The 57,671-nt window shown below is 49.5% G+C and carries 49 protein-coding genes (1 of these 49 running past the window's edge); 45 read left to right on the top strand and 4 right to left on the bottom strand.

Annotation, left to right across the window (positions count from 1 at the left end; translation table 11 throughout):
* The first annotated feature begins 166 nt into the window (after positions 1 to 166).
* The 11 genes from DFR60_RS19265 (at position 167) to DFR60_RS19315 (ending at position 13,305) form a co-directional block, all read left to right on the top strand.
* Positions 167 to 2,716, top strand: a complete 2,550-nt coding sequence (locus DFR60_RS19265; protein WP_110324361.1) for a transglycosylase domain-containing protein — start codon at positions 167 to 169, stop codon at positions 2,714 to 2,716.
* A 529-nt stretch (positions 2,717 to 3,245) separates the two neighbouring features.
* Positions 3,246 to 4,175, top strand: coding sequence for a hypothetical protein (locus DFR60_RS19270; protein WP_110324362.1), 930 nt, complete (start codon positions 3,246 to 3,248; stop codon positions 4,173 to 4,175).
* Positions 4,176 to 4,675: 500 nt separating this feature from the next.
* Positions 4,676 to 6,025: a magnesium transporter gene (gene mgtE, locus DFR60_RS19275; RefSeq protein WP_002603357.1), complete on the top strand. Its 1,350-nt coding sequence runs from the start codon at positions 4,676 to 4,678 to the stop codon at positions 6,023 to 6,025.
* Positions 6,026 to 6,134: 109 nt separating this feature from the next.
* Positions 6,135 to 6,614 (top strand): GNAT family N-acetyltransferase, encoded by a 480-nt coding sequence (locus DFR60_RS19280; protein ID WP_025529940.1) that lies wholly within the window; start codon positions 6,135 to 6,137, stop codon positions 6,612 to 6,614.
* Between the two features lie 304 nt (positions 6,615 to 6,918).
* Positions 6,919 to 7,851: an NTP transferase domain-containing protein gene (locus DFR60_RS19285; RefSeq protein ID WP_110324363.1), complete on the top strand. Its 933-nt coding sequence runs from the start codon at positions 6,919 to 6,921 to the stop codon at positions 7,849 to 7,851.
* Positions 7,852 to 7,856: 5 nt separating this feature from the next.
* Positions 7,857 to 8,882 (top strand): XdhC family protein, encoded by a 1,026-nt coding sequence (locus tag DFR60_RS19290; protein WP_207659556.1) that lies wholly within the window; start codon positions 7,857 to 7,859, stop codon positions 8,880 to 8,882.
* On the top strand, positions 8,879 to 9,520 hold the full coding sequence (locus DFR60_RS19295) for a nucleoside-triphosphatase (RefSeq protein WP_110324365.1): 642 nt from the start codon (positions 8,879 to 8,881) through the stop codon (positions 9,518 to 9,520). The genes DFR60_RS19290 and DFR60_RS19295 overlap by 4 nt, the downstream gene beginning before the upstream one ends.
* A complete protein-coding gene (locus DFR60_RS19300) occupies positions 9,520 to 10,533 on the top strand; it encodes a FecCD family ABC transporter permease (protein ID WP_025529943.1) in 1,014 nt (337 codons plus the stop codon). Before DFR60_RS19295 ends, DFR60_RS19300 begins: the two co-directional genes overlap by 1 nt.
* Positions 10,534 to 10,546: 13 nt before the next feature.
* Positions 10,547 to 11,329, top strand: coding sequence for an ABC transporter ATP-binding protein (locus tag DFR60_RS19305; protein WP_110324366.1), 783 nt, complete (start codon positions 10,547 to 10,549; stop codon positions 11,327 to 11,329).
* A gap of 3 nt (positions 11,330 to 11,332) precedes the next feature.
* Positions 11,333 to 12,091 carry a Rossmann-like domain-containing protein gene (locus tag DFR60_RS19310; RefSeq protein WP_243005126.1) on the top strand — a complete coding sequence of 253 codons (759 nt, stop codon included), beginning with the start codon at positions 11,333 to 11,335 and terminating at the stop codon, positions 12,089 to 12,091.
* A gap of 20 nt (positions 12,092 to 12,111) precedes the next feature.
* Positions 12,112 to 13,305, top strand: a complete 1,194-nt coding sequence (locus DFR60_RS19315; RefSeq protein WP_110324368.1) for an ABC transporter substrate-binding protein — start codon at positions 12,112 to 12,114, stop codon at positions 13,303 to 13,305.
* A gap of 264 nt (positions 13,306 to 13,569) precedes the next feature.
* Here DFR60_RS19315 and DFR60_RS19320 read toward each other — a convergent pair whose 3' ends face one another.
* Positions 13,570 to 13,740, bottom strand: coding sequence for a DUF1540 domain-containing protein (locus DFR60_RS19320; RefSeq protein WP_070102457.1), 171 nt, complete (start codon positions 13,738 to 13,740; stop codon positions 13,570 to 13,572).
* Between the two features lie 178 nt (positions 13,741 to 13,918).
* On the opposite strand from DFR60_RS19320, the gene DFR60_RS19325 reads away from it, so the two are divergent.
* The 25 genes from DFR60_RS19325 (at position 13,919) to DFR60_RS19445 (ending at position 45,542) form a co-directional block, all read left to right on the top strand.
* Positions 13,919 to 15,271: an MATE family efflux transporter gene (locus DFR60_RS19325; protein ID WP_243005127.1), complete on the top strand. Its 1,353-nt coding sequence runs from the start codon at positions 13,919 to 13,921 to the stop codon at positions 15,269 to 15,271.
* Between the two features lie 5 nt (positions 15,272 to 15,276).
* Positions 15,277 to 17,190: an NAD(+) synthase gene (locus DFR60_RS19330; protein ID WP_110324369.1), complete on the top strand. Its 1,914-nt coding sequence runs from the start codon at positions 15,277 to 15,279 to the stop codon at positions 17,188 to 17,190.
* Positions 17,187 to 17,966, top strand: coding sequence for a TrmH family RNA methyltransferase (locus tag DFR60_RS19335; protein WP_110324370.1), 780 nt, complete (start codon positions 17,187 to 17,189; stop codon positions 17,964 to 17,966). The genes DFR60_RS19330 and DFR60_RS19335 overlap by 4 nt, the downstream gene beginning before the upstream one ends.
* 142 nt (positions 17,967 to 18,108) lie before the next feature.
* Positions 18,109 to 18,549 (top strand): NfeD family protein, encoded by a 441-nt coding sequence (locus DFR60_RS19340; RefSeq protein ID WP_110324523.1) that lies wholly within the window; start codon positions 18,109 to 18,111, stop codon positions 18,547 to 18,549.
* Between the two features lies 1 nt (position 18,550).
* The gene (locus tag DFR60_RS19345) at positions 18,551 to 19,489 is read left to right on the top strand and encodes an SPFH domain-containing protein (RefSeq protein WP_002603372.1); all 939 of its coding nucleotides are present in this window, start codon (positions 18,551 to 18,553) and stop codon (positions 19,487 to 19,489) included.
* A gap of 133 nt (positions 19,490 to 19,622) precedes the next feature.
* Entirely contained in the window at positions 19,623 to 20,777 is a 1,155-nt protein-coding gene (locus tag DFR60_RS19350) for a patatin-like phospholipase family protein (RefSeq protein ID WP_110324371.1), read from the top strand.
* Between the two features lie 559 nt (positions 20,778 to 21,336).
* Positions 21,337 to 22,272 (top strand): ornithine carbamoyltransferase, encoded by a 936-nt coding sequence (argF, locus tag DFR60_RS19355; protein ID WP_110324372.1) that lies wholly within the window; start codon positions 21,337 to 21,339, stop codon positions 22,270 to 22,272.
* A 3-nt stretch (positions 22,273 to 22,275) separates the two neighbouring features.
* The gene (locus tag DFR60_RS19360; RefSeq protein WP_110324373.1) at positions 22,276 to 22,584 is read left to right on the top strand and encodes a DUF6637 family protein; all 309 of its coding nucleotides are present in this window, start codon (positions 22,276 to 22,278) and stop codon (positions 22,582 to 22,584) included.
* 5 nt (positions 22,585 to 22,589) lie between these two features.
* Positions 22,590 to 23,567, top strand: a complete 978-nt coding sequence (locus DFR60_RS19365) for a biotin--[acetyl-CoA-carboxylase] ligase (protein ID WP_110324374.1) — start codon at positions 22,590 to 22,592, stop codon at positions 23,565 to 23,567.
* 2 nt (positions 23,568 to 23,569) lie between these two features.
* Entirely contained in the window at positions 23,570 to 24,667 is a 1,098-nt protein-coding gene (gene mutY, locus DFR60_RS19370; protein WP_110324375.1) for an A/G-specific adenine glycosylase, read from the top strand.
* A 5-nt stretch (positions 24,668 to 24,672) separates the two neighbouring features.
* Positions 24,673 to 25,575 carry a diacylglycerol/lipid kinase family protein gene (locus DFR60_RS19375; RefSeq protein ID WP_110324376.1) on the top strand — a complete coding sequence of 301 codons (903 nt, stop codon included), beginning with the start codon at positions 24,673 to 24,675 and terminating at the stop codon, positions 25,573 to 25,575.
* A 106-nt stretch (positions 25,576 to 25,681) separates the two neighbouring features.
* Entirely contained in the window at positions 25,682 to 26,827 is a 1,146-nt protein-coding gene (gene rpoD, locus DFR60_RS19380) for an RNA polymerase sigma factor RpoD (RefSeq protein WP_002603379.1), read from the top strand.
* Positions 26,828 to 26,987: 160 nt separating this feature from the next.
* Positions 26,988 to 27,608: an epoxyqueuosine reductase QueH gene (locus DFR60_RS19385; RefSeq protein WP_110324524.1), complete on the top strand. Its 621-nt coding sequence runs from the start codon at positions 26,988 to 26,990 to the stop codon at positions 27,606 to 27,608.
* 97 nt (positions 27,609 to 27,705) lie between these two features.
* Positions 27,706 to 28,731: a LacI family DNA-binding transcriptional regulator gene (locus tag DFR60_RS19390; RefSeq protein WP_110324377.1), complete on the top strand. Its 1,026-nt coding sequence runs from the start codon at positions 27,706 to 27,708 to the stop codon at positions 28,729 to 28,731.
* Positions 28,732 to 28,828: 97 nt separating this feature from the next.
* On the top strand, positions 28,829 to 31,189 hold the full coding sequence (locus DFR60_RS19395) for a glycoside hydrolase family 65 protein (RefSeq protein WP_110324378.1): 2,361 nt from the start codon (positions 28,829 to 28,831) through the stop codon (positions 31,187 to 31,189).
* Complete coding sequence (gene pgmB / locus DFR60_RS19400) at positions 31,186 to 31,824, top strand: beta-phosphoglucomutase (protein ID WP_110324379.1); 639 nt, start codon at positions 31,186 to 31,188, stop codon at positions 31,822 to 31,824. The genes DFR60_RS19395 and pgmB overlap by 4 nt, the downstream gene beginning before the upstream one ends.
* Before the next feature lie 6 nt (positions 31,825 to 31,830).
* A complete protein-coding gene (locus DFR60_RS19405; protein ID WP_110324380.1) occupies positions 31,831 to 33,207 on the top strand; it encodes an ABC transporter substrate-binding protein in 1,377 nt (458 codons plus the stop codon).
* A 55-nt stretch (positions 33,208 to 33,262) separates the two neighbouring features.
* A complete protein-coding gene (locus tag DFR60_RS19410; RefSeq protein WP_341457982.1) occupies positions 33,263 to 34,198 on the top strand; it encodes a carbohydrate ABC transporter permease in 936 nt (311 codons plus the stop codon).
* Between the two features lie 139 nt (positions 34,199 to 34,337).
* Positions 34,338 to 35,045 carry a carbohydrate ABC transporter permease gene (locus DFR60_RS19415; protein ID WP_341457983.1) on the top strand — a complete coding sequence of 236 codons (708 nt, stop codon included), beginning with the start codon at positions 34,338 to 34,340 and terminating at the stop codon, positions 35,043 to 35,045.
* Positions 35,046 to 35,057: 12 nt separating this feature from the next.
* Positions 35,058 to 36,473: a sulfatase family protein gene (locus DFR60_RS19420; RefSeq protein WP_110324382.1), complete on the top strand. Its 1,416-nt coding sequence runs from the start codon at positions 35,058 to 35,060 to the stop codon at positions 36,471 to 36,473.
* Positions 36,474 to 36,485: 12 nt separating this feature from the next.
* On the top strand, positions 36,486 to 38,192 hold the full coding sequence (locus tag DFR60_RS19425) for a glycoside hydrolase family 13 protein (RefSeq protein ID WP_110324383.1): 1,707 nt from the start codon (positions 36,486 to 36,488) through the stop codon (positions 38,190 to 38,192).
* Between the two features lie 70 nt (positions 38,193 to 38,262).
* A complete protein-coding gene (locus DFR60_RS19430; RefSeq protein WP_002603381.1) occupies positions 38,263 to 38,529 on the top strand; it encodes an HPr family phosphocarrier protein in 267 nt (88 codons plus the stop codon).
* 105 nt (positions 38,530 to 38,634) lie between these two features.
* On the top strand, positions 38,635 to 39,132 hold the full coding sequence (locus tag DFR60_RS19435) for a kinase (RefSeq protein WP_110324384.1): 498 nt from the start codon (positions 38,635 to 38,637) through the stop codon (positions 39,130 to 39,132).
* Positions 39,133 to 39,476: 344 nt separating this feature from the next.
* Positions 39,477 to 44,036, top strand: a complete 4,560-nt coding sequence (gene gltB / locus DFR60_RS19440) for a glutamate synthase large subunit (protein ID WP_110324385.1) — start codon at positions 39,477 to 39,479, stop codon at positions 44,034 to 44,036.
* 18 nt (positions 44,037 to 44,054) lie between these two features.
* A complete protein-coding gene (locus DFR60_RS19445; protein WP_110324386.1) occupies positions 44,055 to 45,542 on the top strand; it encodes a glutamate synthase subunit beta in 1,488 nt (495 codons plus the stop codon).
* A gap of 368 nt (positions 45,543 to 45,910) precedes the next feature.
* On the opposite strand, the gene DFR60_RS19450 is transcribed toward DFR60_RS19445, so the two are convergent.
* The 3 genes from DFR60_RS19450 to ychF all read right to left on the bottom strand — a co-directional run bounded on the left by DFR60_RS19450 (position 45,911) and on the right by ychF (position 48,849).
* A complete protein-coding gene (locus DFR60_RS19450) occupies positions 45,911 to 46,750 on the bottom strand; it encodes a nitroreductase family protein (RefSeq protein WP_110324387.1) in 840 nt (279 codons plus the stop codon).
* 67 nt (positions 46,751 to 46,817) lie between these two features.
* Positions 46,818 to 47,471, bottom strand: a complete 654-nt coding sequence (locus tag DFR60_RS19455) for a CatB-related O-acetyltransferase (RefSeq protein WP_110324388.1) — start codon at positions 47,469 to 47,471, stop codon at positions 46,818 to 46,820.
* Between the two features lie 280 nt (positions 47,472 to 47,751).
* A complete protein-coding gene (ychF, locus tag DFR60_RS19460; protein WP_110324389.1) occupies positions 47,752 to 48,849 on the bottom strand; it encodes a redox-regulated ATPase YchF in 1,098 nt (365 codons plus the stop codon).
* Positions 48,850 to 49,061: 212 nt separating this feature from the next.
* Between ychF and lgt the strand changes: the two genes are divergently transcribed.
* From lgt to murD, 9 genes are all read left to right on the top strand, one after another.
* Positions 49,062 to 49,940, top strand: coding sequence for a prolipoprotein diacylglyceryl transferase (lgt, locus tag DFR60_RS19465; protein ID WP_110324390.1), 879 nt, complete (start codon positions 49,062 to 49,064; stop codon positions 49,938 to 49,940).
* Between the two features lies 1 nt (position 49,941).
* The gene (locus DFR60_RS19470; protein WP_110324391.1) at positions 49,942 to 50,094 is read left to right on the top strand and encodes an aspartyl-phosphate phosphatase Spo0E family protein; all 153 of its coding nucleotides are present in this window, start codon (positions 49,942 to 49,944) and stop codon (positions 50,092 to 50,094) included.
* 199 nt (positions 50,095 to 50,293) lie between these two features.
* Complete coding sequence (gene mraZ, locus DFR60_RS19475) at positions 50,294 to 50,719, top strand: division/cell wall cluster transcriptional repressor MraZ (protein WP_002603390.1); 426 nt, start codon at positions 50,294 to 50,296, stop codon at positions 50,717 to 50,719.
* Complete coding sequence (gene rsmH / locus DFR60_RS19480; protein ID WP_110324392.1) at positions 50,716 to 51,654, top strand: 16S rRNA (cytosine(1402)-N(4))-methyltransferase RsmH; 939 nt, start codon at positions 50,716 to 50,718, stop codon at positions 51,652 to 51,654. The genes mraZ and rsmH overlap by 4 nt, the downstream gene beginning before the upstream one ends.
* A 17-nt stretch (positions 51,655 to 51,671) precedes the next feature.
* Positions 51,672 to 52,157, top strand: coding sequence for an FtsB/FtsL family cell division protein (locus tag DFR60_RS19485; protein ID WP_110324393.1), 486 nt, complete (start codon positions 51,672 to 51,674; stop codon positions 52,155 to 52,157).
* Positions 52,135 to 54,393: a peptidoglycan D,D-transpeptidase FtsI family protein gene (locus DFR60_RS19490; RefSeq protein WP_110324394.1), complete on the top strand. Its 2,259-nt coding sequence runs from the start codon at positions 52,135 to 52,137 to the stop codon at positions 54,391 to 54,393. The genes DFR60_RS19485 and DFR60_RS19490 overlap by 23 nt, the downstream gene beginning before the upstream one ends.
* A 49-nt stretch (positions 54,394 to 54,442) precedes the next feature.
* Positions 54,443 to 56,200 (top strand): peptidoglycan D,D-transpeptidase FtsI family protein, encoded by a 1,758-nt coding sequence (locus DFR60_RS19495; protein WP_110324526.1) that lies wholly within the window; start codon positions 54,443 to 54,445, stop codon positions 56,198 to 56,200.
* A gap of 112 nt (positions 56,201 to 56,312) precedes the next feature.
* Positions 56,313 to 57,281 (top strand): phospho-N-acetylmuramoyl-pentapeptide-transferase, encoded by a 969-nt coding sequence (gene mraY / locus DFR60_RS19500; RefSeq protein ID WP_002603395.1) that lies wholly within the window; start codon positions 56,313 to 56,315, stop codon positions 57,279 to 57,281.
* Positions 57,282 to 57,297: 16 nt separating this feature from the next.
* Positions 57,298 to 57,671, top strand: the beginning of a protein-coding gene (murD, locus tag DFR60_RS19505; RefSeq protein ID WP_110324395.1) for a UDP-N-acetylmuramoyl-L-alanine--D-glutamate ligase. The gene runs 973 nt beyond the window's last position; the window shows 374 of its 1,347 coding nt (coding positions 1-374); its start codon is at positions 57,298 to 57,300; its stop codon lies beyond the right edge, outside the window.

The raw sequence follows: 57,671 nt of genomic DNA on the forward strand, positions 1-57,671 counted from the left end.
AGTATCCGCAGTATTCGGATAGAAGAAAGAACTCATGGCTTCGACTGCTTCCAGTCTACACCATGAGTTCTTTCTTTACAAGTTAGCCTCTGAACAGTAACGAGAATCTTTGACGGAAGCTTTTTTCCGTGGTATACTGTTCCCACGTGGCGACAGGAGGTATTTCATGAAGAAGAAACGCAGAAAAAGAAAAAGTGCATGGGCCGTTTTTTTTAAGCCCATTAAAGTGATATTCTCAATTTTTTTAATTCTGATGATTCTGGGGCTGGGAGCCGGCGGCATCGTATATCTGAAGTTCGGGGATGAGATTTCGGCCTGTAAGGAACGGGCGGATCAGATTGTGGCACAATCGAAGAGAGAAGATTTTTCGCAGCCATCGGATACCAGGATCTATGATTCAGCGGGACAGGTGATTGGAATTATCAACACAGGACATTATGAGTATGTACCGATTACAGAAATCAGCGAGAATCTGCAGAACGCGTATATTGCCCAGGAGGACAAGCGTTTTTATAAGCATCACGGTGTGGATTTTATTGGTCTTGCGAGAGCGGGTGTGGCTCTGGTTAAGAATAAGGGAGAGATTACCCAGGGCGGCAGCACCATCACGCAGCAGGTCATTAAGAATACGTATTTAACGCAGGAAAAATCATTTATAAGAAAGATTACGGAGATATTTGCGGCACCTCAGATGGAGGAAAAGTATTCTAAAGCCGATATCCTGGAGTTTTACTGCAATACTAATTTCTATGCAAACCGCTGTTACGGAGTGGCCAAGGCCAGCCTCTATTATTTTAACAAAGAGGCAAAGGATTTAACCGTCTGGGAAGCGGCCACCCTTGCAGGAATCAGCAACAATCCGTCACGCTATAATCCAGTGACCCACCCGGAGGCAGCCCTGGAAAAGAGAAATAAAATCATTGACAACATGCAGAAAAACGGTATGCTCACGGAGGCAGAGTGCGAGGAAGCGAAGGCACAGCCGCTTACGGTAGCCAAGGTAACCGAGGAAGGGACGAAGGAGACTTACCAGTCCAGCTATGCGGTCCACTGTGCGGCTCAGGAGCTGATGAAGAACGACGGCTTCGAGTTCGAATACACCTTTGCCGATGAGACCGCTTACAACGATTATAAGGAGCGCTATCAGGAAGCATACCAGGAGAAGAGCGATTTGATCCGCAACGGCGGGTTTGAGATTCATACAAGCCTTGACAGTACGCTTCAGACGCAGCTTCAGGCAGGTATCGATGAGACGCTGGCGAAGTTCACCGACGTCTCGGACAATGGGAAATACGCGCTTCAGGGAGCCGCTGTCTGCATCGACAACCGGACTGGCTACGTGGTGGCGATTTCCGGCGGACGGGGAACCGATGATGAGTACAACAGAGGATTTTTAAGCAGACGTCAGCCCGGCTCGACGATCAAGCCGCTGATTGACTATGCGCCTGCTTTTGAAACCGGGTATTACTACCCGTCGAGAATCGTAAACGACCACTTATTTGATAAGGGGCCGAAGAACAGCGGGAATAAATATTACGGAGAAGTCTCCGTGAGGGAGGCTCTTAACCGGAGCTTAAACACGGTCGCCTGGCAGGTGCTGGCGGATATCGGTGTGGATTACGGAACGAGCTATCTCGATAAGATGCATTTTGTGGGACTCAGCTATCTGGATAACTGGAATACCAGCATGAGTATCGGCGGCTTTACCGAAGGCGCCCGTGTCGTGGACATGGCAAGGGGGTACTCCGTTCTGGCCAATGGCGGCATGTACAGCAACAATACGTGTATCACCGGCATTGACAGTCAGTACGAAGGCGACCTCTATCAGGAAAACCAGCCGGAGGAACGTATTTTCACTGAGGATACGGCGTATATGGTCACTGATGTCTTAAAAGGTACTTTAAACCAGCCATACGGTACCGGATACGGTCTGGGACTCTCGATACCGGCAGCAGGGAAGACGGGAACGACCAACAGCAGTAAGGACACCTGGTTCTGCGGCTATACCAAGTACTATACCACCGCTGTCTGGGTCGGTTACGATACACCGAAAGCCATGCCGGGAGTATATGGCAAGACGTATGCCGGTAAGATCTGGTATGATTTTATGAAGCAGTGCAATGAGGGCCTTCCGGCTGAGGACTGGGTCATGCCGTCAACGGTGGCCTACTACAATGTGGACTCCAGAGGCGAGAAAACCAGCCTGGAGACCGGGAAACAGGATTTGTTTTCTTCCGTGGCAGAGCAGAATGCGAGGTCCAACTCCAAGAAGTGGGATGAGGAACAGAAGATGAAGGAAGAAAACGCCAGGGCTGCCGCCGAGCAGGCATCCAGAGACGCTGCGGCACAGGGCCAGGAACAGGCAGCCGCAGGGCTTACGGCTCTGATCGGTGAATTAAATGGCCTGACTTACCGGGATGAGGCGACGCAGGAGATGATCAGCCAGGGACAGTCGATGCTGGATCTGCTGGCCGGCACGGAGCAGTATGATGCTTTGAAGCAGCAGTTCGATGAGGCGGCAGACCGGGCAGAAGCGCTTCCGTATGAGGAACAGAGCATACCGCCGTCCCAGGAGATTGGGCCGGGGATCACCCATGAGGCGAGACCCGGCGAGGCTCCCTCCAGCACGGAGGACGTCACCTCCGGCCAGGCCCCTGTAGTGCAGCCGGGTGCGGCACCGGGCGGTTTCGAAGCAGTCGGGCCGGGCGGTCAGTAAGGAAGGAAAACAATCGCTACGTTAAAAAGGAATTGTGAATAACTTTTCTTTTTAGCGTAGTTTTTGCTTTCTTCAATCACAAACCAGTTTTCTCTGTAAACAGATGGAACAACTGGGGAGCAGAGCGCTGCGGACAGAATATTGTCATGATGACGTACTGGACAGGACAAGGGAACAGTACTATCACATATATAAACCCGGTAACTAGTACTGCATTGCGCAATGCAGTACTAGTCTCTCCGCCACAGGAGAAAAAAGCGCTTGCCTGGATAAATGATCCTGTGTTATACTGCTGTCATAAACGGATGACAGCCTTTATAAGAAGCTATCGCCACCGGAATCCGGTTTCTTTCCGTATTCCTTTCTGCCAATTTCATCAGGCATTCTCTGTCCGGTCGGACTTAAGAATTCCCATTTTACAAAAAAACACATGTAAGTAATACTGAAAAAATAAGCAGGGCTATTGTCTGTTTTACGAATAAACATTATAATGGAGATAGGTTCTTATATAGCTGGAAACGGAGGCTATATGAGCAATGAGAACGATGCATACCGCATAACGGAGATACCAGCCAATTTCCCGGCGGAAGACCTGGTATTAAAGAGTGCCATGCAGTTTTTCAAGGATGAATTACTGTCATACCTGGGAATTACGGAGGAACCGGTAACCATGGGGCCGACAGAGTTTGTCCACCTGGAGGCAAAGCAGTTATATGAAGATTTTAACTTCATCAAGCCTGACCGGAGCTGGATTCATCTGGAGTTTGAGAGCGATGGAATCAGGGAGGAGGATCTGCGGCGCTTCCGCAGCTATGAAGCGGTCACTTCATTTATCCGTCGTGCTGATATCACGACGTATGTGATCTGCTCATCGACGGTAAAGGAGATTCGATTCGAGTTAAACACAGGGTATAATACATACCGGATCATACCGGTCCGGTTAAAGGACAGAGACTCAGATGAACTGTTTGCCGGGCTGTTCAAAAAGCAGAAGCAGGGAGTAAAACCGAATCGGGCAGATCTTGTCCCGTTGCTGCTCGCCACTCTGATGTCCGGGAACACAGATCAGAAAGAGCGGATTATACTGGCGAACCGCCTGATCACAGAATCCGGCACGCTATCAGAGTCAGACATGGTAAGGATGCAGGCAGTCCTTTATACCCTTGCCAACAAGTTTCTGTCAAAAGACGATTTAAATCAGGTAAAGGAGGCGCTGTTCATGACACCATTGGGTCAAATGCTGGTAAACGATGGAATTGAAAAGGGAATGGAAATGGGTATGGAAAAAGGAATTAAAAAAGGGATCGAAAAAGGCGCGAGCGCTCTGATTTCCGCATGCCAGGAAGTAGGACTTACCTATGATAGCACCCGTAAAAAACTGATCGAGAAGCTGGAAGTGGATGCTTCAACTGCATCCAGATATATGGAAGAATTCTGGTCCGTGCTCTCCAAGCAGTAGGGTATATTTTGGGGTTGCTTTTTATTCGAATAGCTGTTATGCTAGATGAGGATTTAACAAAACAAGCGAGAATTCCCCCGCCTCTATAAGTGGAGGGATGAAACGCCAAGAACAAGCTTAACGGCAGTGGCGGGTGGAGAGAAATCGGTTCCCCCACTGACATGAAGTCAAGCCGCGCATCTATAAGATGTAGTCGTACTCTGTGAAATCACTGAGCGTGGATTGAAACAAAAAATTAAAATAAATGATGAAGGGAAGTGAACCAGAGTGGAAGGTCGAAGTCAGAAGATGGAAGCAGACAATTATCATAAGCGAGTGGTAGTGTGGGCAGAGTCGATGACTTCGGAACTGCTCTGTCTTCACTGCCGTTAAAGAATAGTCTTTTGCGCTTATGATAGCCATTTCCTGGGGGTCGGTCCCTCAGGGATGGCTATTTTTGCGTGCTGCTTCCACGGTAAACCACACTTGAAAAATAAGGTTCGTATGGAAGGAGAAGAAAAATGCAGGAGAATTTTAACATGGAAGAACTGATGGACCTGCTGTTTACCCGTCAGTTCCGTAAATTGAAAGACATATTGACAGAGATGAACGAGGTGGATATCGCCACCTTTATCGAGGAACTGGATTCAGAGAAGACGGTGGTAGTCTTCCGGATGCTGCCCAAGGAGCTGGCCTCGGACGTATTTGCGTGCCTGGAGGTGGATAAGCAGGAGCATATTATCAACAGCATCACGGACTATGAACTGGGGACCATTGTGGATGATCTGTTCGTGGACGATGCGGTTGATATGCTGGAGGAGCTTCCGGCCAATGTGGTAAAACGTGTGCTTAAAAATGCCAGGCCCGACACGAGAAAACTGATCAACCAGTTTTTAAACTATCCGGAAAACAGCGCCGGCAGCATCATGACGGCAGAGTATGTAGGGCTTAAGCAGTCCATGACCGTGGAGCAGGCGTTTGCCTATATCCGGAAAAACGGGGTGGATAAAGAGACTATTTACACCTGCTATGTCATGGATGCGAAACGGAGACTGGAAGGGGTTGTCACGGTAAAGGACTTACTGATGAATCCCTACGAGGAAATAATCGGAAATATCATGGATACCCATGTTATTAAGGCTTTTACCACCGAAGATCAGGAGGAAGTGGCGGACAGCTTCCAGAAATACGACCTTTTGAGCCTTCCGGTGGTAGATCATGAAGAACGCCTCGTCGGTATTGTGACGGTGGATGACGTGGTGGATGTCATGGAACAGGAGGCAACCGAGGACTTCGAAAAGATGGCGGCCATGCTTCCCAGTGAAAAGCCGTATTTAAAGACAGGAGTCTTCCAGCTGGCCAAAAACAGGATTGCCTGGCTGTTGATTCTGATGATCAGCAGCATGATAACCGGCGGAATCCTGGCAAAGTACGAGGCCGCTTTCGCGGTGATCCCGCTTCTGGTAACCTTTATTCCCATGCTGACCGACACCGGCGGCAACGCAGGAAGCCAGAGCAGCACCATGATTATCCGTGGTATGGCGGTAGGTGAGATTGAGCCGGGCGACTTATTTAAAGTGCTCTGGAAAGAGCTTCGGGTGGGAATTATCGTCGGAGCCATTCTGGGCTTCGTCAATTACGTTCGCCTCGTAATTCTTTATCCGGGCAAAGAAATGCTGTGCCTGACCGTTGTACTGAGCCTGATGGTAACCGTCGTTATTGCCAAGACCATCGGATGCGTGCTCCCGATTGCGGCAAAAGTGTTCCATATGGATCCGGCCATCATGGCGGCTCCGCTGATTACGACGATTGTGGATGCGGTGAGTTTGATTATTTATTTCCAACTGGCGTGTTCGCTGCTGGGCTTATAGGACATGGGGCTGGGCCCTGGAGAACAGCAGTCCGGATCGCTTCTGTGAAATTCGGATACCAGTAGAGAAAAAGTAGTGTTTTGCAGGATACGAAAAGGGAGTATTATTTATGATTGAGTATAAGAAAATCAGTGATTTTCCAAAAGGAACATTATACAGCCAACTAAGCAGTGCATATTCTTTCCATGATAGTTTTAAAAAATATTGGGAAGAAATGTGGAAAGAGTATGACTGCTTTTTTTATTCTAATTTAGATATTGCAGACAAATGCGGATTCATAACTGTCTTGAATGGGAAAGCAATCGGTCACATTTCATGGGATCCGAGGAACAATCCGGACTATGTGATCATAGGCCATAACTGCATTTTAAGTGAACATAAAGGCTGCGGTTATGGGAAAGAGCAATTGCGGGAAGCAATTGCAAGAATTAAAAAGAGCGGGACCCAAAAAGCTGTTGTAACAACGAATGGTATACTAATACCCGCTCAAAAAAATTATGAAAGTGTGGGATTTAAGAAAATTTTAGTAAGAGAAAATAAAGATACACCATTTGCAGGTGACTATATAGACTATGAACTGATATTCTAATCAGAATAGCCGTTTCTAGAGCAAATCCCGTTCTATTTATCTCATGTTTTTTACTTATGGAGCCAGTACCCGGCCCCAGTGATGGAGGAGGGGCCGCCCTTTTTTCCTGCCTTCCGGCTTTAGTTCCTGCCGCCGAGGAAACAAGAGCCTGCTGCCCCTTCTCCATCTCCCTCCGCCTCTCCTCCATCACTGGGGCGTCCCTCCCTTATTTCCATGTATTCCCTTTACATCTCCCGCATAATATGCTACACTTTACCTATCGTACTGTTTTTTAATAAATAACGCTCGAGAGAGGAGGAAATCAATGACTACAGGAGCAGTTATACTTGCTGCGGGGCACAAAAGCTCGACTACCAGCTTCCAGCCCATGCTTCCGGTCGGAGACACGACTGCGGTGAAGCGGATTATCATTACACTTCAGAGAGCCGGCGTGGAGCCGGTGGTGGTGATTACGGGAGACAGAGGAGAGGAGCTGGAGAAGCATATTTCCAAGATGCGCGTGGTATGCTTAAGGAATGCGGAGTATGCGACGACTCAGCTGTTTGACAGTATCTGCATGGGACTAAACTACATCGAGGACCTGTGTGACCGGGTGCTGGTCATGCCGACAAAGGTTCCGCTGCTGCTGTCGGAGACCATCGAAAAGATTATGGAGAGTGAGGCGCCTCTGTGCTGTCCCGTATATGAGGGCAGAAGAGGCCATCCGGTGATGATAGCGGCGGACTGGATCCCGAAGATCCTGAACTACCAGGGAGAGTACGGGCTGCGCAGTTTTCTGCGGGAGCCGGAAGCGGATGTGGTGCTGGAGGAGATTCCGGTGGATGACAGAGGGATTATTCAGGCCGTGGAGACGGACGAAGACTGTGCCATGGCCTTGAGCGGAAATCATGGCAAGCTGCCGCTTCACAGCCGTATGTCACTCTACCTGGAATGCGACGAAGTCTTTTTTGGACCGGGAATCGCCCAGTTTCTGTCGCTGATCGACCATACCGGGTCCATGCAGACGGCGTGCAAACAGATGCATATGTCCTACAGTAAGGGATGGAAGATCATGAAGACCGCGGAGCGGGAGCTTGGCTATCCGCTATTAATCACCCAGTCGGGCGGAGCGGAGGGCGGCTTTTCACAGATGACTCCGAAGACGAAGGACTTTTTAAACCGTTTTTTGCAGATGGAGCAGGAGATGAACAGCCATGCTTCACGATTGTTTGAAAAATATTTTGGAGATGAGAGGTAATGGGGATGAAACAGTTATTCGAAGAAATGAAGCAGATTCTGGAGCAGGGAGACGACCTGGTGCTGGTGACAGTGATCGCCGGTTCCGGTTCCACACCGAGGGGCGCGGGAGCCAGGATGATCGTCAGAAAAGACGGGACAACCATGGGAACCATTGGCGGCGGCGCGGTAGAATATCAGGCGGGACGCATGGCTCTCGATGTGCTGAAGAGTAAAAGCTCCTTCAGCAAGGGCTTTAAACTGGTAAAAGGTCAGGTGGCGGATTTAGGAATGATCTGCGGCGGAGATGTAGTGGTCTATTTCCAGTATGTAAGCCCGGATAACCGGGATTTTCTTGCCATCTGTGAGGAAGGCATCCAGGCGTGTGAGCGGGATGAGGACAGTTGGATCATCACCGATATTACGGATGAGACGGCCTGGGCCGTGGGGATCTATTCGGAAAGCCGCGGATTTGCCGGAATCACCGTGGAAGGCGATATAGAACCGCTGACACAGGCAAAGGCGGTGCAGACCTCCGTAAGCGGCAGAAAGTATTACAGCGAGCCGCTTCAGAGAGCCGGTACGGTATACGTGTTTGGCGGCGGCCATGTGGCGCAGGAGCTGGTTCCGGTGATTGCCCACGTGGGATTCAAATGTGTGGTTTATGATGACCGCCCTGAATTTGCCAACAGCAGACTGTTTCCGGATGCGGTGAATACCATAGTCGGTGATTTTACCAGTGTCTTTGATAAGGTGACGATCCGTGAGCAGGATTACGTTGTGATCATGACGAGAGGCCATCAGTGTGACTACGACGTTCAGAAACAGGTTCTTAAGACGCCGGCCCACTATATCGGAGTGATGGGAAGCCGCCAGAAGCTGATGACACTTGCCGGAAAACTGAAGGCGGAGGGCTTCACCGACCAGGATATCGAGCGGTTCTACAGCCCGATCGGACTGGCGATTCTGGCGGAGACTCCCGCGGAAATCGCCATCAGCGTGGCGGGCGAATTGATTATGGTCAGAGCCAGGAGAGAGGGCCGGACGAAATGACAGAGAGCCATCTCTTTTTAAAGGGACAGTCCGGGGCCGGGAAGACGACGTGTCTCCTGTCCTGTCTGGAGTCTTACTGGAAGGGCGCCGGGGGATTTTTGACCCAGCGCCTGACAGACGGAGACGGTGAGACTGTGGGATTTCGCCTCCTGCCGGTGGAGAACATGGAAGAAATACCTTCCGTGACGAGGGCCTATGAGCCTGGCATAGAGGGCATTTTCATTGAGCGGACACCGGAAGGGTGGAGAAAATATCCGGAAGTGTTTGAGACGCTGGGAGCGGAGATACTGAACCGCCTGCTGGAACATCCGGAACAGTACCGTTTCTGCTATATCGATGAGATCGGCGGCGTGGAACTGAAGGTAAAGCCATTCATGGAGCAGCTGGAACGGCTGCTTGGGAGTCCGGCCTTCTGTGTCGGAGTGCTGAAGCATTCGGGAAATCTGGCCTCTATGGGTACGAGAATTCCGCTTCCTGCCAATGCAGCCCCGGACAGGGAGTGGCTGGAAGCGCAGATGGAGCAGCGCTTCGGCTGCCGGATTCTGGTCTTTGACGGAGGCGAAGCGGAGAAAATGGAAATCAGGCGGATCATAGACCTGCGGCTTTCCGGAACAACAGAGAAAGGGAGTGAAAAGTGATGGCAGATAAACATCGGGTGCGAGTGCGGCTCACCGCAATGGTGGTTTTGTTTGCAGTCTGCTTTTTCGGTTCCTTCATGCTGGGGAGATATCCGATTGAACCGTGGACGCTGATTCGGGTGCTGGCATCGAGAGTCATTCCGGTTACGCCGGACTGGCCTTCGCAGGTAGAGACGGTTCTTTTCAACGTCCGCCTTCCCCGGGTGTTAATGGCGGCGCTGATCGGTGCAGGACTGGCGGCGGCGGGAGCGGCCTATCAGGGAATATTTAAGAATCCCATGGTCTCGCCGGATGTGCTGGGAGCGTCGTCAGGCGCCGGATTTGGAGCCGCTCTGGGGCTGTTCCTCTCATTCTCCTACCAGGGAGTATCGTTTCTGGCGTTTGTTCTGGGACTGTCGGCTGTGGGGGCGGTCTGCCTGATCAGCAGCCGCGTGAAATACAACCAGACGCTGGGCCTGGTGCTGGCCGGAATGATGATCAGCTCCCTGTTTACGGCGGCTGTGTCATTCTTAAAACTTGTGGCGGACCCAAACAATACGCTGCCGGTGATCACATACTGGCTCATGGGAAGCCTGGCCTCGATCCGGCCGAAGGATCTGGCCTTTGCGGCTCCGTGGATCATTGGCGGTATTATCCCCATCTACCTGCTGCGCTGGAAGATCAATGTGCTGACGCTGGGTGAGGAAGAAGCACGCTGTATCGGCGTCAACACCAGTGCGGTCCGGCTTGCCGTGGTGCTCTGTGCGACGCTCATTACATCGGCGGCCGTGTCGGTCAGCGGTCTGATCGGCTGGGTGGGGCTGGTAATACCTCACTTTGCCCGGATGCTGGTGGGAAGCGACTACAGGAAGATGCTTCCAGCCTCTTTGCTTTTGGGCGCAAGCTTTTTGCTGGTGGTCGATAACTTCGCCAGGCTTCTGGCGACCAGCGAGATACCCATCGGAATTCTCACCGCATTTGTGGGAGCGCCGTTTTTCCTCTGGCTGATCCTGAGGGAAGGAAATAAACTTTGAGAGGTGGTAGAATATGGGGCTGATCGTAGAAAATCTGACCTTCGGCTACCGGTGCTTTCCCGTCCTGAAGGGCGTGGATTTTTCCGTGGAAAAGGGAAATCTCGTCTGTATGCTGGGGAAAAACGGCGCCGGCAAGAGCACGCTGTTCCGGTGTATTCTGGGCCTCTTAAAGGGGTACCACGGGAAAATCATGGCCGACGGGGTGGACCTGCGAACGCTTAAAGAGAAAGAGCTGGCCAGAAAGATTGCCTATATCCCCCAGAATCACGATCAGGCGTTTGCCTTTTCGGTTCTGGACATGGTGATGATGGGAACCACATCGTCGCTTCAGGGATTAAAGAGTCCTGGAAGGGAACAGAGGGAGACGGCATTTGATGCGCTTAAGACCATGAGGATCGAAGCGATGGCGGAGCGCTCTTACGCGCATTTAAGCGGAGGGGAACAGCAGCTGGTGCTGATAGCCAGGGCGATCGCACAGCAGGCGGGAATCCTCATTATGGATGAGCCGTGTGCAAACCTGGATTACGGCAATCAGGCCAGAGTCATGGAGGAGTTAAAGCGGCTTGCCGGAGAGGGATATTTAATCGTACAGTCTACTCACAGCCCGGATCAGGCGTTTCTCTATGCCGATCAGGCCGCGGTGCTTTCAGACGGGGTGATAAAGGCATTTGGAAAGCCGGAGGAGGTGCTGACAGAGTCACTTCTGGAGACCATGTACGGTATAACGGTTCGTTTGTTTGACGCGGGAGACACGGGGAGAAAACTGTGTATGCCCGATCGGGTGAAGGGGGAATAAATCATGTGGGAACTGTATGAAAGGCTGATAGCGCCAATACCGGACGATGTTCCGGTGGATGAAATAATAGTGGGAACGAGCTGTACCATGGTAAGAGCCGGCGGTGCGGCGGGTGCGGCCGCCAACCAGAGGCTGGAGAGCCGGCCGCGCATCCTGGAGGAAGAGGAATGGGAACAGGGCATGACCTGGAGACAGGCGGCGTCCCTGATTTCCTCCTGGAACTTTCTGGAGGCCGGAATCGGAGCGGCGGCCATTAACGCCTATTATAACCGGGAGGCCGTGCTGATGGCCGGAATCGCCGCGTATGAGGGCGTAAAAATATTGGAAAGCTGCGATACGTTTGCGGCGCCGGGAGACGCGTTTGCGGGAAAAAAAGTGGCGACTATCGGCCATTTCCATTATGCGGAGCGCTATCTGGAAAAGGCGGGAGAACTCTTTGTTCTGGAGAGGGAACCGCGGGAGGGCGACTATCCGGATACGGCCTGCGAATACATTTTGCCGGAAATGGATTACATCTACATAACAGGGTTCACTCTGGTGAATAAGACGCTTCCAAGACTTTTGGAACTGTCCGGCAATGCCAGGGTGATTCTGGTGGGACCCAGCGTCCCGATGGCGCCGGCGCTGTTTGAATTTGGCGTGAAGGAGCTGGCCGGAACGCTGATTACGGATATGGCAAAGACAGAACGCTGCATCCGCCACGGCAGCCACCGGGCGGTAGTGCGCTCCGGTATACCAGTGAGAGCAGGATATCAGAATTAACAAATAAGGGAGGCAATATCATGAAGAAAAGAAAAAACATATGGCTGGGCCTGTCACTCGCTGCAATCATGATGATGGGACTTGGCGGCTGTGCCAAAGGATCCGGGAATACCGGAGAGGCACAGCAGACTGCGGTGGAGACCACTGCCGCGGCGACAGCTGACACGACAGCGGAGGCTTCACAGGAGACGGATAAGGCAGATTCTGCGGCCGGAGACAAGGCTGCGCAGGCGGAAGGAACGAGAATCATCACGGACTCAGCCGGGAGAGAGGTGGAGATCCCTTCGGAAATCACGAAGATCGCGCCCTCCGGTCCTCTGGCCCAGATCGTGCTCTACACGGTGAGCCCGGATAAGCTGGCTGGTCTGGCGGCTGATTTCTCCGATGAGGCGAAGCAGTATATCGATGAAAAGTACTGGGGACTGCCAAAATTCGGACAGTTCTACGGAAAGAACGCAAGTCTTAACATGGAAGCTCTGATTGCGGAAGCGCCGGATGTCATCATTGACATAGGAGAGGCGAAGAAGACGGTGAAAGAGGACATGGATGCTCTTCAGGAGCAGTTGAATATTCCGGTTATCTTTGTGGAAGCGACGCTACCCACCATGGCAGACGCCTACGAGATGCTGGGAGATATCACCGGCGAGAAGGCGCAGGCCGGAAAACTGGCGGATTACTGCCGGGCAGAGATCGGGAAGGCGGATCAGAATGCGGCGGCTATCGCTGACGCAGACAGAAAGAGTGTGTATTTCGGGCTTGGTGACGACGGCCTTCACACCAATGCCAAAGGCTCCATCCACGCCGACGTGATCGATCGGATTGGAGCGGTCAACGCGGCCGATGTGGAAGCGGTATCCAGCGGAGGCGGAAGCGAAGTCTCCTTCGAACAGGTACTGCTCTGGAACCCGGATTTGATCATCGTGGATTCCCAGAAGCTCTATGATACGCTTACTGCGGATCCCATGTGGCAGGAGCTGGATGCCGTGAAAAACGGGAAAATCTTCAAAATTCCGACTGCTCCATACAGCTATATGAGCAGCCCGCCCTCTGTAAACCGTATGATCGGCATCGAGTGGCTTGGCGGTCTCGTATATCCGGAGATCTATACGTCGGACATTCGGGAAGAAGTGAAGAATTTCTACCAGCTTTTCTATCATATCGATGTGACAGACGAAAAACTGGAGGCAATACTGAAGAATGCGGTTAGGGGATAAGGGTACGCAGACTTTTGCATAGGAATTGAGGAAAAGGGAGAGCGGGCGGCAGGGAGGGAAAGGTTCAGGGATTCCGAGGGGGTGGGACTAAGGGCGAACAGCCCCCTCAGAATCCCTGAGCGGTTCCTCCATGCCGCCCCCGTTTCCGTTTCCTTGATACCCCACGCAAAAGTCCGCGTACCTCCTACACAAAACCCCAATTCTAAAAAAATACGCGAAGCCGGGAAATGGCTTCGCGTATTTTCTTCATTTATGCGCAGATATTTAAGCCTTGTTTACAAAAGACTCGCAGTCTGTACATTCCTTCATGGTCGGGTTGGACTCATGAGTACCTACCTTAATAGCCTCAAGAGTACAGTAATCCTCGTTTTTGGCATGGTAAGTGCAGTTATTGATTGTACAGTGGATACATTCATTCTTTCCGTTTACTAACATAGTTCAATACCTCCTTTATCATCTTATCGGTAATATTATCTGCAGAAATGAAGAAAATATACGGATGAATGTCAGCACAGTTTTCAAACACGCTCTGGGACTTGTTAGATTGTATGTTTGGGTGTATACTATTTTCATTGAAAAAAATTGACAGAAAGGTTTTGGGGAGGTCGTAGGGGTGGGACAGAAACAGAAGACAAAACAGGTGATCATGACGGAAGGCGTAATCTGGAAGCAGCTTTTGGCGTTTTCCATGCCGCTTCTGGTAGGCAATCTTTTTCAGCAGCTGTATAATACCGTGGATTCCATCGTGGTTGGAAACTTCATCGGCAGCGAGGCACTGGCTGCGGTTGGTTCCAGTAACTCCCTGATCAATCTGATCATCGGCATGTTTATGGGAATCGCCACCGGCGCGGGAGTGATTATCTCCCAGTATTACGGGGCGAAGGACGATCAGAAGCTTCACTGGGCGGTGCATACCTGCATGGCGCTGAGTCTGATCGGAGGTACGCTGCTGATCTTGCTGGGCGTGCTTCTGTCCCCGCTGATCCTGAAATGGATGGGCACGCCCGAAGAGGTTATGCCTAATTCTGTCGCCTACCTGCGCATCTTCTTCTGCGGTTCCCTGTTCAATCTGGTATACAACATGGGCGCCGGAGTGCTGAGGGCGGTGGGAGACTCCAGGCGGCCTCTCTATTATCTCTGTGTGTCCTCTGTGGTAAACATCATTCTGGACATGGTTTTTGTGGTGGTATTCCATATGGGGACGGCCGGAGTCGGTTATGCCACCGTGATCGCGCAGGCGGTTTCTTCTGTGCTTACGGTGCGGACGCTGATGAAAACGGAGGACAGCTACCGTCTGGTTCCTTCCGAGATCAGGATCGACCAGCGTATGATGAAGCGGATCTTAAAGCTGGGCATACCGAGCGGAATTCAGCAGAGCATCATATCCCTGTCCAACGTTATCGTCCAGGCGAACATCAATGGCTTCGGAGCGGCCGCCATGGCGGGCTATGGTGCCTACAGCAAGGTGGATGGCTTCGCCATGCTGCCGCTTCAGAGCTTCTGTATGGCTTCGACCACCTTCACAGGTCAGAATATCGGTGCGAAAAAGGCAAAACGTGTCAAGGATGGGATGTTTCAGGGAATTGCCATCAGCCTGATTTATACGGCCTTTATCTCGGTCGTCCTTTATTTAAATGCGGACAAGATTCTCCGCATCTTCTCGCCGGATGAGGCGGTTATCGCCTTCGGGCATACTACCATGGCCATCCTGCTTCCGTTTTACTGGTCCATTGCGATTCACCAGATCCTGATGGGAAGTATCCGGGGAAGCGGAAGAACCATGATTACCATGTTGATCGGCGTTGGAAACATGTGTATCCTGCGCATGATATATATTAATTTACTGGTTCCATTTTTTCCGAGTTTTGAGGCTGTCATGTGGTGCTATCCAATTACCTGGATGACGACGATGCTGATGGACTGCGTCTACAGCGCAAAGGCTAAATGGATTCCGAAAGGAGAATAGACGATATGAAACACGGATTTATCCGGGTAGCGGCAGCGACTCCGGATGTAAAAGTGGCTGATCCTCAGTTTAACAGGACAGAAATCTGCGCTCTGATCAGGGCGGGTATAGAGAGAAAGGCGAAGCTTATGGTATTTCCGGAGCTGTCGCTTACCGCATATACATGCGGGGACTTATTCGGCCAGGACGCGTTGCTGTCCGGTGCGAGAAGAGAGCTGAAAGAGATTTTAAAGGAGACGGAAGGCTCCGATCTTCTGGCGTTCATAGGAATGCCGTGGGAGAGGGGCGGAAAGCTCTATAATTCGGCCGTGGCGGTCCAGAACGGCAGAATCCTGGGCGTGGTGCCGAAGACGAATCTTCCTAATTATGCGGAATTCTACGAGCGCCGTTATTTCGAGCCGGGCAATGAGGTTCCTGTGATGGTAAGCTGGGAGGGACAGCGTTTCCCCATGGGGACGAATATCCTGTTTGCCTGTGAGGAGATGCCGGGATTTATCGTAGCTGCGGAAATCTGCGAGGACGCCTGGGTTCCGTGTCCGCCATCGATTCGCCATACAGCGGCCGGAGCGACTGTGATCGTCAACTGTTCAGCCAGCGACGAGACCACAGGAAAGGATATCTACCGCAGAAGCCTGATTACCGGCCATTCCGCCAGCCTCGTCTGCGGCTATGTCTATGCCAATGCGGGAGACGGCGAGTCTACCCAGGACCTGGTGTTCGGAGGACAGAATTTAATAACTGAAAACGGAACATGCCTGGCGGAATCGAAACGGTTTGCGAACGATACGATATTCGCGGATCTGGATCTGGAACGTCTGAACAATGAGAGAAGACGCCTCTCCACGTATCCGGTTCGTGACGACAGCGCATATTTTACCGTTGGATTTCATATAACGGAAGAGGAGTATGACCTGGAACGCCCGATCGATCCGATGCCGTTTGTTCCGACGGATGAAGGACAGAGAAACAGACGCTGCGAGGAGATTTTGTCCATTCAGGCCATGGGCTTAAAGAAGCGTCTCTCCCATACCGGATGCATCCATGCAGTTCTCGGCATTTCCGGCGGCCTCGATTCCACGCTGGCTCTGCTGGTGACGGTGCGCGCGTTTGACATGCTGAAAATCCCGAGAAATCAGATTCATGCCGTGACTATGCCGTGCTTCGGAACCACAGACAGGACGTATCAGAACGCCTGCCTGATGACGAAGAAGCTGGGAGCCGAGCTGACTGAGATCGACATAAAGGAAGCAGTTACGATTCATTTTCGTGACATCGGTCATGACAGCGGCAACCATGATGTAACCTATGAAAATGCCCAGGCCCGGGAGCGGACCCAGATTCTCATGGATCTGGCGAACCGGTTAAACGGCATGGTGGTCGGCACCGGCGATATGTCGGAGCTGGCGCTCGGATGGGCCACCTACAACGGCGACCACATGTCCATGTACGGGGTCAATGCGTCGGTACCGAAGACGCTGGTGCGCCATCTGGTGCGCTATTATGCCGACACGTGTGGGGAAGAAGAATTGAAAACGGTCCTTTTAGACGTGCTGGATACACCGGTGAGCCCGGAGCTTCTGCCGCCGAAGGAGGGCGAGATCGCCCAGAAGACGGAAGATCTGGTGGGACCCTATGAGCTTCACGATTTCTTCCTGTATCAGATTCTGCGGTACGGTTACCGTCCGGCCAAGGTGTACCGTCTGGCGAAGGCGGCCTTTGGCGGAGAGTATGACGGCGAAACGATCTTAAAGTGGCTGAAAGTATTTTACCGGAGATTTTTCAGCCAGCAGTTTAAACGTTCCTGCCTGCCGGACGGCCCGAAGGTGGGCTCCGTCGCGGTTTCGCCGCGGGGAGACTTGCGTATGCCCAGCGATGCCAGCAGCCGTCTGTGGCTGGAAGAACTGGAGGGATTGTCATGATTACCAGCAGCGCCAACGGAAAAGTAAAGCAGGTCATGAATCTGACGAAGAAGGCGAAGGCGAGGAAAGAGACCGGACTGTTTGTGGCGGAAGGCCTCCGCATGTTCAAAGAGATTCCCAGGGATCGGATCGACAGCCTGTTCGTGTCGGAAAGCTTCTTAAAGAATCCGGAGGGCCGGAAGGTGATCGGTTCTATGAATTATGAGGAGGTGGCGGATGATGTGTTTAAGACCATGTCCGATACGGCCACGCCTCAGGGTGTCCTGGCTCTGGTAAAGCAGTATGCATACACGATTGATGATATATTAGACCGGCCGGGTCCGGCGCTCCTCATGATTCTCGATACGATTCAGGATCCGGGAAACTTAGGAACCATCCTGCGCGCCGGAGAGGGAGCGGGCATTACCGGAGTGGTCATGAGCGACACCACAGCCGATATCTATAATCCCAAAGTAATCCGTTCCACCATGGGGTCCGTGTGCCGTGTGCCCTTTGTCTATACCGCCGGTTTACCGGAGACGCTGGCCAAAATAAAAAAACGCGGTATCTGCCTTTACGCGGCCCATTTATCAGGCAGGAATAATTATGAGAAAGAAGATTATACTGTTGATACAGGGTTTTTAATTGGCAATGAAGCGGGCGGTTTAAGCGACGAGACAGCGGCTATGGCAGACACGTATGTCAAGATTCCCATGATGGGAAAAGTGGAATCCCTAAACGCGGCAGTAGCGGCCTCTGTGCTCATGTTTGAGGCGGCAAGACAGCGAAGAAATTAGAAAATGCAGCCCGTCAGAAAATTGTAAGGCATTTTTAGACGGTAAATGTTGAGAAATGTCTGAAAATATAGTATGATTAGTGCAAATGAAAGATATGCCTGGCAGCTTTGCCTATTACTGGCTCAGGAAGGGGATTGATAAGATGGCAGCTATCTACTGGCTCATAGCCTTTGTAGTATTACTTGGGATTGAAGCCGCAACTATGGCCCTGACGACCATTTGGTTCGCAGGGGGCGCACTCGTTGCATTTGTACTGGCACTTTTGGGTGTCAGCGTACAGGTTCAGCTTGCTGCATTTGTAATCGTATCATTTATACTGTTGTTTTTTACGAGGCCGTTTGCCTTAAAGTACGTGAATCATAACACCGTGAAAACCAACTCGGAAAGTCTGATTGGAAAGCACGCGAAGGTTACCTCCGAGGTGAATAATACGGAAGGAACCGGGGCGGCGGTATTGAACGGACAGGAATGGACGGCGAGAGCAGAGGACGACGGAAATATTTATCCGGTCGGCACGCTCGTGGAAGTAAAAGATATCAGAGGCGTAAAACTAATTGTAAGCGAGACTCAGGAGGAAGCGTAGTATGAATGGAGCAATAGGGTTTTTTGCAGTCATTATAGTATTAATAATCATTCTGGCAATACTGGCATCATGTATTAAGATCGTACCGCAGGCGCAGGCGTTGGTTGTAGAACGTCTGGGAGCCTATCTGGGAACCTGGTCAGTCGGTGTTCATATCAAGATGCCGATTCTTGACCGTGTGGCCAAACGTGTGAACTTAAAAGAGCAGGTGGCAGATTTCCCGCCGCAGCCGGTTATCACAAAGGATAACGTTACCATGAGAATCGATACGGTTGTCTTCTTCCAGATTACAGACCCGAAGCTTTACGCATACGGGGTTGAGAATCCGCTGATGGCGATTGAGAACTTAACGGCAACCACTCTCCGTAACATCATCGGTGATCTGGAACTCGACCAGACACTGACCTCCAGAGAGACGATCAACGCGAAGATGAGAGAATCCCTCGACATTGCCACCGACCCATGGGGCATCAAGGTCAACCGTGTAGAACTTAAGAACATTATGCCTCCGGCAGCGATTCAGGATGCCATGGAGAAGCAGATGAAGGCAGAGCGTGAGCGCCGTGAATCCATCCTTCGTGCGGAAGGTGAGAAGAAATCCACCATTCTGGTTGCAGAAGGTAAGAAGGAATCCGCCATTCTCGATGCGGAGGCTGAGAAGCAGGCGGCGATCCTTCATGCAGAGGCCGAGAAGGAAAAGAGAATCCGTGAGGCAGAAGGTCAGGCTGAGGCTATCTTAAAGGTTCAGCAGGCGAATGCAGACGGTATCCGTATGATCAGGGAAGCGGGAGCCGATCAGGCGGTTCTGACGATCAAGAGCTTAGAGGCTCTTAAGGCAGTAGCCGACGGCAAAGCAACAAAGATTATTATTCCATCCGAGATTCAGGGGCTGGCGGGTCTTGTATCCTCCATCACTGAGATCCCGAAGGATCCTAAATAGGAATGTGAAAGGTAATTAGAGAATTCGCAGCAGGGGGCATAAGCTCCCGTGCTGCGTTTTTCTCATTCATATAAGCGTTGCAGCCGCGCTCCGGCGCGGCGTTTGACTTAGAGAATGCAGGCAGGAGGTGTGAATGGAACTCAAACTGGATTTGACAAAGGAATACGGTATCGTTTTAGAGGGCGGAGGCGCCAAGGGAGCCTACCAGATCGGGGCGTGGAAGGCGCTTCGGGAGGCGGGCGTCCGAATTAAGGGTATCGCAGGCGCTTCGGTCGGTTCGCTGAACGGCGCGCTGATCTGCATGGACGATTTGGAGAAAGCGGAAGATATCTGGAAGAACATCGAATATTCCCGGGTGATGGATGTCAGTGACGAGACCATAAAGGCGCTGAAAAAGAAGGATTTCAAGGCGCTTAACATGCAGGAGATTCTAAACAGCGGGTTCCAGTTCATCAAGGATGGCGGTTTCGATGTGACGCCCTTAAAGAATCTGATTGCCGAGGTGGTGGGAGACGAATCCAGCATCAGAGAGTCGGATCGGGAACTCTTTGCCGTGACGTATTCCGTGTCGGAGCACAAGGAACTGGCAGTGGATGTCAAGAGCGGTGAAGAGGGATCGGTGAAGGATATGCTGCTGGCCAGCGCCTATTTTCTGGCGTTTAAGAACGAAAAGCTGGGCGGTAAGCGATACCGGGACGGCGGCGGCTTCAACAACGTTCCCCTGGGCGTTCTGCTGGATAAGGGCTATGAGGATATCATCGTGATCCGCATCTACGGCTGGGGCTTTGACAGTGAAAAGGTGACAAAGATTCCGGAGGGAGCCAACGTGTATCACATCGCTCCCCGCCAGGATCTGGGCGGAATTCTGGAATTCGACAAGAAACAGAGCAGAAAAAACATGACTTTGGGGTATTATGACGCGAAAAGGTTCTTATATGGACTTGCCGGGCGTATATATTATATTGATGCACCAGGTTCCGAGCCGTACTACTTTGATAAGATGATGTCGGAACTGGAACTTTTAAAGATTTATGTCGAAGAAGATCTGGATCAGGAGACCCGGGAGAGCCTGAATGGTTACCGGATGTTTACGGAGACCCTGTTTCCAAGGATGGCTGTGGAGTTTAAACTGAAAGACGACTGGAACTACAGGGATTTATATATCGCGATTCTGGAGGACTTGGCGAAGCGGCTGAAGATCAACCGTTTTCAGATTTATACGGTGGACCGCCTGATTGGAAAAATAATGATGAAGCTGCACTCTCTTGACAGCCGGATTCCATTATAGTAATGTAATAGGAAGAAAAGGCGCGCCAAATGTCGAATGGCTGCAGGATAAACTTATAAAATTACAGAATGATTAAGAATTGTGTTTTTCATGAGGTTGAGAGAGATTTCGGGGTTTTCGTTCCGCCAGGGAGCCGGGGCCGGAGCGCTTCCCCCGATTTCGGCTCATGGTTTCGGCCGGGGCATCTCTAAGGCCGGAAGGATACAAAAACAAGGGTACCGATGACATTCATCGGGAACTCCTGAAGGACTTCCCGATTCAGGTCCTCTAAAAATCTGACTTTGAGGTCAGATTTTTCCCCTTGCTTTTGCACCCTTCCGACCTAAGAACTGCCGACGTCCTGCAAAAATCACCGAAACCGGGGGAAGCGCTCCGGCCCCGGCTCCCTGGCGGAACAAAAACCCCGAAATCCCGGCTAAAGTGATTGACGAAAGCAGCTTTTCATAATTCTGTAAGTTTACAAGTTTATTCTGGAATGGCTGAAAAAAAGATTGCATGTTTATGCATAATATACTATAATGGTGTATAAAAATACAAAAAGAGAAGTGGAGGAAGCATTATGAATTTAAAAGGAAGAAGTTTTATTACATTAAAGGACTATACACCGGAGGAAATCGGATATCTGCTGGATCTTGCCGCGGATTTAAAGGCAAAGAAAAAAAAAGGCGAGACCGGAAGTTCTCTGAAAGGGAAGAATATCGCCCTTATATTTGAAAAACCATCCACGCGTACCAGGTGTTCTTTCGTCGTGGCCGCGGTGGATGAAGGGGCTCATCCCGAGTATTTAGGCAAGGATGACATTCAGCTGGGACACAAGGAGAGTGTCGAGGACACGGCCCGCGTGCTGGGAAGAATCTTTGACGGAATCGAATTCCGTGGATTTAAACATAAAACAGTGGAAGATCTGGCAAAATACGCCGGTGTGCCGGTGTGGAACGGTCTGACGGACGATTACCACCCGACCCAGATTCTGGCGGACTTACTTACCATGAAGGAACATTTTGGTTACTTAAAAGGGCTGAGTTTTGTCTATGCAGGCGACGGACGCAATAATATGGCCAACAGCCTGATGATCGGTATGAGCAAGATGGGCGTCAACTTCACGATTCTGGCTCCGAAATGCTTATGGCCGAAGGACGAGCTGGTCACGCTGTGCCAGGACTATGCGAAGGAAAGCGGAAGCACCGTCACTCTGACCGAGAACGTGGATGACGTAAAGGGCGCGGATACGATCTATACCGACGTATGGTGCTCTATGGGCGAGGAAGACAAGGCGGCCGAGCGTGTGGCGCTTTTAAAGCCTTACCAGGTGAACGCTGCGCTGATGGAGAAGACGGAAAAGGATACCACCATTTTCATGCACTGCCTCCCGGCCGTAAAGGGCAACGAGGTGACGGAAGATGTGTTCGAATCAGAGGCCTCCGTGGTCTTTGACGAAGCAGAGAACAGAATGCACACCATCAAGGCTGTGATGGTGGCGACGTTAGGAGAATAGAACATGTATATACAGGAACGAAGCAGAAACCCGAGAAACTTGTCCATGATGCTGGATGCGGCCCATATTATCATAGGAATCCTGATCGTCGCGCTGGCGGTCATCTCATTTTTGAACCCGGAGGACCATATGCTGCTGTTTCCGGTCATTTTCCTCCTGGCGGCATCGCTCAATATCTTGAATGCGGTCTTTAAGATCCGCATGAGCGGCCGCGAAAAGAAGAAAAAGGCCTCGGGGATTCTGGTTCTCCTGTTTGGAATTGTGCTGCTTGCCCTCGCTGTCATCAGTGCGGTCAGCATCTGGTGGGGGTGAGAGCGGTGAAGACAGAGATTTTGAAAGCTATAAAAGATGAGGCTGGATTCGTATCCGGACAGGAGCTGTGCGACCGGTTCGGCGTGTCACGGACGGCCGTGTGGAAGGCCATCGGCCAGCTGAAGGAAGAAGGATTTCAGATCGAGGCGGTACGCAATAAGGGGTACCGTCTCTTAAGCAGCGATGATGTGATCACGGAAGCCGAGCTTATGAGCAGCATGGAAGGCGGATTTATCAAGAAGATCGTATACTATGAGGAGACTGATTCCACCAATATTCGCGCCAAAAAGCTGGCGGAGGAAGGCGCTCCGGACGGGACCCTGGTGGTCACGGACTTTCAGAACGCAGGGCGGGGCCGGCGGGGCCGGATGTGGGTATCTCCTTCCGGGACGGGCATTTTCATGAGCCTGATCTTAAGGCCGGACATCCTTCCGTCATCGGCCTCCATGCTGACGCTGGTGGCGGCTCTCGCAGTCTATGACGGCATTAAGGAGACGACCGGGCTTGAAACGGTCATCAAATGGCCCAATGATATCGTGGCGGAAGGAAAGAAGCTCTGCGGTATTTTGACAGAGATGAGCGCCGAGCTGGAAGGAATCCACTACGTGGTCACCGGAATCGGCATCAATGCCAATATGACCGGGTTCCCGGAGGAAGTGGGGGAGTCAGCCACCTCCCTGCGTATCCTGACCGGAGGCCCGGTGCGGCGCAGCAGGCTGATTGCCGTTGTGATGAAGGCATACGAGGGATACTATGTAAAGTTTAAGTCATGCGGCAGTTTAGCCGGCCTCATGGATGTATATAATGAACATATGGCAAATCTCGGCAGGGAAGTGAAGGTCCTGGATCCCGCGGGCGCCTATACGGGCAAAGCGCTGGGCATTGATGAGAAAGGCGAGCTGATCGTTGAGAAGGCCGATGGAAAGGTGGTCCGTGTGGTCTCCGGAGAGGTATCTGTCCGGGGAATTTATGGATATGTATAAGTATGAATAATTATTCTTTTTACGATCAACTGCAGACGCTGGAGCCGAAGAAGGACGAGTTTTCGAAGGAAGAGCGGCTGAAGGCCATGGAGAAGCCGCTGCTTTCCTGGTACAAGAACCATGCGAGGGTCCTTCCGTGGCGGGAGAATCCCGAGCCATACCGCGTATGGATTTCTGAGATTATGCTGCAGCAGACAAGAGTAGAGGCTGTGAAGCCGTATTTTGAGCGATTTATGGCGGCGCTTCCCGATACGGCGGCGCTGGCGGCAGTGCCAGAGGACAGGCTCTTTAAGCTGTGGGAAGGGCTGGGCTATTACAACCGGGCCAGAAATTTAAAAAAGGCGGCGGGTGTCGTTATGGAGCAGTACGGAGGAGTCATTCCGGCTTCCTGGGAAGCTCTAAAAACACTTCCGGGGATTGGATCCTATACGGCAGGCGCCATCGCCTCCATCGCCTATGGAATTCCCGTTCCCGCCGTGGATGGCAACGTTTTACGGGTGATATCCCGTGTGACGGGGAGCAGGGAAGACATTTTGAAGCAGTCGGTCAAAAAACAGATGGAGGATCTGCTTCTCGGCGTCATGCCCAAGGAGGGGGCCGGAAGCTATAATCAGGCGCTCATTGAGATTGGGGCCATTGTCTGTGTTCCCAATGGGGAGCCGCTTTGCGGAGAATGTCCCATGGCCTCTGTGTGCGTGGCGAGGCGTGACTGTCTCACAAAGGAGATTCCTGTAAAAACACCGAAAAAGTCCAGAAAGATCGAGGAGAAGACCATCCTTATTCTGGAGTGGGAGGGGCGCACGGCGATCCGCAAACGGGATAGCAGCGGCCTTCTGGCCTCCCTCTATGAGCTTCCGGGCGCGGAAGGATGGCTGGAAGATGAGGCGCTTGCGCAGATGTACCGTGTCCCGCTGGCAGCGGTCCGCCGGCTTCCGGAGGCGAAGCATATCTTCAGCCATGTGGAGTGGCGTATGAGGGGATTTGCCGTGGAACTGCAGGAAAAACCGGCCGGAGACTACCTCTGGGTGACGCCGGAAGAGATCAGGGAGACATATTCACTGCCAAGTGCATTTAAGGCGTATACTATGATGATAAGGTGAGAATAATGAGAAAAATGCTGTTTATCTTTAATCCACGTTCCGGGAAGGCTCAGATCAGAAACCGGTTGATGGATATTCTGGATATCTTCACAAAAGCCGGGTATGAAGTTTCTGTTCATGTGACCCAGCGGCCTAAGGATGCCATGGAGGTTGCCGCGGCAAGGGGCAATGACGCTGACTTAATCGTCTGCAGCGGCGGCGACGGGACCTTGAACGAGACCATAAGCGGTATGATGCTGCTGGACCGGATTCCGGATCTTGGATATATTCCCGCCGGTTCCACCAACGATTTTGCCTCCAGCTTAAAAATCCCGAAGAACATGATTGCTGCGGCGCATTTGGCGGTGGAGGGGGAAGCGTATCCTGTCGATATCGGAAGCTTCTGCGGGGACAGGAATTTCGTTTATATCGCGGCCTTTGGCGCATTTACGGAAGTGTCCTACTTAACGCCCCAGGATAAGAAGAATATGCTGGGTCATCAGGCTTATATGCTGGAGAGTGTGAAGAGCCTGACTTCCATCAAGTCCTACCGCCTGCGTGTGGAGAGCGAGGAGATTACGCTGGAAGGGGAATTTATCTTTGGAATGGTGACGAATACCATCAGCGTGGGAGGCTTCAAGGGCCTGGTCACGCAGAATGTGGCTTTAAATGACGGAGAATTCGAGGTGCTCTTAATCAGGACGCCGAGAACGCCTCTGGATCTAAGCAACATTGTCAACTATATGTTCTTGAAGGAAGAGCCTAACGAGTACGTTCATAAGTTCAGGACGAAGGCGCTCACGGTGATTCCGGAAGAACCGGTGGACTGGGTTCTGGATGGGGAATTCGGAGGTACACGCATGGAGACTCAGATCATAAATCTGCAAAAACAGATCCGGATTATGAGAAATCCTTCCAAAAAACAATAAATCTGCAATTTAGCGCAGAAAAATGTTGAAATATGTAATCCGGTAGTATATAATGAAAAGTTGTGTGGACTTTTATGTATACTTCTTAGCGAAAGGACGTTATTAAGTGGAAAAAGATAATTTTTTAGAGAAGCTGGGGAAGCTCGTGGAACTGGGAAAATCAAAGCATAATGCTTTGGACGTAACGGAGATTAACAACTTCTTTATGGGGGAATCACTGACCCCGGAGCAGATGGATCAGATCTATTCGTACCTGGAGAATCGCGGCGTTGACGTGATCCCGGTAATTGACGACTCGATACTGGCTGATGATGTGCTCCTGTCAGATGATGCTCTGCTGCTCGACGATGATCTGGATGACAGCTTTATTAAAGGGGCGGATGAGGAGGATATCGACCTCGATGCCATTGACTTGCTGGAGGGAATAGGTACAGAGGATCCTGTCCGCATGTATTTAAAAGAGATCGGTACCGTTCCGCTTTTAAGCGCGGACGAGGAACTGCGTCTTGCAAAGAGAAAAGCCGATGGAGATGAAGATGCGAAGGAGCGCTTGATTGAAGCGAACTTAAGACTGGTTGTCAGCATCGCCAAACGGTATACCGGCCGCGGTATGAGCTTTTTAGACCTTGTTCAGGAAGGAAATTTAGGTCTTATTAAGGGCGTTGAGAAGTTCGATTATACAAAAGGTTATAAGTTAAGTACATATGCTACGTGGTGGATTCGCCAGTCCGTAACAAGGGCGCTTGCCGATCAGGCAAGGACAATCCGTGTTCCGGTGCATATGGTCGAAACCATCAATAAAATGTCAAAAATGCAGAGAAAGCTGACGCTGGAACTGGGCTATGAGCCCTCCGTCACTGAGCTCGCAGACGCGCTCGACATGTCTGAGGACAAGGTAATGGAGATCATGCAGATTGCCAGGGAACCAGCTTCTTTGGAGACCCCGATCGGTGAAGAGGATGACTCTAACTTAGGCGATTTTGTCGCCGATAACAATGTGGTGACTCCGGAAGGAAACGTGGAGTCCGTAATGCTCCGTGAGCATATCGACGCATTGCTCGGTGATTTAAAGGAGAGGGAGCGTCAGGTTATCGTGCTGCGCTTCGGCCTTGAGGATGGACATCCGCGCACACTGGAAGAAGTGGGCAAAGAATTTAATGTAACACGGGAACGTATCCGGCAGATCGAGGCGAAAGCACTCAGAAAGCTCAGAAACCCGGTGCGGAGCAAACGAATCAGAGACTTCTTGTAAGAAGCAGAAAGGAGGCGTGGCATGAGAGTGCTCACGCCTTTTTGTGCTTTGCAAATGTAGATGCAGGACGGCAATACATACGGAGATTTTAGACGGCGGCGGGTTCCGCTTCAGCGGAGCATCGGTCTTTGCCTGTGAATCAGAGAAGGAGAAAAAGAGGATGAACCACAGAAATTATCAGAAAGAGCTGGACACCATACTGGAAGACTTTGAGAAACAGGGGAAGGTGCCGAGACTGCTGCTTCACAGCTGCTGTGCTCCCTGCAGCAGCTACGTTCTGGAATACTTATCAAAATACTTTGAGATTACGCTGTACTATTATAACCCGAATATCTATCCGCTTCAGGAGTATATGAAGCGGGTGAAGGAGCAGGAGAAGCTGATCTCTGAGATGAAGCTTGCGCATCCCGTGCTCTTTCGTACCGGCCCCTACGAACCGGACGAATTCTTCCGGATTGCCAAAGGACTCGAGAAGGTTCCCGAGGGCGGAGAACGCTGCTTTAAATGTTTCGATTTACGGCTCCGGGAAGCCGCCAAGGTCGCATCTGCCGGCCGCTATGATTATTTCACGACGACGCTTACCATCAGCCCCTTAAAAAATGCAGAGAAACTGAATGAGATCGGAGAGAAGCTGGCGAAGGAGTACCGCGTGGCGTATCTTCCATCCGATTTTAAGAAAAAAGACGGCTATAAGCGGTCTGTGCAGCTGTCGGAGGAGTACGGTCTATACCGGCAGGATTACTGCGGATGCGTCTATTCTAAGGAGGCTCGTGAAGGCTGAACCGTTACTCGGCAAAAGATAAATTGTAGAAAACCTGTTGACATTCGTGTAGAAATGTGCTATTTTAAAATTACAAAAACGTTTTTGGAGTAAATAAATGGGAGTAACAATAAAAGATGTAGCAAAATATGCGGGGGTTAGCCCCGGGACAGTATCCAGAGCATTTCATGGTTATCAGGATATCAGCGAGGAGACCAGACAGCGTATTTTTGAAGCGGTTCGGGAATTGGGGTATGCACCGAATGTGAATGCCAGAAGTCTCTCCTCTAAAGCGGCGCCGAATATTGGTATGATAGTATCAGGCCTTTTGGAAAGCAGTGGGAAGGATAACACGGTTTACATGCTGCTTCAGGGTGTTTATAAATATGCTTTTGAAAATGGTATGGAGGTAGCTTTATATACCACAGATTCTGCTAATCAGAACCGTAAGCCTTATGTCAGATTCTGTATGGAGCACAGCTTATATGGGGCGATTTTAAGCGGAATTAAGACGAATGATTCCTATTTTGAAGAGTTAATTAATTCTAAGATTCCGTGTGTGCTGATTGATGTAAACCTTCAGGGGCAGCAGCTGGGGTATGTTTCTACAGATAATGTAGAGGCAGCGAGAGCTCAGGCCCAGTATCTGTTTGATGCCAATCATCAAAAGATCGTCGTGATCAGCGGTCGCAAGAATGCTGCTGTAACTATGGAACGTATTGCGGGGATTTATCACGCATTTCAGGAAAACGGAAAAGAACTGTCAAGAGACTGCATTCTGTATTGTGAATTCAGCGAAGAGATTGCATATGAGAATACCAGAAAATTTCTGCAGACCAAGGGCAGAGACGCAGTTACAGCATTCTTATGCATGAGCGATTTGATGGCATTAGGAGTTATGAAAGCGGTAAAAGAAGAGGGACTTAAGATACCGGAAGATATATCGATTATTGGATTTGACGGTTTACCCATCGTAGAATATACAACACCGGCTATTACAACGATTCAGCAGGATTTTGTGGAGATGGGGTATCAGGCTGCAGCACTCCTGCAGAACAAGATGAATGGATTGGAGACACCGAGCGGGATCTATGTACCATTTCAATTTGTGGAGCGGGATAGTGTCAGAAAGTTACAGATTTAAAAAGATAGCCACAGGCTATTTTTTTAGCTCAATTACAAAAACGTTTTTGTAAAACTTTGTAAATGAAAAAGAGAAAATTTGTGCAGGAGAAAACTTCATGAGATATGATAAAGGAACGAAGGAACTGGAAAACTGGCTAATTGAGGAGGAACGGTTTGATGCAGAAAGTCTGGGGAAGTGCGAGGCCATCTTTTGCCAGGGCAACGGATATCTGGGCGTCAGAAATGCTTTGAACGAGCGCTATGTGGGAGAAAAAAGAGGAACCTTTGTGACAGGTACTTTTGATCGCTTTCATGAGAGCGAAGTGACAGAACTGCCGAATTTTCCGGATACTACCTGGATTGAAATAGATATTGAAGGCAGTCGTTTTTCCATGTTGAGAGGAAAAGTACTTGAATATAGCCGAATTATGAATTTAAAAAACGGAGAAATGGTGAGAACGACTGTTTGGGAAGATACGGCCGGACATCAGGTGAGATTTTCCTTTCGGCGTATTGTTTCCATGGAGGATATGAATGTGATGGCAGAACGCGTGGAGATCCAGCCTTTAAACCGGGACATTGAAATAAGACTGACCAGTGGAATTGACGGAACGGTCACGAATACAGGAACACAGCATTTTACTGAGGGAACCAGACGGTTTCACAGTGGCCGCTATCTCGGAATGGTATGTAAAACCATTCAATCCGGGGTAACGGCTGCGATCCATACCGGTCACATATTTTCCCTGAATGGGGATGTGAGAGAGCCAGAACTTTTACCGATTATAGAACGCAGGGCAATTAAAGTCAGGTCTGAGTTTCAACTAAAAAAGAACGAAGTACTGACTGTAGAAAAGATGACTGTAATCCATACCAGCAGAGATCTGGAGTATGAAGGAATTGAGATATCAGACTGGGAAACATTTCTCATGGAAAAGGGAAGAGAGCATATCGAAAAAGCCTGTGCAGCTGGATATGATATTTTGAAAATTGAAAGTGCCAAAGTGTGGAGAGAGATATGGGAACAGGAAGATATAAGAATTAGATCGGAAGACCCGTTTGATCAATTGGCGATCAGGTTTGCCATATATCATTTAAATATTATGGTAAAAAAAGATGACAGCCGGGTGGGGATTGGAGCCAAAGCCTTGAGCGGGGAAGGGTATAAGGGGCACTCGTTCTGGGATACGGAGATATTTATTCTGCCTTATTATATGATGACTCAGCCGGAAACAGCCAGAACACTGTTGGAATACAGGTATAAGAATCTGTATGGAGCCAGAAAAAAAGCATTAGAAAACGGTTACGAAGGTGCTATGTATCCCTGGGAATCAGCATGGATTGACGACGGGGAGACTACTCCATTGTGGGGGGCAGCAGATGTAGTGACCGGTGAAACTTTAAAAATACTGACTGGAATTATTGAACAGCATATTTCTGCAGACATCGCATTTGCCATATGGAGTTATTACCAGGTCACAGCAGATGAGTCATTTATGGAGACATGCGGCTATGAAATGATTTTTGATACGGCAAGGTTCTGGGCAGACCGTGTGGAATGGAATGATACAGAAATGCGCTATGAAATCAATGATGTTATCGGGCCGGATGAATATAAGGAGCATGTAAACAATAACGCATATACAAATTATATGGTTCATTTCAACATGGAACTGGCATGTATTCTGATACAGTTATGCAGACGGGAAAAGTCAGATATTTATAGTCGTCTGAATTCTCAGATGGATTTAAGTGCATTAGAGGAAAAGCTGGAGGAGAGGAGACGGCTGCTTTATCTGCCGCTTCCTGAAAAGGACAGCGGACTGATCCCTCAGTTTGATGGCTTTTGGAAACTTAAGAAGCTTGACCTGGCAAAATACAAATCCTGCTCTGTAGTAGGTACAATTTATGATGATTATAATATGGAGCAGATTAACAGCTTCCAGGTGATCAAGCAGGCTGATGTAGTTTTGCTCATGCAGCTTTTGAGCGATCGTTTTTCAGAAGAAATCAGACGCAAGAATTTTATCTATTATGAGGAATGTACGCTCCATGACTCATCATTAAGTAAGTCTGCTCACTGTGTCTCTGCCTGCGAGTTGGGATTTGAGGAAATGGCATACCAGTTTTTTCAGGGAGCATCCCGTATTGACTTAGGGCCTGCGATGAAATCTTCAGATGCGGGGATACACAGTGCTGCCATGGGTGGTATCTGGCAGTGTGTAGTTATGGGCTTTGGAGGTGTTCGTATACGAGATGGAGAACTGGTTCTGAATCCCATCCTTCCAGATGCATGGGATAATCTTTTTTACCGGATTTGCTTTGGTAAGGCGAAATTGGAGATTAGTGTTGAACGGGAGACAGTGAACGTTAAAAATCATGGATCTGCGATCATACTGCAGGTGATGGGGAGAAAACTTGAAATCAAATGCGGGGATTCCGTAACAGTGGGAAGGGAAGGTACAGCGACAGCATGAAAAAATATATGGGGATTATTTTTGATCTGGATGGTGTTCTTTGCATAACAGACCGGTACCATTATCAAGCATGGAAAAGGATAGCTGATACCCTGAAGATTGAGTTTAACGAAGCAAAAAATCACAGGCTCAGAGGAGTAAGCCGCATGGAAAGTCTGGATATTATACTTGAAAACTACGATAAGCCGTTGTCTGTTGAAGAGAAAATAGCTTTGGCAGAGGAGAAAAACAGATATTACAGGGAATTTCTGGAGACGATGAGCGAATCCGATATCGAGGACGCTGTGTTTGCAACGTTGGATGAACTAAGAGTGCGGCGCTATCTATTGGCGATAGGTTCCTCCAGTAAAAATGCAGGTTTTATTCTGGAGAAAACAGGACTTATCAAGTATTTCGATGCAATATCTGATGGAAATGGCCTTAACAAGTCAAAACCGGATCCAGAGGTATTTTTAAGAGCTGCAGATGATCTGAGACTGGCACCGGAAAAATGTCTGGTCGTAGAGGATGCAGCAGCGGGGATTATGGCGGCCTTGGCAGGTGGTTTTGACAGTGCTGGAATTGGTGATGGGACGGCAGTACCAGGGGTTACATACCGGCTGGAAAGGTTTGAGGAATTGTTAGAAGTTGTTTAAGGTGCTATGATAAATAAGACAGAGAATAAGGAGGAAGGCTGCAGAAAAACTGCAGCCGCTGAAAAAATGAGAAAAGCTGTTTCGATTATGATGGCGGTGGTTATGATGGCAATGGTGACAACAGGATGCGCTAACGGGGGAAAGTCGGAAACTGAAAAAAACGTATCTGGAGAGATAGTTATGAAGATGCCGACCTATAAGGCGGGAGAGAACACAGGCGCGAAATTCTTCGTGCCTCAGGTAGAGCGTTTTAACGAAAAATATAAGGGGACCTATCGAATTGAGATTGAGCAGGTACCGCAGGAGTCCTATAATGACAAGATTAAGCAACTGGCACAGCAGAAAATGCTTCCAACTATGGTGGAAAGCGGAGATAAAAATTGGATGAGAGAATTTATTATTCCTAATAAAATGTCATATGATCTGGGCCCATGGCTGGATGAACATCCGGAGGTGAAAAAGGTGTTAATAAGCGAATCTCTGGAATACGGAACCGTGGAGAACAGAGTGGTAGCTATGCCTTTAGCCATTTCAAAGCCAGTAGGTTTATTTTACAACAGTTCCATGTATACTCCATCAAAAAATATAAGGGATATGACTTTTGAAGAATTCTCTGCGGATCTTGGTGATAATAAAGTTGCCCTCGCGACTGGCGGTCCTGCCTTTTTCACTCAGCTGATGTTTACTGCAATGATTGCGAATGAACCTGGTGGTGCAGAGGTGCTGAAAGAAGGTTTTACTGAAAAGATACTGAATTATAATACTCCGGTATTCATTAATGCTGCTGAAAAACTTCAAAAGCTTGCAAAAAATAATGGTGCAGATAATATTATCAGCGCGGCAGGACCAGATGCAATGAATTATTTCCTTAGTAAGAAAGCAGCTGTCATTCCTAATGGACCGTGGTTTGCTGCTGAATTCGATCCGTCTAAAGCCGATAAATGGAGTAATGGATTTAATGGTGAAGATGTGGCTGCTGATATTTATCCGGGAAATGTAGTCATCAGTAATCTTCAGGAAACTACATGGTGGATTTCAGATGCTGCAGACGACCGGCAGAAGGAAGCGGCACTTGCGTTTCTGGAGTTCATGTATTCCCCCGAAGAACTGGAAGCCGCTTTGCTGGCGGAGGGCGGTGTGGCCCCCAATCTTGAGTATTCTGAAGAGTTTTTAGAGAAACAGAAAGAAAATAAAGTATACAGTCAATTAAATGCTGCAATGAATGAAGATACAGCGTATGTGGTACAGGTGGATCAGGTTATGCCCACTTCTTTAAGCTCTACGGAATTCGGCAAGATTGTCATCAAGCTTTATGATGGATCTCTGACACCGGAAGAATTCTGTCAGGCATTGACAGAAAAAGCAATGCTGTCTCAGCAGTAGGATACCTTGAGCAGCCAGTGTAAATTACAACAAAGGAGGTGTGAAGCAGGCCGTTATGAAGTCTGTGCGGCCTGCGTTTACCATGATGGATCATAAAAAAAAGGCAAAATCATCTGCCAGGAAACCGGGAATTAAGAAAATGCTGTGGATTTACACATTTTTGCTGCCCATTTTTACTGTCTTCATAATGTTTTATTTACTGCCGATTGTCACGGTGTTTATTACCAGCTTTACCAGGTGGGATGGGTTTAACAAGCCCCAGTTTGTAGGATTTCATAACTTTGTAAACCTGTTTTCTCAGCCCAGTTTTAGAATTTCTATGTGGAATTTATTAAAATGGGGAGTATTAGCGGCAGTTGTCCACGTAGGTCTGGGCGTGTTGGTTGCGTTTATCCTTTATAAAGCTCCTAAAGGAGCAAAACTTGTACGTATTGTTTATATGATACCGAGTGTCATATCTGTTGCGGCCTGGGCGTTGATTTACAAATTTATATTTAACGATCAGTTCGGCGTGATTAACAGTGCGATCAGGCTGTTTTATAAGGATTTCTCCGTAAACTGGTTTTACGAATCACCGTACGCTTTCTGGTCGGTTACCTTCGTATGGCTGTTTTATGCAGTGACTGTGACACTGGTGGTTTTAAGTGATTTGATGGCGATTCCCAAAGAACTCCATGAAGCTGCACATGTGGATGGAGCAAAAGAATGGCAGATTGCAACGAAAATCAATCTTCCCCTTTGCCGTCATTCCATAGGTACCAGCGTAATTGTGTCTATTACGGCCAGAATTGCCATGTATGAGGCGATTGCTCTGACTACAAGAGGAGGCCCCGGAGATGATACCATGAATATTTCTGTGATCCTGGTCAATGCCATAACCGATATGAACTATGGCTTTGCCAATGCAGCGGCTCTTGTTATGTTTTTACTGGGGATTATAGTTTTACTTGTCATCAACCGACTGTTCCGTATGGAAGAGTCAAACTGGTAGGAGGTAACCGATGAAAAATAAAGCCGGAAAAATTATAACAGGCATCCTTATGTACGGAGTCATGGTGTTTATAATTATTGTATCTGTATTTCCTCTGCTCTGGGTTCTGATATCATCTTTTAAGACCAATGCCCAGATTATGAATGAACCTTTTGCGCTGCCGCAGTCCATAAGCTTTAAGGCTTATGCCGATGTACTGCAAAGCTATGATATGATAAAATATGCGGTTAATTCATTGACCATTGCCGTGGTGGCGACTGGCGTTTCACTCCTCATATTTTCTATGGGGGCTTACGTAATAGCCCGGTATGATTTCCCAGGAAAGAAGTTGTTTTATATTCTTTTTACACTGACTATGTTGGTGCCGGCCCATACGAAAGCTCAGCCGATCTTTAGTCTGGTAACCGGTTTAAATTTGTATGATACGAAGTCGGCACTGATGTTAGTCTATATTTCCAGTGGAATGGCAATGTCTATATTTATCCTCAAATCGGCATTTATGTCGGTGCCAAAGGAGTTAAGTGAGTCGGCGGAGATCGACGGAGCAGGATTCTTTCGGATTTTCTGGCAGATTAATCTCCCTCTTGCGAAAACCGGTCTTTCTACTGCCGGTATCCTGATGTTTCTGGGAAATTGGAATGAATATTTCTATGCCATGCTTTTGACCACCTCTCCAAATAATCGTACACTGCCCTTGGCTCTTGCGTTTTTTAATGATGCATTTTCTTATGATTATACAAAAATGTTTGCGGCATTGACGATAGCCGTACTTCCAGGTATTATCATATATATGTTTCTTCAGGAAAATATTCAAGCCAGCTTTGCATCTTCCGGTGTGAAGGGATAGGGGGATTAAAAGATGAGTAATGGAAAAAATGTAATATGGTTTTTGGTAGACCAGATGAGGGCGGATGCCATGTCCTGTAATGGAGATCCCAACATCAATACGCCTAATTTGGATCTATTGTCGGCTCAAGGAATCAATTTCGAACGTGCTGTAAGTGGTTGCCCGCTTTGCGCGCCGTTTCGTGGAAGTCTTCTGACAGGGCAGTATGTACATAAAAGTACAGTCCCAGGTCATGATTACTCATTGGATCCCTCGATGCCTACAGTGGCCACGGTGTTTAATCAGGAGGGCTACGATACCATTTACTTCGGGAAATGGCATTTAGATGGGGATACCCCCAGGAAAGGGACGAATACAGATCCCAAAAAGCAAATTGTGGCAAGAGACCGAAGAGGTGATTTTGGAACCTGGATCGGTTATGAAAATAATAATAGTCAGTTTGAATGCTGGGTGCATGGACATGATAAAGATCGGGAAATCCCTCTGTCCCGCCTTATGGATTTTGAAACAAATGCTCTAAGCAATATGGTAATAGATAAAATTAGGTATTATGGAGAACAGAAAAAAAATGGACAGGCTAAGCCATTTTTCCTGGTTCTGAGTGTGCAGCCGCCTCACGATCCATATACGGCCCCTGCTGCCAATATGGCTCATTTTAATGGTCAGAACCTAAAGCTCAGGCCCAATGTGCCGCCTTATGAATCAGTACTTATGACGGCAAGAAGGGAGCTGGCCGGGTATTATGCGTTAATTGAAAATATAGATGAAAATCTGGGTAGAATCCGGCAGGTTTTAAAAGAAGAAGAGCTGGATCTGGATACTCACATTGTCTTTTTTAGCGATCATGGAGATATGCACGGTTCTCATGGGATGTTTAGGAAGACGAATCCCTATGAGGAGTCTGTTCGTATTCCGTTCATAATTGGTGGAGAAGTCCCTATGGGATATTATGGAAGAGGATGCGGACGCTCAAAAAGCCTGGTAAACCATGTGGATATTGCTCCTACTACACTGGGACTCTGTGATATTGAAAAACCGGATTGGATGCCAGGGTATGATTACTCATATGAACGGCTTCCTGGTTTGAGAAAGCCATCAGGACCTGTCCCGGAGGAAGCCTATTTACAATCTGTCATACCAACACGGCATGATCACAGCATTGATAAACCATATAGGGGGATTGTAACAAGGGATGGTTATAAATACGTATGTTTTGAGGATCATGACTGGTTGATGTTTGATTTAAACCAGGATCCCTATGAGCTGGTGAATCTTTCTAATTGTCCTCTTTCTGTAAAAAAACGGGTGGAACTGAATGAAAAACTGGTGAGATGGGTACGAGAGACGGGAGACTGTTTCCGTGTACCTGTGCCTGAATACGTCACATTTCCGACAGAATATATCACTTACCCGGAAAAACGAAAGTGAAGGAAAGATAGGATGAATGATATAAAAAAAGCATGGTGGAAGGAAGCCGTTGTTTATCAGATATATCCGCGTAGTTTCCAGGATTCCAATGGAGATGGAATTGGTGATTTGAAAGGAATCGAGAGAAGGCTTGGCTATTTAAAAAAACTTGGGGCAGATGTTCTTTGGCTGTGTCCTGTTTATGATTCGCCTAATGATGATAACGGATATGATATTCGGGATTACCAGAAGATTATGGAAGAAGCCGGTACGATGAAAGCGTTTGATGAACTGCTCGCAGCAGCCCATTCTATGGGAATGAAAATCATCATGGACCTGGTAGTGAACCATAGCTCAGACGAACATAGATGGTTTCAGGAGAGCCGAAAGTCTAAAAACAATCCATACCGTAATTATTATATATGGCGGGAGGCGAAGGAAGGGTCGTATCCAAATACATGGAGAAGTAATTTCGGCGGCTCTGCCTGGGAATACGATGAGGAGACAGGGGAATACTATCTGCATCTATTCAGCAGAAAACAACCGGACTTAAACTGGGATTACGAGCCGCTGCGCCAGGAAATCTATGGGATGATGCGATGGTGGCTCGATAAGGGAATTGATGGTTTCCGTATGGATGTGATCAGTTATATTTCAAAGGATCCAGCGGCGCTTACTGACAGGAACCAGCCGGAAAAAACTACGGCTGCTAATGGACCACATGTCCATGAGTATTTGAGGGAGATGTACCGGGAAGTTCTTTCGGGATATGAAGTGATGACTGTAGGAGAAACTCCTGATGTGACAGTGATGCAGGCAAGGAAATATGCCGGTTTCGATTCAAAGGAACTGCAGATGGTGTTCCAGTTCCAGCTAATGGATGTGGATGGTGGAGAAACAGACCGGTGGGGAATTCCTTCCTTCTGCCTGAATGATATTCGAAAGGTAATGGATCGCTGGCAGACGGGACTGGATGGAAAGGCATGGAATTCTCTTTTTTGGAACAATCACGATCAGCCAAGAGTCGTTTCAAGATTTGGCGATGATTCTACAGAATTTTATCGTAAAAAATCAGCCAAAATGTTGGGAGTCTGTCTTCAAATGATGCAGGGAACGCCTTATATCTATCAGGGGGAGGAATTAGGAATGACCAATGTGACCTTTGATAAGATTGAGGATTATCGGGATATTGATACGATTAATGCCTATAAAGAATATACGGGAGCAGGCACTGCTCCGGAGATAATGCTGAAACGTATCAGATACAGGAGCCGAGATAATGCAAGGACTCCTATGCAATGGGACGATAGTCCTAATGCAGGATTTACAAACAGTACACCATGGATCGGAGTCAATCCGGCTTATACATATATCAACGCTAAGGAAGCCTTGGCTGATCCCGACTCAATTTTCTATTTTTATCAGGCTTTAATTCGTTTGAGAAAACAGTATGAAATTATTGTCTATGGTTCCTATGAGCCTCTGGATCAGGAAAATCCTTCTGTTTATTCATACAAGCGCAGGCTGGGGAAAGAGGAACTATGGGTTTTCTGTAACTTTACGAGGGAAGAGCAAAAGATACCGGTAGCTCGGCTGCAGCAACAGAGCCAGCTGCTGCTTGCTAATTATGAGAAACCTTACTCTGAAAGCTTGCGGGCCTATGAAGCAAGGATTTACCGAATAGCACACGGAAGTATAACTCATCCTTGCAAGACAAAAAATAAGAAGTGTTTAACTTGACACCCAATGGGAATTGTAATAAAATTAACGATAAGGAGTATATAGATTAGAGGATAAAGGAGAAAATATTATGTTAACAAAAACACTTACTGTTGTAAACCCATCCGGACTTCATTTAAGACCAGCGGGAGTTCTTTCCCAGACAGCCATGAAGTTTAAATGCGACATCATCATCGAGTGCGGTGAGAAGAGAATTGTTGCAAAGAGCGTATTAAATGTTATGGCAGCAGGCATCAAGTGCGGTACAGAGATCAACTTAATCTGTGACGGTGAGGATGAAGAAGAGGCTATGAAGAGCATGAGCGAAGCGATCGAAAGCGGACTCGGCGAGATGTAATGGACAAGTTTCAATAAGTGAATGATATGCAGAAGCTGGCGGAAAGGAAGTGATTCTTTTCCGCCAATTTATGTTATAGTTCTGACGTGGGATAGGGGAAGGGACATGGCAAAATTAATCATAATCAGAGGCAATTCGGGAAGCGGAAAAACGACTGTGGCCAGGGCGCTGCAGCGCAGATTTGGAGATCACAGCATGCTTATTTCCCAGGACATGGTCCGCCGGGAAATTCTTCATGTAAAGGGCGAAAAGAATACGCTGGCTCTGCCGCTTATGCAGGAACTCCTGGCATATGGCCGAGAACACTGTGAGATAACGATTCTGGAGGGAATCTTAAGTTCCCAGCGGTATGAGCCGTTGTTCGATTCTGCAAAGATGCTGTTTGGAGACGAGGTTTTTGCCTACTACTATGACCTGCCTTTTGAGGTTACCCTGTTACGCCATCAGACGAAGGGCAGCAGGGAAGAATTTGGGGAAAGCGACATGCGTGCCTGGTGGAGAGAGAAAGATTACCTGAAAAATATATCTGAAAATGCATTGACGGCGGAAATGAGCCTGGAGGAAACGATCGAGCGGATTTATCGCGATGTGACGATGGCTTGAGGCGACGAAATTTCAGTAAATTGAGAAATATTGGATGAGGATCAATCTCATGCAAAAATACCGCTGAATTGTTAAGTAAACACAGGATTAAGAACAAAAATGAGACAAATAAAAGGCCCATACACATAAATTGTCAAATAAACTGACAACTCCCGTGAAAAAAGGGGTTTACAAATGGAAACGGATGTAGTATTATCTAAAAAAGTTGAAGCATAGGCAGAGGCTGGCAGAAGCCGGAGATGCCATGGTAATAAAATAGTATTATAAATATGGAACACAGGCCCGACGACGAGCATAGAAAGCCGCGGGTCTGTGTTTTTTTACAGCCAGAAAGGAATAAAATTATGGTAAAAAATTCAAAATCCCCCACACCAAGGAAAACGCCGGAATTATATGATTCCAGGTTTGAGCATGACAACTGCGGAATCGGAGCAGTTGCCAACATGAAAGGCGTAAAGAGCCATAAGACGGTGGAGCAGGCCCTTCATATCGTCGAGAATCTGGAGCACCGCGCCGGTAAGGACGCGGAAGGAAAGACAGGCGACGGAGTCGGCATCATGCTCCAGATTTCACACAAATTCTTTAGGAAGGTGACGAAATCCCTGGGTATTGAGATTGGAGGCGAGAGAGAATATGGAGTCGGCATGTTCTTCTTTCCCCAGGATGAGCTTGCCAGAAACCAGGCGAAGAAGATGTTTGAAATCATTGTAAAAAAGGAGGGTCTGGAGTTTCTGGGCTGGAGAGATGTGGAGACGCATCCGGAGCTGATCGGAGAGAGGGCGGTGGAATGTATGCCCTGTATCGCCCAGGGCTTCGTGAAGAAGCCGGCCGACACGGAAAAGGGACTGGATTTTGACCGGAAGCTTTACGTGTCACGCCGCGTATTTGAGCAGAGCAACGACAATACATACGTGGTATCGCTGAGCAGCCGTACGATCGTATACAAGGGAATGTTCCTGGTGAAGGAGCTGCGCAGATTTTTCCCTGACTTACAGGATAAGGACTACGAGTCGGCCATTGCCGTGGTACACTCCCGGTTCAGCACCAACACGAATCCAAGCTGGATGAGAGCGCATCCCAACCGCCTCATCGTTCACAACGGAGAGATCAACACCATCCGCGGCAATGTGGATAAGATGATGGCGCGGGAAGAAACCATGGAATCGAAGTATTTTAAGTACGATATGCACAAGGTGCTTCCGATCATCAATCAGGAAGGCTCCGATTCTGCCATGCTGGACAATGCTCTGGAATTTATGGTGATGAGCGGTATGGAGCTCCCTCTGGCTGTCATGGTGACGATCCCGGCTCCATGGGCCCATGATAAATCCATGCCTCAGGAGATCAAGGATTTTTACAGCTACTACGCGACTATGATGGAACCGTGGGACGGCCCGGCCTCCATCGTATTTTCCGACGGCGACCTCGTCGGCGCGGTTTTAGATAGAAATGGGCTGCGGCCTTCCAGATATTACATCACGGATGACGATCAGATGATCCTGGCCTCAGAGGTGGGAGCCATCGACACAGAGCAGAATCACGTAGTGAGAAAGGAGCGTCTCCGTCCCGGGAAAATGCTCCTGATCGACACGGTAAAAGGATGCCTTGTGTCAGACAGTGAACTAAAAGAGATGTATGCGTCTAGACAGCCCTACGGCGAATGGCTGGATTCCAACTTAATCGAACTGAAAGATTTACCGATTCCCAACAAGGGAGTTGCGGGCATGAGCGCGGAGCAGCGCTCCAGGCTCCAGAAAGCCTATGGCTACACCTACGAGGAATACAAGACGATGATTCTTCCCATGGCCTTAAACGGGGCTGAGGCGGTATCCGCTATGGGAGCCGACAGTCCGCTGGCAGTCTTAAGCAGAAAGCATCAGCCGTTGTTTAATTACTTTAAGCAGATGTTTGCACAGGTGACAAACCCGCCGATTGACGCCATCAGAGAGGAGATCGTGACTTCGACCGCCGTGTATGTCGGTGAAGAGGGAAATATTCTGGAGGAAACAGCGGAGAACTGCAAGATTTTAAAGGTTAACAATCCAATTTTAACGTGTACGGACTTGATGAAGATCAAATACATGAAGAGGCCCGGTTTCCAGGTGGAGGTCATTCCGATCACATATTATAAGAATACTTCTCTGGAAAAGGCAATCGACAGGCTGTTTCTGGAGGTGGACCGGGCACACCGGGACGGAGCGAATATTATCATCCTTTCCGACCGTGACATCGATGAGAACCACGTGCCGATTCCTTCGCTTCTGGCGGTATCCGCTCTGCAGCAGCATCTGGTGAAGACGAAGAAGCGCACCTCTGTGGCTCTGATCCTGGAGAGCGGAGAACCCAGAGAGGTACACCATTTCGCCGCGCTGCTGGGATATGGAGCCTGCGCGGTCAACCCATATCTGGCGCAGGAATCCATCCGGGCGCTGATTGAAAGCGGGATGCTTTATAAGGACTATTACGCAGCGGTGGAAGACTATAACAGCGCGGTGCTCCATGGAATCGTTAAGATTGCCTCCAAGATGGGTATTTCCACGATCCAGTCGTACCAGGGAGCGCAGATCTTCGAGGCCATCGGCATTTCAAAGAGCGTGGTGGAAAAGTATTTTACCGATACGGTGAGCCGGATCGGAGGCATTACGCTGGACGATATCGCAAATGATGTGGATACGCTTCACTCCATGGCCTTCGATCCCCTCGGTCTCGATGTGGATTTAACGCTGGAGAGCGTCGGAAGCCACAAGGCCAGGGCTGGACAGGAAGAACATCTCTATAATCCGCTGACCATCCACCTGCTCCAGGAGGCGGCCAGAACGGGAAGCTATGAGACGTTTAAGCAGTATACACATGCGCTGAATGAAGAAGGCCAGATGGTGAATTTAAGGAGCCTGATCGACTTCGATTATACGAAGCGGAAGGCGGTTCCCATCGACGAGGTGGAAAGCGTGGAATCCATTGTGAAACGGTTTAAGACAGGGGCCATGTCCTACGGCTCCATCTCCGGGGAAGCTCATGAGACGCTGGCTGTCGCCATGAACCGGATCCACGGCAAATCCAACAGCGGAGAGGGCGGGGAGAGTCTGGAGCGTTTGACTCCCGGAGCCGACGGGCTGAACCGGTGCTCCGCAATCAAGCAGGTGGCCTCCGGGCGGTTCGGCGTTACCTCGCGCTACCTGGTGAGCGCCAAAGAGATACAGATCAAGATGGCCCAGGGAGCGAAGCCCGGGGAGGGCGGCCAGCTTCCCGGAGGCAAGGTATATCCGTGGGTGGCAAAGACGCGGCATTCCACAACGGGCGTTGGTCTGATATCGCCGCCGCCTCACCACGATATCTACTCCATCGAGGACCTGGCACAGCTGATCTATGACTTGAAAAATTCCAACACAGAGGCCAGAATCTCGGTGAAGCTGGTATCCGAGGCTGGAGTCGGTACCGTCGCGGCAGGCGTCGCCAAGGCGGGAGCACAGGTGATCCTGATCTCCTCCTTTGACGGCGGTACGGGAGCGGCGCCGAGAAATTCCATCTACAATGCAGGACTTCCTTGGGAGCTGGGGGTGGCGGAAGCACACCAGACCCTGATTATGAACGGCCTCCGCGATAAGGTGATCCTGGAGACTGACGGCAAGCTGATGACAGGCCGTGATGTGGCGATTGCCTGTATGCTGGGCGCGGAGGAGTTCGGATTTGCGACAGCTCCCCTTGTAACCATGGGATGTGTGATGATGCGGGTCTGCAATCTGGATACGTGCCCGGTGGGGATTGCGACGCAGAATCCGGAGCTTCGGAAGCGTTTTAAGGGGAAACCGGAATACGTGGTCAATTTCATGTATTTCATTGCACAGGAGCTGCGGGAATATATGGCGAAGCTTGGAATCCGCACAGTGGATGAACTGGTGGGACGTACCGATCTGTTGAAAAAGAAGGAGCATATTTCTTCGAAAAGGGCGGATAAGGTGGATCTCTCAGCTATTCTTGGCAATCCGTATGCCGATAAAAAGCTGGCCGGCTATAACCACAAATCGGTCTACGACTTCGAACTGGGAAAGACCATCGATGAAAAGATCCTGCTGAAGAAATTGAGACCGGCATTGGTAAACGGGCAGAAGAAGAGCATTCAGATCGATGTTTCCAACACGGACCGTGCGCTGGGAACCATATTTGGATCCGAGATCACGAGACTGTACCCGGAGGGACTTCCGGAGGACACGTATACCGTAAACTGCACGGGAAGCGGCGGCCAGAGCTTTGGTGCATTTATCCCGAAAGGGCTTACGCTGGAGCTGGTGGGAGACAGCAACGATTACTTCGGAAAGGGTTTGTCCGGAGGAAAGCTGGTGGTCTATCCGCCGAAGGGCGTGACCTTTAAAGCCGAGGAAAACATCATTATCGGCAATGTGGCCCTTTACGGGGCGACCAGTGGTAAGGCGTTTATCTGCGGCGTGGCCGGTGAACGGTTCTGCGTGAGAAATTCCGGTGCTACCGCGGTGGTGGAAGGCGTGGGAGACCACGGATGCGAGTATATGACCGGAGGCCGTGTCGTCCTGCTGGGACCGACTGGAAAGAATTTTGCGGCGGGCATGAGCGGCGGAATCGCCTATGTTCTGGACGAGAAACGGGATTTGTATAAGAGACTGAATAAAGAGATGGTTTCCTTTGAGGAAGTGACGAATAAATACGATGTTCTGGAGCTGAAGGAAATGATAAAGGAACATGTGGCTTACACCAATTCGGAAAGAGGAAAAGAGATTCTCGACAACTTTGGTGAGTATCTGCCGAAATTCAAGAAGATCATGCCTCACGATTACCGCCGTATGATGAACACTATCGTCCAGATGGAGGAGAAAGGCTTAAGCAGCGAACAGGCACAGATTGAAGCATTTTATGCGAATACGAAGAAGTAAGCCGCGAGGAGGAAAAGCATGGGAAAGCCAACAGGATTTTTAGAATATGACAGAGAGACAGGAAGGGCGGCAGATCCCAAAAGCCGGATTAAGCATTATGACGAATTCCATCTTCCGCTCTCGGAAAAAGAACAGAAATGCCAGGGGGCCCGCTGTATGGACTGCGGCGTGCCGTTCTGCCAGTCGGGAATGATGATGGGGGGAATGGTTTCAGGCTGCCCCTTAAACAATCTGATCCCGGAGTGGAACGATCTGGTCTATACAGGAACATGGGAACAGGCCTATAACCGCTTAAAAAAGACCAACAGTTTTCCGGAGTTCACCTCCCGGGTATGCCCCGCGCCATGTGAGGCGGCCTGTACCTGCGGATTAAACGGAACTCCGGTTGCCATCAAGGAAAATGAGGGAGCCATTATACGGCGGGCCTATGAGACGGGGATTGCCGGCCCGAACCCGCCGAAGATCAGAACCGGGAAACGGGTGGCAGTCATCGGCTCCGGCCCGGCCGGTTTAGCGGCCGCGGACCAGTTAAATAAGCGGGGCCACAGCGTGACGGTTTTCGAGCGGGAAGACCGCGTCGGAGGCTTGCTGATGTACGGTATTCCCAATATGAAGCTGGAAAAATGGGTGATCGACCGCAAGGTGGATGTAATGAAAGAGGAAGGAATCTCTTTTGTCACGGGAGCTGATGTGGGGAAGAACCACAAGGCAAAGGACATCTTAAAGGATTTTGACCGCGTGATACTGGCCTGCGGCGCGTCTAATCCCCGCGACATTCAGGTGCCGGGAAGAGATTCGGAGGGAATTTATTTTGCAGTGGATTTCCTTAAATCCACTACGAAGAGCCTGCTGAATTCCAACTTAAAGGATCAGTCGTACCTGTCAGCCAAAGGAAAGCACGTGATCGTCATCGGAGGCGGCGATACGGGAAATGACTGTGTGGGAACCGCCATACGCCATAGCTGCGCATCGGTTCTTCAGCTGGAAATGATGCCGAAGCTTCCGGATAAGAGAATGCCCGACAACAGCTGGCCGGAATGGCCCCGTGTCGCAAAGACGGATTACGGCCAGGAGGAGGCCATCGCCGTGTTTGGCTCCGATCCGAGAATGTATCAGGCTACGGTGAAGGAGTTCGTTAAGGATAAGAACGGCAGAGTGGCAAAAGCCGTGCTCCTGTCACTGGAGCCGAAAAAGGATGAAAAAACGGGTCGGATCACGATGGAACCGGTGGCTGGAAGCGAGAAGGAGGTCGCAGCCGATCTGGTATTGATTGCCGCCGGATTTTTAGGGAGCCAGAGCTATGTGGCGGATGCCTTCGGCGTGAAGCTGAACGCAAGGACCAATGTGGAGACTGAGGCCGGAAAGTATAAGACGAACGCCCGGCATGTGTTTACCGCGGGAGATATGCGGAGAGGCCAGTCGCTGGTGGTCTGGGCGATCCGGGAAGGGAGAGAAGCGGCGAAGGAGGTTGATGAGAGCTTGATGGGGTATACGCTGCTGGAGTAAATGGCGAGGGGGTACGCCGCCGCCTCGCCGGGAAGCCGCGGGCGGGAAGGGGAAGGTGGGATACGGTTTTTCCATTTCTTCGGTGGCTGGAACTAAAGCGGAAAACGAAAAAAGGAGGGCAGCCCGCGCAAACTACGGAGAACCCCTGAAGGGCTTCTCCTCCGTGTGCACTTGAAAGCTTGGCTTGGAGGCCAACTTTCACTGCCCTCCTTTTTCCGTTTTCCACTTAAGTTCCAGCGAACCTCTGAAAAACAAAACCGTATCCCACCTTCCCCTTCCCACCCACAGCTTCCCGGCGGGGCGGCGGCTGTGTACTGGCGGCCGGGAGGGAGAGAGTACCGAAATAGAGGCGGCGGGGGAAAGTGGGATTACCAGGTGGCGCGGTGGAGTTTGGCTGGATCCCAAGGGGCGGCTTTTTCGGGTGAGGTGGCTGAGGGCGCGGGGTGACCAAGGGCTATGACGGTGATGGGGGATACCTTGGGTGGGAGGTTTAGGGTCTGTGTCAGCAGCTTTTGCCATGGGGAGTGGGGGAGAACTCCGCACCAGACTGCACCAAGGGCAAGGCTGTGGGCGCAGAGAAGAATGTTCTGGGTGGCGGCGGCACAGGCTTCGCAGAGAAAAACGTTAGTTCCTTCTATATTATGGTCGCCGCAGACAACGATTCCACAGGCGGCTTCGGCCAGCATGCGGGCGTTGGGATTGGCGGCGGAGAGTTCGGTGAGAAGGTTCCGGTCTTCCAGGAGAAGGAAGTGCCAGGGCCTTTTGTTTTTTGCGCTGGGGGCACACATTCCGGCGTACAGGAGCGTGTTTAGGACATCAGGGGTTATGGGAGCATCCGTGTAATGGCGTACGCTTGTACGGGTTTTAACTGCGGTGATGGTGTCCATGGCGCATGGGGAAAGAGAGGGGCCGGGAACGGCCGGGGCGCCGGACGGCTGGGCCTGGGCGTCGAGGGACATTGTGACAGAGACAGGCAGGGGAAGGCCGCAAAAACCGAGGGATTTTTGCAGGACTTTGTCGATAAGCATAATGTAACAGCCGCTGCCGCGGGAGAGGAGCCTGCTCCGGTAAGGGATTCCGTTGATGGTTCCCTGTACGTAAATGGTGCCTTTGGGCTGATGGAAAATCTCTCTGGCAGAGAACGGCAGGGGCAGATAAGTGAGTCTGCCGGCGGTGTCTTTGAGGATTTCTGCAGGGAAGGTTTGCATAATGTTCTCCTTATTAATAAGTATCCGGTTTTTGACTGGCAAAAACCGGATAGGTGAAATGGTTATTTTATTGGTTCAGGGCGTGGTATGCGCGAAGCAGGGCTTCAGGACTGCCGCTGCGGATTGCCGGGATGAGCTGTTTAAGCTGGTCGTGAGGTAAATCCCACCAGCGGACCGCCTCCAGCTGGGTGATGATGTCCTGGCTGTAACGCTTCCTGATTGATTTTGCCGGGATCCCGCCTACGATGGTATAGGGTTCCACGTCTTTTGTTACGACGGCTCTCGTTCCGATGATCGCTCCGTCGCCGATTTTGACGCCGGACATGATGACAGCCTCGTAACCGATCCAGACATCATTTCCAATGACGATATCACCCTTGTTATCCCATGATTCCGCGACTTCCGAGATGGGAGTGCCCCATTCCTCGAAGAATAAGGGGAACGGATACGTGGACAGGGACGTCATCGTGTGGTTCGCACTTGTAAATACAAATTTGGCTCCGCAGGCAATGGAACAGAATCTTCCGATGACCAGGCGGTCTCTGTTGATCGGGTAGTGGTAGAGTACGTTGTTCTTTTCGAAATCGACAGGGTCGTTTACGAAATCGTTGTACATCGTATAGGCACCGACGGAAATATTGGGATCTTTGACGACCGCGTTTAAATAGACGGTCTGCCGGTCTCCTGTTCTTGGATATATGGTTTGTGCCGGAATAGACATTGTGATTCCTCCTTTATGGATCTGATGTTTTGGTGTCCCTCTGCTATTCCGGCCGCTGCAATGCATCGTTTCATCTGTGTGGACAGCCTCCTTTTCTTTTGCAGCCTGCTCTAGTATCAGGCAATGCTTTCCTTTATTTTAAGCGATGAGGGGGGATCTGTCAAATCCATGTTGGGGGAAAATAATAGCGGGAAATCTTTATTTTTCTAAAGATTTCCCGCTATTATTTTCCGGCCTTTATGCCGGTAAAACGCGGTCTGCGGTATGAAACGAGTGGAGCTTATACGTTGAAACGGAACAGAACAACGTCCCCGTCTTTTACGACGTATTCTTTTCCTTCCATTCTGACAAGGCCTTTTTCTTTGGCGGCCGTATAGGTGCCGCAGTCGAGAAGATCCTGGTAGTTTACAACCTCGGCCTTGATGAAGCCGCGCTCGAAATCGGAGTGGATCTTGCCGGCGGCCTGAGGCGCCTTGGTTCCTACTTTAATGGTCCAGGCTCTCGTCTCTGTGGGGCCTGCTGTTAAATAGCTGATGAGGCCTAAGAGGTGGTAGCTGGCGGCGATCAGTTTTTCGAGACCGGATTCCGTGAGGCCTAAGTCCTCTAAGAACATCTTGCGCTCGTCTTCCTCCAGTTCGGCGATCTCCTGCTCGATCTGGGCACAGATGACGAAGACTTCGCTGCCGTTTTCTGCGGCGAAGCCGCGGACTTCCTTTACGTATTCATTGGAAGCGCCGTCGTCGGCCAGGTCGTCTTCGCTTACGTTGGCAGCGAAGATAACCGGCTTGTAGGTGAGAAGATTTAAGGAGGAAACGAATTCCTGAGCATCGTCATCTTCAAACTCCATGCTGCGGGCCAGCTTGCCATCCTCTAAGTGAGCCTTCACTGCTTTTAAGATCTCCAGCTCTTTTGCGAGAGATTTGTCGTTAAAGGCACTCTTTGCCGTCTTGGAGATTCGTCTCTCCAGAATCTCTAAATCGGAGAAGATAAGCTCCAAATCGATGGTTTCAATATCTCTTAAAGGATTCACGCTGCCATCCACATGGATGACATTGCCGTCCTCGAAGCAGCGGACAACGTGTACGATGGCGTCTACTTCTCTGATGTTGGAAAGGAACTGGTTCCCAAGACCTTCACCCTTGGAAGCGCCTTTCACGAGTCCTGCGATGTCCACGAATTCAATGACTGCGGGCGTGATCTTTGCTGAGTCATAGAGCGCAGCCAGCTTTCCGAGACGTACATCCGGCACGGGAACCACGCCTACGTTTGGATCGATCGTACAGAACGGATAGTTGGCCGATTCTGCGCCGGCCTTTGTAAGAGAGTTGAATAATGTGCTTTTACCCACATTCGGCAGTCCGACAATACCTAATTTCATAATTCATTACCTTCCTCTATATTTTATTAAGCATTTTTAAGGTTGATTTTTTCCTGCAACTAATATAGAATAGCATATTATCCATAAAAATAAAAGAGTCAAACTGAACTCGCGCCTGTTTTTGTCGAATTATGGTCGAATATGTCGGGCGAATCTGTTTGATTTTTGGCATATCACGGGGTAAAATAAAGAAAACACGAAAGGAGAAAACAATGGCAAATACGGCAGATATTAGTTTTGTGCATTTGGGTATTACGATTGACCACTTGCAGAACAGTATCTCGATATTTGGATTCCGCATAGCGTTTTACGGGATTATCATAGGAATTGGAATACTGGCTGGTCTCTGGGTTGCGACGAGCGACGCGAAAAGGAGGGGACAGGACCCGGATATTTATCTGGATTTTGCTCTGTATGGAATTATCTTTTCTATTATAGGAGCTCGTATCTATTACGTCATTTTTGACTGGGAGAATTACAGGGACAACCTGATTTCAATTTTTAACTTAAGGGCAGGCGGACTGGCCATATACGGCGGCGTGATTGCCGCGGTCATAACGCTGACTGTTTATACAAGGAAGAAAAAGCTTTCTTTCTTTTCAATGGCTGACAGCGGCTGCCTTGGACTGATAACCGGACAGATTATAGGAAGATGGGGAAACTTCTTTAACTGTGAGGCGTTTGGCGGATACACGGACAGCCTTTTTGCCATGAGAATCAGAAGAGCGCTGGTCAACGAGAGCATGATATCTCAGGACCTATTAAACCACCTGATCGTGAAGGACGGTGTCGAGTATATACAGGTGCATCCGACCTTTCTCTATGAATCAGTCTGGAACTTAGGCGTGTTAGTGTTCATGCTATGGTATCGCAAACGTAAGAAGTTTAATGGGGAAATGCTTCTTATTTACCTGCTGGGATATGGTCTGGGGAGAGTCTGGATCGAAGGGCTCAGGACGGACCAGCTTATATTCTTTAACACAGGAATTGCAGTATCTCAGGCATTGTCATTGGTATTAGTAGTGATATCAGCTTTGGTGCTCATCTGGAAACACAGACAGATACGATTAAAGAGCAAAGGAGAAGACTGATATGATTTCAAAAGAAGAGTTGATCAATAAGATTGAAGAGGCAAGAGATAAATTAAACAGAAGTATAGACACCGAGCAGGACAGCAGCACTGTTTATAAGAGAAGTGTAGAGCTGGATCAACTGATAGAACAATATATAGTAGCCGGGTATTAGGGATACGGCATATCTGGAGGCGGTAACGAAACCATTCGTTGCCGCCTTATTTTTTTATTCTTTTTTAGAAAATTTCCTTGCTATTTCCTTACAAATGTACTAAAATTAATCTACAAGTGGTGGAAAGTGGTACAAAGTGGTAGAGAATGGAGGAAGAGTGGTGTAAACTCTCTCTCTGACGTACAAGCAGGTGATTAGTATGTTCATGGGCGAATACAATCATACAGTCGATGCAAAAGGGCGCTTGATCGTCCCATCGAAGTTCAGAGAACAGCTTGGTGAAGAGTTCGTCGTGACGAAGGGCTTGGATGGCTGTTTATTTGTGTATGATAACGAAGAATGGAAAGCCCTCGAAGAAAAATTGAAAAGCCTGCCGCTGACCAACACAAACGCCAGAAAGTTTAACAGATTCTTTCTGGCAGGTGCATCTTCCTGTGAAGTGGACAAGCAGGGAAGAATTCTTCTTCCGGCTGTGCTCCGTGAATTCGCAGGCATCGAAAAAGATGCAGTGCTTGTGGGTGTAGGAAGCCGCATTGAAATCTGGAGCAAGGATGCGTGGACAGCAGCCAATACATACGATGATATGGAAGAAATCGCTGAGAATATGGAAGGACTTGGAATATGATGTTTGAACACAAGTCAGTGCTGCTTTACGAAACCATTGACAGCCTGAATGTAAAACCAGATGGAATTTATGTGGATGGAACGCTTGGGGGCGGCGGACATGCTCTGGAAGTATGCAGACGCCTCGGGGAATACGGAAGATTAATCGGAATTGACCAGGATGCAGACGCCATCGCGGCGGCATCGGAACGGCTTCGTGACTATGAAGACAGAGTTACGATCGTGAGAAGCAATTACGAAGAGATACAATCGGTACTAAAGGATTTAGGAATCGAAAAGGCAGACGGTATTTATCTGGACCTTGGAGTATCCTCCTATCAGCTGGACACACCGGAACGGGGATTCACCTACCGGGAAGACGACGCTCCGCTGGATATGAGGATGGATCAGAGAAACACACAGACGGCCGCCGATATTGTGAATACGTACAGCGAGTTTGATTTATACAGAATTATCCGTGACTACGGAGAGGACAAGTTCGCAAAGAATATCGCAAAGCATATCGTGAGGGCCAGAGAGACAAAACGGATTGAGACAACAGGAGAATTGACAGAGATTATTAAGGAAGCGGTTCCTGCGAAAGTTCGCGCAGTGGGCGGCCATCCTTCGAAGAAGACGTTCCAGGCGATTCGGATTGAACTGAATCAGGAGCTGGAGGTCTTAAATAATTCTATTGATACGATGATCGACTTATTGAAACCGGGTGGAAGGCTGGCTGTTATCACCTTTCATTCGCTGGAAGACCGAATCGTAAAGATTCGCTTCCGCAATAATGAGAATCCCTGTACCTGTCCGCCGGATTTTCCAGTCTGTGTCTGCGGCAAAGTCAGCAAAGGCCGGGTAATCACCAGAAAACCCATTGTACCGTCAGAAGAAGAGATTGAAGGGAACAAGAGATCGAAGAGTTCGAAACTTCGAGTATTTGAGCGGATTTAAAAAGGGAGGAAAAGAGCATGGCTGCTAGAAAGAATGTGCATTCTTACCGTAGTGCTGCCTACGTACAGGGGAATACTGTCCGTAAGCTGGAACCAAAGCGCGTACCGGTAAGACGTTCACCAGATGAAGTACGCCGTCCGGCAGTGAACCATAAAGTCAGACGGAATCGTGAAAAAGCCTTACAGATGGATTTGCCTTATGTTATTATGCTGACCATCGCAGCAGTCTGTACGCTCTATTTATGTGTAAATTATCTCCATCTTCAGTCTTCTATCACGACGAGAATTCATACGATCGAGAGCCTGGAGTCGGAGCTGGAAACGTTAAAGACTGAAAACGATGCCCTGCAGACGAATATTAATACTTCCGTTGATTTGGATCATGTGTACAAAGTTGCTACAGAGGAACTTGGCATGGTCTACGCTAATAAGAATCAGATTCTTCAGTATGATAAGACGGAAAGTGAGTATGTAAGGCAGAATGAAGACATCCCGAAACACTAACAGGCAGAAAAATAGAAAAACCAAGATATTTCCAAGATACATGCAGGAAAAGCTGGCGATTACCGTCCTGGTAGTTACGCTGGCTTTGTTTGCATTGGTTATGGTCCTGTATGATTTAATGACCAACAAAAAGGATGATTTTAATCAGATTGTGCTGTCGCAGCAGGAGTACGACAGCCGCACCATACCATTCCGACGGGGCGATATTCTGGACCGCAACGGAACGTATCTGGCGACGAGTGAAAAAGTGTATAATCTGATCCTGGATCCCAAGCAGATTATGTCGGATTCCAACGCCTACTTAGAGGCCTCTGTGAACGCTCTGGTAGACTGTTTCGGTTATGACCGGACGGAGATGATGAATCTGATCAACGAGAAAAAGGACAAGTACTATATCCGTTACGCCAAGCAGCTGACTTACGACCAGAAAGAAAACTTCGAGAATTATAAGGAAGAAAAACGGGAAGAGTTTAAGAAGGCTGGAGACGGAAAGGGCATCCGCGGCATCTGGTTCGAGGATGAGTATAAGAGAATCTACCCGTATAACTCCGTGGGATGCAATGTGATCGGCTTTGCCAGAGACGACGGCATGGATGGAAGCGGCGGCATTGAGCAGTATTATAACTCCACGCTGATGGGAACCAACGGCAGGGAGTATGGCTATTTAAATGACGACTCCAACCTGGAGCGTGTGATCAAGCCGGCATCCAACGGCAATACGGTCGTATCCACCATCGATACAAACGTTCAGAAGATCGTTGAGAAATATATCACGGAGTGGGAGCAGGAGGTCGGAAGCAAGCGGGTGGGCGTCATCGTCATGGATCCCAATAATGGCGAAGTCCTGGCCATGGCCAATGATAAGACCTTTGATTTAAACAATCCGAGGCAGCTCCGCCCGGAGTATACCGATGATGTAGTGAAGCAGCTGGGCATTCAGGAAGCCATAGACGACTACCACAGAAAGAATAAGGACGCGGAGCCTCTGACGGAGGCCAACGTTTACGCCCACTATTCCAATGATGAGATCATGTCCTTTGGAAAACAGGTGGCGTGGAATCAGACGTGGCGTAATTTCTGCATCAGCGACGGCTTCGAGCCCGGTTCTACCGCTAAGATATTCACCGTGGCGGCGGGCCTGGAGGAAGGCTCCATCAACGGTAATGAGACGTATACGTGTAACGGAAAGCTGGAGATCGGCGGATGGCCGATCAGCTGTGTAAACCGGTACGGTCACGGCGATCTGACGGTGGAGCAGGGCCTTATGAAATCGTGCAACGTCGTTATGATGCACATTGCCCAGAAAGTAGGAAAACAGAAATTCTATAAATACCAGCAGCAGTTTGGCTTCGGTTCCAAAACCGGAATCGATCTTCCTGGTGAGGCGGACAACAAGACGCTTATGTACAACGCGGAGACGGCCGATCCGGCTTCCCTCGCAACCAATGCCTTCGGTCAGAACTTTAACTGTTCCATGATCCAGATGGCGGCGGCGTACTGCTCCGTCATAAACGGCGGCTCCTACTACGAGCCCCATGTGGTGAAACAGATCTTAAACGAGCAGGGGTCTATCGTGAAGAAGATGGATCCGGTTCTGGTCCGCGAGACTGTTTCGGAATCCACCACGAAGTTTATTAACGAAGCGCTCTATAAGACGGTAAACGCCCAGGGCGGTACCGGCTCTGCCGCTAAGGTAGAGGGTTATAAAATCGCGGGTAAAACAGGAACGGCCGAGAAGGTCGGACGTGACAAGAAAAACTACGTCGTATCCTTCTGTGGCTATGCACCCGCCGATAATCCGCAGGTTCTCGTATATGTGGTAGTGGACGAGCCGCACGTAGAGGAACAGGCTCACAGTACGTATGCAAGCAAAATCTTTCAGAAGATTATGACTGAGATTCTTCCTTATTTAAATATATTCCCGGATACAGATATCACGCCGTCACTTCCGGAAGGCGGACAGGCAGAACTGCCTTCAGAGGAAGGGATCAGCAGCTCCACAGAGGGTTCCACGGAAGAAGGAACAGAGGAGAGCACGGAAGTGGGAACACTGGAAAACGGAGAGACGATTCCGCCGGAGGCTCTCGATCCTTCGGAAGAAGCGGTAATCGGTCCGAGCGAGGAGGAAGGCTACGGTCTGCCGGGTGCGCTGCCTGGACAGACGAATCCGGCACGGATCCCGACGACCGCCTCCTCGTCCACAGAAGCTTCCGAAACGGAGACAAAGGAAGAATAAAAGCGCAGGAATTTCATATACTGTAACAATGATGACGGTGGAGCAGCGTATGAATTCTAATAAAACACATCACAGAGAGAAGATAGCCATCCTGTTTTTCCTGTTATTTCTTGCCATGACAGGACTAATGGGGCGGCTGTTTTTTCTTATGATTTTCCGATCCGCCCATTACAGTGCCATGGCGGAGGACTTGCATGAAAGAGAGAGAACGATCAAAGCGGCCAGAGGCAATATCGTTGATGCCAATGGAACCGTCATCGCCACCAACAGGACCGTCTGCACCATTTCGGTCATCCACAATCAGATAGAGGAACCAGATCAGGTGGTGGCAGTTTTAAGCAAAGAACTGGGAATCGAGGAAGATTCTGTCAGAAAAAAGGTAGAAAAATACAGTTCCAGGGAGATTATTAAGACCAATGTGGACAAAGCCCTGGGGGACCAGATAAGGACGTACCATCTGGCCGGGGTGAAGGTGGATGAGGACTACAAACGGTACTATCCCTACGACAGCCTGGCCTCCAAGGTGCTGGGATTTACAGGAGGAGATAACCAGGGTATCATAGGTCTGGAGGTTAAGTACGAGGATTACTTAAAGGGGATGAACGGGAAGATTCTGACTATGTCTGACGCGGCGGGCATTGAGATTGAAAATGCGGCAGAGGATCGGATCGAGCCCATCGCCGGGCAGGATCTGCATGTGAGTCTGGACGTAAATATCCAGAAGTACTGCGAGCAGGCGGCGTACCAGGTGATGGAGAAGAAAGGCGCGAAGCGGGTCTCCATCATTGTCATGAACCCGCAGAACGGAGAGATCATGGCTATGGTAAGTGCTCCTGAATTCAACTTAAACGACCCGTTCACGCTTCCGGAGGACCCGGGAAATGTGAGCGCCAAGGAGAAGCAGGAGCTGTTGAACCAGATGTGGCGTAATCCCTGCATCAACGATACTTACGAGCCCGGCTCCACGTTTAAGATCGTGACGGCCGCCGCGGGGCTGGAAGCGGGAGTGGTGAATCTGGAAGACCATTTCTCCTGTCCCGGCTTTCGGATCGTGGAGGACAGGAAGATCCGGTGTCACAAGGTGGGGGGCCATGGTTCCGAGACATTTCTGCAGGGAATGATGAACTCCTGCAACCCGGTTCTGATCGATGTGGGCCAGCGCCTGGGAGTGGATAATTACTACAAGTATTTTGAACAGTTTGGCCTGAAGGGAAAGACGGGAATCGATCTGCCCGGCGAGGCCGCTACCATTATGCATAAGAAAGAGAATATGGGGCTGGTGGAGCTGGCCACGGTCTCCTTCGGCCAGTCGTTCCAGATTACCCCCATGCAGCTGATTACCACGGCTTCGGCCATCGTTAACGGCGGCAACCGGGTGACGCCCCACTTTGGTGTGGGAGCCGTCAGCGCCGACGGCGAGGTGATTCACAACTTTACCTACCCGGTGAAGGAAGGGATCGTCTCTGCGGAAACGAGCGAAACCATGCGCTATATTCTGGAAAAGGTCGTCTCCGAGGGCAGCGGAAAAAAGGCGTATCTGGAAGGGTACCGCATTGGCGGAAAAACGGCCACTTCGGAAAAACTTCCGAGAAGCTTAAAGAAGTACATTTCGTCTTTTATCGGCTTTGCACCGGCGGATAATCCGTCCGTAATCGCCCTGATTACCATCGATGAACCGCAGGGAATCTACTACGGCGGAACCATAGCGGCGCCTGTCATTGCTGACATTTTTAAGAATATTCTGCCTTATCTGGGAATTGAAGCAACAGAGGAAAAAACTGTTTCATCGTTTCGATTCTATAGTTGATTATTCAGGAAAAAAGACGTATACTACTAACTGTGTTACTTTCCGCCGAACGAAGTGAGGGGGATTAACCGCGGCCCTGAAAGTACGAATACATAAAATATTGAGGTGTGACATGATTAACGAGACGATACTGGCGATTATCATAGCGTTTGCCATAAGCGCGATACTGTGCCCTATAGTAATACCATTTCTCCACAGATTAAAATTTGGTCAGCAGGTCCGGGAAGAGGGACCGGAAAGCCATTTGAAAAAGCAGGGCACTCCCACTATGGGCGGTCTGATCATATTGACCAGCATTATCATTACTTCTCTGTTCTACGTGAAGGATTATCCGAAGATCATACCGATTCTGTTCATGACCGTTGGTTTTGGTATCGTTGGTTTTCTGGATGATTATATTAAGATCGTCATGAAACGCTCCGAAGGGCTTAAGCCTTTACAGAAGATAATCGGACAGTTTATCATTACAGGCGTTTTTGCATATTACCTTCTCAACTCCAAGGCAGTGGGAACGAGCATGCTGATTCCATTTACCGGAGGCTTCGAAAATGGCCTCTATATCGACCTCGGGATATTCTTTGTGCCGTTTCTGTTCTTTGTTGTGCTGGGAACCGACAACGGTGTGAATTTTACCGACGGTCTCGACGGACTCTGTACCAGCGTGACGATCCTGGTGGCCACCTTCTTAACTGTGGTGGCCCTGGGGGAGAGAGCGGGGATCAGCCCGATCACGGGCGCGGTCGTAGGCAGCCTCCTGGGCTTTCTGCTGTTTAACGTCTACCCGGCCAGAGTGTTTATGGGAGACACCGGTTCCCTGGCGCTCGGCGGTTTCGTGGCGTCCAGTGCCTACATGATGCAGATGCCCATATTTATCGCGATCATTGGATTCATTTATCTGGTGGAAGTTCTGTCAGATATTATACAAATTACGTATTTTAGAAAAACAGGCGGAAAGAGATTCTTTAAGATGGCGCCGATCCATCACCATTTTGAGATGTGCGGCTGGTCCGAGACCAGGGTTGTTGCCGTTTTCTCTATTGTGACGGCGATTCTCTGCCTGCTGGCATACCTTGGACTGTAAAGAAGGAGAGTAACCTATGAGTCAGAAAATATTAGTTGCAGGGAGCGGAAAGAGTGGAATTGCCGCTTCCAGAATGGCACTCGATACAGAACACGAAGTGATTCTCTACGACAGCAATGAGGCGCTTGACGCGGAGGCGGTCCGGGGACAGTTTAAAGAGGACGAGACAATTGAAGTGCTCCTTGGAGAGCTGACGAAGGAGGCGCTTAAGGACGTGGAACTCTGCGTTATCAGTCCTGGTATCCCGCTTGATGCCCCGTTTGTCGAGGTGCTGAAGGCCTGCGGGGTCCCGATCTGGAGTGAGATCCAGCTTGCATACCATTATGCCAGGGGAAAGCTGGCAGCCATAACGGGGACAAACGGAAAGACGACGACGACCTCTCTGGTCGG

Source organism: Hungatella effluvii (assembly GCF_003201875.1).
Lineage (GTDB): Bacteria > Bacillota > Clostridia > Lachnospirales > Lachnospiraceae > Hungatella > Hungatella effluvii.

What these genes read in the sequence shown, in the direction of transcription:
- pgmB (WP_110324379.1), top strand. Translation starts at nt 31,186, where the DNA reads ATGAAAAAATATATGGGGATTATTTTTGATCTGGATGGTGTTCTTTGC.
- DFR60_RS19490 (WP_110324394.1), top strand. Translation starts at nt 52,135, where the DNA reads ATGAAGACATCCCGAAACACTAACAGGCAGAAAAATAGAAAAACCAAG.
- DFR60_RS19435 (WP_110324384.1), top strand. Translation starts at nt 38,635, where the DNA reads ATGGCAAAATTAATCATAATCAGAGGCAATTCGGGAAGCGGAAAAACG.
- DFR60_RS19295 (WP_110324365.1), top strand. Translation starts at nt 8,879, where the DNA reads ATGACAGAGAGCCATCTCTTTTTAAAGGGACAGTCCGGGGCCGGGAAG.
- gltB (WP_110324385.1), top strand. Translation starts at nt 39,477, where the DNA reads ATGGTAAAAAATTCAAAATCCCCCACACCAAGGAAAACGCCGGAATTA.
- DFR60_RS19485 (WP_110324393.1), top strand. Translation starts at nt 51,672, where the DNA reads ATGGCTGCTAGAAAGAATGTGCATTCTTACCGTAGTGCTGCCTACGTA.
- ychF (WP_110324389.1), bottom strand. Translation starts at nt 48,849, where the DNA reads ATGAAATTAGGTATTGTCGGACTGCCGAATGTGGGTAAAAGCACATTA.
- DFR60_RS19390 (WP_110324377.1), top strand. Translation starts at nt 27,706, where the DNA reads ATGGGAGTAACAATAAAAGATGTAGCAAAATATGCGGGGGTTAGCCCC.
- argF (WP_110324372.1), top strand. Translation starts at nt 21,337, where the DNA reads ATGAATTTAAAAGGAAGAAGTTTTATTACATTAAAGGACTATACACCG.
- DFR60_RS19405 (WP_110324380.1), top strand. Translation starts at nt 31,831, where the DNA reads ATGATAAATAAGACAGAGAATAAGGAGGAAGGCTGCAGAAAAACTGCA.
- DFR60_RS19445 (WP_110324386.1), top strand. Translation starts at nt 44,055, where the DNA reads ATGGGAAAGCCAACAGGATTTTTAGAATATGACAGAGAGACAGGAAGG.
- rsmH (WP_110324392.1), top strand. Translation starts at nt 50,716, where the DNA reads ATGATGTTTGAACACAAGTCAGTGCTGCTTTACGAAACCATTGACAGC.
- DFR60_RS19450 (WP_110324387.1), bottom strand. Translation starts at nt 46,750, where the DNA reads ATGCAAACCTTCCCTGCAGAAATCCTCAAAGACACCGCCGGCAGACTC.
- mgtE (WP_002603357.1), top strand. Translation starts at nt 4,676, where the DNA reads ATGCAGGAGAATTTTAACATGGAAGAACTGATGGACCTGCTGTTTACC.
- DFR60_RS19350 (WP_110324371.1), top strand. Translation starts at nt 19,623, where the DNA reads ATGGAACTCAAACTGGATTTGACAAAGGAATACGGTATCGTTTTAGAG.
- DFR60_RS19360 (WP_110324373.1), top strand. Translation starts at nt 22,276, where the DNA reads ATGTATATACAGGAACGAAGCAGAAACCCGAGAAACTTGTCCATGATG.
- DFR60_RS19340 (WP_110324523.1), top strand. Translation starts at nt 18,109, where the DNA reads ATGGCAGCTATCTACTGGCTCATAGCCTTTGTAGTATTACTTGGGATT.
- DFR60_RS19310 (WP_243005126.1), top strand. Translation starts at nt 11,333, where the DNA reads ATGTGGGAACTGTATGAAAGGCTGATAGCGCCAATACCGGACGATGTT.
- DFR60_RS19345 (WP_002603372.1), top strand. Translation starts at nt 18,551, where the DNA reads ATGAATGGAGCAATAGGGTTTTTTGCAGTCATTATAGTATTAATAATC.
- DFR60_RS19415 (WP_341457983.1), top strand. Translation starts at nt 34,338, where the DNA reads ATGAATGAACCTTTTGCGCTGCCGCAGTCCATAAGCTTTAAGGCTTAT.
- DFR60_RS19410 (WP_341457982.1), top strand. Translation starts at nt 33,263, where the DNA reads ATGAAGTCTGTGCGGCCTGCGTTTACCATGATGGATCATAAAAAAAAG.
- mraZ (WP_002603390.1), top strand. Translation starts at nt 50,294, where the DNA reads ATGTTCATGGGCGAATACAATCATACAGTCGATGCAAAAGGGCGCTTG.
- DFR60_RS19375 (WP_110324376.1), top strand. Translation starts at nt 24,673, where the DNA reads ATGAGAAAAATGCTGTTTATCTTTAATCCACGTTCCGGGAAGGCTCAG.
- DFR60_RS19315 (WP_110324368.1), top strand. Translation starts at nt 12,112, where the DNA reads ATGAAGAAAAGAAAAAACATATGGCTGGGCCTGTCACTCGCTGCAATC.
- DFR60_RS19495 (WP_110324526.1), top strand. Translation starts at nt 54,443, where the DNA reads ATGAATTCTAATAAAACACATCACAGAGAGAAGATAGCCATCCTGTTT.
- DFR60_RS19470 (WP_110324391.1), top strand. Translation starts at nt 49,942, where the DNA reads ATGATTTCAAAAGAAGAGTTGATCAATAAGATTGAAGAGGCAAGAGAT.
- lgt (WP_110324390.1), top strand. Translation starts at nt 49,062, where the DNA reads ATGGCAAATACGGCAGATATTAGTTTTGTGCATTTGGGTATTACGATT.
- DFR60_RS19385 (WP_110324524.1), top strand. Translation starts at nt 26,988, where the DNA reads ATGAACCACAGAAATTATCAGAAAGAGCTGGACACCATACTGGAAGAC.
- mraY (WP_002603395.1), top strand. Translation starts at nt 56,313, where the DNA reads ATGATTAACGAGACGATACTGGCGATTATCATAGCGTTTGCCATAAGC.
- DFR60_RS19320 (WP_070102457.1), bottom strand. Translation starts at nt 13,740, where the DNA reads ATGTTAGTAAACGGAAAGAATGAATGTATCCACTGTACAATCAATAAC.
- DFR60_RS19280 (WP_025529940.1), top strand. Translation starts at nt 6,135, where the DNA reads ATGATTGAGTATAAGAAAATCAGTGATTTTCCAAAAGGAACATTATAC.
- DFR60_RS19395 (WP_110324378.1), top strand. Translation starts at nt 28,829, where the DNA reads ATGAGATATGATAAAGGAACGAAGGAACTGGAAAACTGGCTAATTGAG.
- DFR60_RS19305 (WP_110324366.1), top strand. Translation starts at nt 10,547, where the DNA reads ATGGGGCTGATCGTAGAAAATCTGACCTTCGGCTACCGGTGCTTTCCC.
- DFR60_RS19330 (WP_110324369.1), top strand. Translation starts at nt 15,277, where the DNA reads ATGAAACACGGATTTATCCGGGTAGCGGCAGCGACTCCGGATGTAAAA.
- DFR60_RS19455 (WP_110324388.1), bottom strand. Translation starts at nt 47,471, where the DNA reads ATGTCTATTCCGGCACAAACCATATATCCAAGAACAGGAGACCGGCAG.
- DFR60_RS19270 (WP_110324362.1), top strand. Translation starts at nt 3,246, where the DNA reads ATGAGCAATGAGAACGATGCATACCGCATAACGGAGATACCAGCCAAT.
- DFR60_RS19420 (WP_110324382.1), top strand. Translation starts at nt 35,058, where the DNA reads ATGAGTAATGGAAAAAATGTAATATGGTTTTTGGTAGACCAGATGAGG.
- DFR60_RS19290 (WP_207659556.1), top strand. Translation starts at nt 7,857, where the DNA reads ATGAAACAGTTATTCGAAGAAATGAAGCAGATTCTGGAGCAGGGAGAC.
- DFR60_RS19430 (WP_002603381.1), top strand. Translation starts at nt 38,263, where the DNA reads ATGTTAACAAAAACACTTACTGTTGTAAACCCATCCGGACTTCATTTA.
- DFR60_RS19285 (WP_110324363.1), top strand. Translation starts at nt 6,919, where the DNA reads ATGACTACAGGAGCAGTTATACTTGCTGCGGGGCACAAAAGCTCGACT.
- DFR60_RS19335 (WP_110324370.1), top strand. Translation starts at nt 17,187, where the DNA reads ATGATTACCAGCAGCGCCAACGGAAAAGTAAAGCAGGTCATGAATCTG.
- DFR60_RS19425 (WP_110324383.1), top strand. Translation starts at nt 36,486, where the DNA reads ATGAATGATATAAAAAAAGCATGGTGGAAGGAAGCCGTTGTTTATCAG.
- mutY (WP_110324375.1), top strand. Translation starts at nt 23,570, where the DNA reads ATGAATAATTATTCTTTTTACGATCAACTGCAGACGCTGGAGCCGAAG.
- DFR60_RS19300 (WP_025529943.1), top strand. Translation starts at nt 9,520, where the DNA reads ATGGCAGATAAACATCGGGTGCGAGTGCGGCTCACCGCAATGGTGGTT.
- DFR60_RS19265 (WP_110324361.1), top strand. Translation starts at nt 167, where the DNA reads ATGAAGAAGAAACGCAGAAAAAGAAAAAGTGCATGGGCCGTTTTTTTT.